47 protein-coding genes and 4 pseudogenes (2 of these 51 cut by a window edge) are annotated in these 57,671 nt (G+C 55.7%); 27 read left to right on the forward strand and 24 right to left on the reverse strand.

What is annotated here, in order from left to right:
• From KRAC_RS55130 to KRAC_RS55140, 3 genes are all read left to right on the forward strand, one after another.
• On the forward strand, positions 1–645 hold the 3' portion of the coding sequence (locus tag KRAC_RS55130; protein ID WP_007922040.1) for a CPBP family intramembrane glutamic endopeptidase. 312 nt of this gene lie to the left of the window's left edge; 645 of the gene's 957 nt are visible here — the last part of the coding sequence; its start codon lies off the left edge, out of view; its stop codon occupies positions 643–645.
• A gap of 204 nt (positions 646–849) precedes the next feature.
• Positions 850–1,902: a tyrosine-type recombinase/integrase gene (locus KRAC_RS55135; protein WP_007922042.1), complete on the forward strand. Its 1,053-nt coding sequence runs from the start codon at positions 850–852 to the stop codon at positions 1,900–1,902.
• Positions 1,902–3,467, forward strand: coding sequence for a DUF4158 domain-containing protein (locus tag KRAC_RS55140; protein ID WP_007922044.1), 1,566 nt, complete (start codon positions 1,902–1,904; stop codon positions 3,465–3,467). Before KRAC_RS55135 ends, KRAC_RS55140 begins: the two co-directional genes overlap by 1 nt.
• A 19-nt stretch (positions 3,468–3,486) precedes the next feature.
• Here the strand turns inward: KRAC_RS55140 and KRAC_RS55145 are convergent, their stop codons facing one another.
• Positions 3,487–4,110 carry a recombinase family protein gene (locus KRAC_RS55145; protein WP_007922046.1) on the reverse strand — a complete coding sequence of 208 codons (624 nt, stop codon included), beginning with the start codon at positions 4,108–4,110 and terminating at the stop codon, positions 3,487–3,489.
• A gap of 623 nt (positions 4,111–4,733) precedes the next feature.
• Between KRAC_RS55145 and KRAC_RS55150 the strand changes: the two genes are divergently transcribed.
• Positions 4,734–5,936 carry a phosphodiester glycosidase family protein gene (locus KRAC_RS55150; RefSeq protein WP_040448499.1) on the forward strand — a complete coding sequence of 401 codons (1,203 nt, stop codon included), beginning with the start codon at positions 4,734–4,736 and terminating at the stop codon, positions 5,934–5,936.
• Positions 5,937–6,459: 523 nt separating this feature from the next.
• Positions 6,460–6,711: pseudogene (locus KRAC_RS55155) on the forward strand (DUF4158 domain-containing protein); the annotation flags it as partial.
• A 161-nt stretch (positions 6,712–6,872) separates the two neighbouring features.
• Here KRAC_RS55155 and KRAC_RS55160 read toward each other — a convergent pair.
• The 3 genes from KRAC_RS55160 to KRAC_RS55170 all read right to left on the reverse strand — a co-directional run bounded on the left by KRAC_RS55160 (position 6,873) and on the right by KRAC_RS55170 (position 8,898).
• Positions 6,873–8,069, reverse strand: a complete 1,197-nt coding sequence (locus KRAC_RS55160; RefSeq protein ID WP_007905179.1) for a hypothetical protein — start codon at positions 8,067–8,069, stop codon at positions 6,873–6,875.
• Between the two features lie 247 nt (positions 8,070–8,316).
• Entirely contained in the window at positions 8,317–8,661 is a 345-nt protein-coding gene (locus tag KRAC_RS55165; RefSeq protein ID WP_157508267.1) for a hypothetical protein, read from the reverse strand.
• Between the two features lie 27 nt (positions 8,662–8,688).
• A complete protein-coding gene (locus KRAC_RS55170) occupies positions 8,689–8,898 on the reverse strand; it encodes a hypothetical protein (protein ID WP_007922050.1) in 210 nt (69 codons plus the stop codon).
• Positions 8,899–9,514: 616 nt separating this feature from the next.
• On the opposite strand from KRAC_RS55170, the gene KRAC_RS74250 reads away from it, so the two are divergent.
• On the forward strand, positions 9,515–9,754 hold the full coding sequence (locus KRAC_RS74250; protein WP_169461074.1) for a hypothetical protein: 240 nt from the start codon (positions 9,515–9,517) through the stop codon (positions 9,752–9,754).
• A gap of 608 nt (positions 9,755–10,362) precedes the next feature.
• On the opposite strand, the gene KRAC_RS74255 is transcribed toward KRAC_RS74250, so the two are convergent.
• Positions 10,363–10,512, reverse strand: coding sequence for a hypothetical protein (locus KRAC_RS74255; protein WP_169461075.1), 150 nt, complete (start codon positions 10,510–10,512; stop codon positions 10,363–10,365).
• An 80-nt stretch (positions 10,513–10,592) separates the two neighbouring features.
• On the opposite strand from KRAC_RS74255, the gene KRAC_RS55175 reads away from it, so the two are divergent.
• Positions 10,593–12,050: an ATP-binding protein gene (locus tag KRAC_RS55175; RefSeq protein WP_007922053.1), complete on the forward strand. Its 1,458-nt coding sequence runs from the start codon at positions 10,593–10,595 to the stop codon at positions 12,048–12,050.
• A gap of 661 nt (positions 12,051–12,711) precedes the next feature.
• On the opposite strand, the pseudogene KRAC_RS55180 reads toward KRAC_RS55175, so the two are convergent.
• Positions 12,712–12,951, reverse strand: a pseudogene (locus KRAC_RS55180) (zinc-binding dehydrogenase); the annotation flags it as partial.
• Between the two features lie 1,040 nt (positions 12,952–13,991).
• Here KRAC_RS55180 and KRAC_RS55185 point away from each other — a divergent pair.
• From KRAC_RS55185 to KRAC_RS55195, 3 genes are all read left to right on the forward strand, one after another.
• Positions 13,992–14,678 carry a helix-turn-helix domain-containing protein gene (locus tag KRAC_RS55185; protein ID WP_169461076.1) on the forward strand — a complete coding sequence of 229 codons (687 nt, stop codon included), beginning with the start codon at positions 13,992–13,994 and terminating at the stop codon, positions 14,676–14,678.
• A 224-nt stretch (positions 14,679–14,902) separates the two neighbouring features.
• Positions 14,903–15,610: an alpha/beta fold hydrolase gene (locus KRAC_RS64510; RefSeq protein ID WP_007922062.1), complete on the forward strand. Its 708-nt coding sequence runs from the start codon at positions 14,903–14,905 to the stop codon at positions 15,608–15,610.
• Between the two features lie 8 nt (positions 15,611–15,618).
• Entirely contained in the window at positions 15,619–16,851 is a 1,233-nt protein-coding gene (locus KRAC_RS55195; protein ID WP_007922063.1) for an RNA-guided endonuclease InsQ/TnpB family protein, read from the forward strand.
• A gap of 105 nt (positions 16,852–16,956) precedes the next feature.
• Here KRAC_RS55195 and KRAC_RS55200 read toward each other — a convergent pair whose 3' ends face one another.
• Both KRAC_RS55200 and KRAC_RS55205 read right to left on the reverse strand, forming a co-directional pair.
• The gene (locus tag KRAC_RS55200) at positions 16,957–17,628 is read right to left on the reverse strand and encodes a transposase (protein ID WP_244422055.1); all 672 of its coding nucleotides are present in this window, start codon (positions 17,626–17,628) and stop codon (positions 16,957–16,959) included.
• Positions 17,571–18,089 (reverse strand): helix-turn-helix domain-containing protein, encoded by a 519-nt coding sequence (locus KRAC_RS55205; protein ID WP_007908282.1) that lies wholly within the window; start codon positions 18,087–18,089, stop codon positions 17,571–17,573. The genes KRAC_RS55200 and KRAC_RS55205 overlap by 58 nt, the downstream gene beginning before the upstream one ends.
• A gap of 41 nt (positions 18,090–18,130) precedes the next feature.
• Here KRAC_RS55205 and KRAC_RS80580 point away from each other — a divergent pair.
• Positions 18,131–18,262 (forward strand): annotated as a pseudogene (locus KRAC_RS80580) (IS200/IS605 family transposase); the annotation flags it as partial.
• An 84-nt stretch (positions 18,263–18,346) separates the two neighbouring features.
• On the opposite strand, the gene KRAC_RS64515 reads toward KRAC_RS80580, so the two are convergent.
• Entirely contained in the window at positions 18,347–19,297 is a 951-nt protein-coding gene (locus KRAC_RS64515) for a methionyl-tRNA formyltransferase (RefSeq protein ID WP_052569389.1), read from the reverse strand.
• A 67-nt stretch (positions 19,298–19,364) separates the two neighbouring features.
• On the opposite strand from KRAC_RS64515, the gene KRAC_RS55220 reads away from it, so the two are divergent.
• The 4 genes from KRAC_RS55220 (at position 19,365) to KRAC_RS55235 (ending at position 25,210) form a co-directional block, all read left to right on the forward strand.
• Positions 19,365–19,970 (forward strand): oxidative damage protection protein, encoded by a 606-nt coding sequence (locus KRAC_RS55220; RefSeq protein ID WP_007922065.1) that lies wholly within the window; start codon positions 19,365–19,367, stop codon positions 19,968–19,970.
• 17 nt (positions 19,971–19,987) lie between these two features.
• A complete protein-coding gene (locus tag KRAC_RS55225) occupies positions 19,988–21,397 on the forward strand; it encodes a CUAEP/CCAEP-tail radical SAM (seleno)protein (protein WP_007922067.1) in 1,410 nt (469 codons plus the stop codon).
• 196 nt (positions 21,398–21,593) lie between these two features.
• On the forward strand, positions 21,594–22,073 hold the full coding sequence (locus tag KRAC_RS55230) for a YbaK/EbsC family protein (RefSeq protein WP_007922070.1): 480 nt from the start codon (positions 21,594–21,596) through the stop codon (positions 22,071–22,073).
• Between the two features lie 38 nt (positions 22,074–22,111).
• Positions 22,112–25,210 (forward strand): FtsX-like permease family protein, encoded by a 3,099-nt coding sequence (locus KRAC_RS55235; RefSeq protein ID WP_007922072.1) that lies wholly within the window; start codon positions 22,112–22,114, stop codon positions 25,208–25,210.
• Between the two features lie 94 nt (positions 25,211–25,304).
• Here the strand turns inward: KRAC_RS55235 and KRAC_RS55240 are convergent, their stop codons facing one another.
• Positions 25,305–25,727 (reverse strand): CU044_2847 family protein, encoded by a 423-nt coding sequence (locus KRAC_RS55240; RefSeq protein ID WP_007922074.1) that lies wholly within the window; start codon positions 25,725–25,727, stop codon positions 25,305–25,307.
• Between the two features lie 207 nt (positions 25,728–25,934).
• Positions 25,935–26,258 (reverse strand): NAD(P)-binding domain-containing protein, encoded by a 324-nt coding sequence (locus KRAC_RS55245; protein WP_169461077.1) that lies wholly within the window; start codon positions 26,256–26,258, stop codon positions 25,935–25,937.
• A 158-nt stretch (positions 26,259–26,416) separates the two neighbouring features.
• On the opposite strand from KRAC_RS55245, the gene KRAC_RS55250 reads away from it, so the two are divergent.
• A complete protein-coding gene (locus KRAC_RS55250; protein ID WP_007922078.1) occupies positions 26,417–28,090 on the forward strand; it encodes a transposase in 1,674 nt (557 codons plus the stop codon).
• A 43-nt stretch (positions 28,091–28,133) separates the two neighbouring features.
• Here KRAC_RS55250 and KRAC_RS55255 read toward each other — a convergent pair whose 3' ends face one another.
• Positions 28,134–28,502 carry an NAD(P)-binding domain-containing protein gene (locus KRAC_RS55255; RefSeq protein WP_052569391.1) on the reverse strand — a complete coding sequence of 123 codons (369 nt, stop codon included), beginning with the start codon at positions 28,500–28,502 and terminating at the stop codon, positions 28,134–28,136.
• A 115-nt stretch (positions 28,503–28,617) separates the two neighbouring features.
• Positions 28,618–29,049, reverse strand: a complete 432-nt coding sequence (locus KRAC_RS55260) for a MarR family winged helix-turn-helix transcriptional regulator (RefSeq protein WP_007922079.1) — start codon at positions 29,047–29,049, stop codon at positions 28,618–28,620.
• 205 nt (positions 29,050–29,254) lie between these two features.
• On the opposite strand from KRAC_RS55260, the gene KRAC_RS64520 reads away from it, so the two are divergent.
• From KRAC_RS64520 to KRAC_RS55290, 6 genes and pseudogenes are all read left to right on the forward strand, one after another.
• Positions 29,255–32,092, forward strand: coding sequence for a tetratricopeptide repeat protein (locus KRAC_RS64520; protein WP_052569392.1), 2,838 nt, complete (start codon positions 29,255–29,257; stop codon positions 32,090–32,092).
• A 408-nt stretch (positions 32,093–32,500) separates the two neighbouring features.
• Entirely contained in the window at positions 32,501–33,955 is a 1,455-nt protein-coding gene (atpD, locus tag KRAC_RS55270; RefSeq protein ID WP_007922082.1) for a F0F1 ATP synthase subunit beta, read from the forward strand.
• Positions 33,956–34,037: 82 nt separating this feature from the next.
• Entirely contained in the window at positions 34,038–35,393 is a 1,356-nt protein-coding gene (locus KRAC_RS55275) for a cytochrome P450 (protein ID WP_052569393.1), read from the forward strand.
• A 336-nt stretch (positions 35,394–35,729) separates the two neighbouring features.
• Positions 35,730–36,779, forward strand: a complete 1,050-nt coding sequence (locus KRAC_RS55280; protein WP_007922085.1) for a DUF6585 family protein — start codon at positions 35,730–35,732, stop codon at positions 36,777–36,779.
• Positions 36,780–37,103: 324 nt separating this feature from the next.
• Positions 37,104–38,740 (forward strand): annotated as a pseudogene (locus KRAC_RS55285) (nuclease/transposase family protein).
• Between the two features lie 117 nt (positions 38,741–38,857).
• On the forward strand, positions 38,858–39,646 hold the full coding sequence (locus KRAC_RS55290) for a hypothetical protein (RefSeq protein ID WP_007922087.1): 789 nt from the start codon (positions 38,858–38,860) through the stop codon (positions 39,644–39,646).
• A gap of 93 nt (positions 39,647–39,739) precedes the next feature.
• On the opposite strand, the gene KRAC_RS55295 is transcribed toward KRAC_RS55290, so the two are convergent.
• Together KRAC_RS55295 and KRAC_RS55300 are read right to left on the reverse strand one after the other, a co-directional pair.
• On the reverse strand, positions 39,740–40,378 hold the full coding sequence (locus KRAC_RS55295) for a DinB family protein (RefSeq protein ID WP_007922088.1): 639 nt from the start codon (positions 40,376–40,378) through the stop codon (positions 39,740–39,742).
• A gap of 141 nt (positions 40,379–40,519) precedes the next feature.
• Entirely contained in the window at positions 40,520–40,906 is a 387-nt protein-coding gene (locus tag KRAC_RS55300) for a VOC family protein (RefSeq protein ID WP_007922089.1), read from the reverse strand.
• Positions 40,907–41,222: 316 nt separating this feature from the next.
• Here KRAC_RS55300 and KRAC_RS55305 point away from each other — a divergent pair, with 316 nt between their 5' ends.
• Both KRAC_RS55305 and KRAC_RS55310 read left to right on the forward strand, forming a co-directional pair.
• Positions 41,223–42,461, forward strand: a complete 1,239-nt coding sequence (locus tag KRAC_RS55305; RefSeq protein ID WP_007922090.1) for an aminotransferase-like domain-containing protein — start codon at positions 41,223–41,225, stop codon at positions 42,459–42,461.
• Positions 42,462–42,635: 174 nt separating this feature from the next.
• Positions 42,636–43,589 (forward strand): phosphotransferase family protein, encoded by a 954-nt coding sequence (locus KRAC_RS55310; RefSeq protein WP_007922091.1) that lies wholly within the window; start codon positions 42,636–42,638, stop codon positions 43,587–43,589.
• A gap of 48 nt (positions 43,590–43,637) precedes the next feature.
• Here KRAC_RS55310 and KRAC_RS55315 read toward each other — a convergent pair whose 3' ends face one another.
• Positions 43,638–44,138: a MarR family winged helix-turn-helix transcriptional regulator gene (locus KRAC_RS55315; RefSeq protein ID WP_007922092.1), complete on the reverse strand. Its 501-nt coding sequence runs from the start codon at positions 44,136–44,138 to the stop codon at positions 43,638–43,640.
• Positions 44,139–44,280: 142 nt separating this feature from the next.
• Between KRAC_RS55315 and KRAC_RS55320 the strand changes: the two genes are divergently transcribed.
• Both KRAC_RS55320 and KRAC_RS55325 read left to right on the forward strand, forming a co-directional pair.
• A complete protein-coding gene (locus KRAC_RS55320) occupies positions 44,281–44,796 on the forward strand; it encodes a cupin domain-containing protein (protein ID WP_211221537.1) in 516 nt (171 codons plus the stop codon).
• 104 nt (positions 44,797–44,900) lie between these two features.
• Complete coding sequence (locus tag KRAC_RS55325) at positions 44,901–45,422, forward strand: tetratricopeptide repeat protein (RefSeq protein WP_007922095.1); 522 nt, start codon at positions 44,901–44,903, stop codon at positions 45,420–45,422.
• Positions 45,423–45,453: 31 nt separating this feature from the next.
• Here KRAC_RS55325 and KRAC_RS55330 read toward each other — a convergent pair whose 3' ends face one another.
• The 4 genes from KRAC_RS55330 to KRAC_RS64525 form a co-directional block, all read right to left on the reverse strand.
• Positions 45,454–46,644, reverse strand: coding sequence for an FAD-dependent oxidoreductase (locus KRAC_RS55330; protein WP_007922099.1), 1,191 nt, complete (start codon positions 46,642–46,644; stop codon positions 45,454–45,456).
• A 178-nt stretch (positions 46,645–46,822) separates the two neighbouring features.
• Positions 46,823–47,641, reverse strand: coding sequence for an ABC transporter permease (locus tag KRAC_RS55335; RefSeq protein ID WP_007922101.1), 819 nt, complete (start codon positions 47,639–47,641; stop codon positions 46,823–46,825).
• Positions 47,642–47,656: 15 nt separating this feature from the next.
• Positions 47,657–48,643 carry a daunorubicin resistance protein DrrA family ABC transporter ATP-binding protein gene (locus KRAC_RS55340; protein ID WP_007922104.1) on the reverse strand — a complete coding sequence of 329 codons (987 nt, stop codon included), beginning with the start codon at positions 48,641–48,643 and terminating at the stop codon, positions 47,657–47,659.
• The gene (locus tag KRAC_RS64525) at positions 48,627–49,130 is read right to left on the reverse strand and encodes a MarR family transcriptional regulator (protein WP_007922105.1); all 504 of its coding nucleotides are present in this window, start codon (positions 49,128–49,130) and stop codon (positions 48,627–48,629) included. The genes KRAC_RS55340 and KRAC_RS64525 overlap by 17 nt, the downstream gene beginning before the upstream one ends.
• A gap of 354 nt (positions 49,131–49,484) precedes the next feature.
• Here KRAC_RS64525 and KRAC_RS73265 point away from each other — a divergent pair, with 354 nt between their 5' ends.
• Positions 49,485–50,090, forward strand: a complete 606-nt coding sequence (locus KRAC_RS73265) for a hypothetical protein (protein WP_007922106.1) — start codon at positions 49,485–49,487, stop codon at positions 50,088–50,090.
• Positions 50,091–50,157: 67 nt separating this feature from the next.
• Here the strand turns inward: KRAC_RS73265 and KRAC_RS55355 are convergent, their stop codons facing one another.
• From KRAC_RS55355 to KRAC_RS55365, 4 genes are all read right to left on the reverse strand, one after another.
• Positions 50,158–52,626: a glycoside hydrolase family 31 protein gene (locus KRAC_RS55355; RefSeq protein ID WP_007922107.1), complete on the reverse strand. Its 2,469-nt coding sequence runs from the start codon at positions 52,624–52,626 to the stop codon at positions 50,158–50,160.
• Positions 52,627–52,757: 131 nt separating this feature from the next.
• Positions 52,758–56,111, reverse strand: coding sequence for a malectin domain-containing carbohydrate-binding protein (locus KRAC_RS64530; RefSeq protein ID WP_169461078.1), 3,354 nt, complete (start codon positions 56,109–56,111; stop codon positions 52,758–52,760).
• A gap of 480 nt (positions 56,112–56,591) precedes the next feature.
• Complete coding sequence (locus KRAC_RS73270) at positions 56,592–56,750, reverse strand: hypothetical protein (protein WP_157508270.1); 159 nt, start codon at positions 56,748–56,750, stop codon at positions 56,592–56,594.
• A gap of 142 nt (positions 56,751–56,892) precedes the next feature.
• Positions 56,893–57,671, reverse strand: the 3' portion of a protein-coding gene (locus KRAC_RS55365; RefSeq protein WP_007922111.1) for a carbohydrate ABC transporter permease. The gene runs 193 nt beyond the window's last position; only the last 779 of its 972 coding nucleotides appear in the window; its start codon lies beyond the right edge, outside the window — the gene reads right to left on this strand; it ends in the stop codon at positions 56,893–56,895.

A 57,671-nucleotide genomic window follows, 5' to 3' on the forward strand; every position in this document is an offset into this window, starting at 1 on the left:
TTTCGGCAGCTTCTCATCTGGCGAGTCAATCCGTGGTGGTATCTGGTGGTACTCTTTGAACCGGCCCTTGTCACATTGATTGTCCTGGCCGTCACATCTCTTCTAGGAGGACCCTCATTCAATTTTGCCCATCCACCGGTGGTCCAGCGACCCCCTCTCCCTCTTCCCTCAGGTATCAGTCCCTATCTTCTGATCGTCCCACTGTTTCTCCTAGGAGGTCTGCTTGGGGGGCCATTGGGGGAGGAGCTAGGGTGGCGGGGATATGCGCTGGCGAAGCTCCAGAGTCGGTACAGTGCCCTGGGAGCGAGCCTCATTCTTGGCGTCTTGTGGGCCGTGTGGCACCTCCCGTTCTTTTTTATGCCGGGAACGACTCAATCCACCACGCCCTTCCTCCTCTTCGCGTTCGGTACACTGGCCAATAGCATTCTGTTCACCTGGGTCTACAATCACACACGAGGGAGTGTCTTGCTGACGTTCTTGTTCCACAATGCACTGAACATAACGGCGCTTTACCTTCCCCTTTCGCTCTGGAATGATTGGCAAGGGGTGGTGGCACAATGTCTTGTGGCGCTGGTTGTGGTCATCATTGCTGGTCCTGCACGCCTCTCTCGGAGATTATCTTCCAGACAAACATCATCATGGTGAGGGATAAAAATGTTGAGATCCTGTAACGCTGCCGATAGCTGCCCTTATCAGCACCGTGAATCCCGAAAAACAGGCCCACAGCGCCGATAAGGTGTTGCTTTTGGCCCCAGTTTCTGGTATTTCAACGGTGCCGATAAGATGCACTGATTGGGAAATGATCTGTCAGTGATCCTATCCGAAAACGAAATACCGAAGAGGAGCAGCATGTTCGATCACCTACTGGAACGATATGTGGCGTCTTTGACCACGGCAGGTAAGACTCCTGCCACCCAGCGTGCGATCCGCTCGGACCTCGCGCAGTTTTGCGCCTGGTGGGAACAGATGCACCAGCGTCCATTCGATTTGACACAGGTGGTAGAGCGGGACCTGCGCGCCTGGAAGACGGTTCGCCAACAGGAGGAGGGCGCGGCCCCGGCAACGATTAATCGCGGGCTTTCGACCCTGCGCCGTCTGTGTACCTGGGCCGTGGAACAACAGTTGCTCACCGAGAATCCCGTCAAAGATGTTGCTGACATTCCCTCCACGCCTGTTTCGCCACGCTCGCTGCCTGATCTGGCCGTGGATGCCCTCCTGCGCGCCACCCGCGCGGAGCCTGATCTCCGACTCCGTCTTCGGGACGAAGCGTTGCTCGCGCTGCTGGTGTATGCTGGTGTGCGTATCCAGGAAGCCTGCGATCTCCAGTTGCGTGACCTGGACCTGGCGTCAGGCACGCTCGTGGTTCGCAGCGGAAAGGGGGGAAAAGCACGCCGTCTGCCTGTGCATTCTGAGGCACAACGTGCCCTCTCCCGCTATCTCCAGGAGGTGCGCTGTCCAGAAGGGCTGCCTCCCATTGGAAGCGAACAGGAGCGGACACCACTGCTCGTGGGGATGCAGCGCGCAGTGGCCGGGCGTCCACTGGCTCCGGGGATCAAAACACGAGTGGCTCGTCAACGCATTGCACAGTTGGGAAAAGTTGCAGCCACCCAGTTGGAAGAAGCTGCCACCCGCGAGCGGGATCTGGCGCGGGCCGAGCAGCTTCGCGCCTGTGTGCTGCAACTGGAAACTGCCGCGCCGCACCAGTTGCGGCATAGCTTTGCGCGGCGGATGCTCAAAACCGGGGCGCAGCTCCCCGAAGTGCAGCGCATGCTTGGGCATAGCCGACTCTCGACGACGGGTATCTATCTCACGCCCAGTGAGGAGGACATCAGAGCAGCGGTGGAGCGCGCCGGTCTGTACCCCACAAGGCTCGCGACAGAAGCACACAGCAGTACCTATTGATGATGGAAGAACGGAAAGAAGCAGGTGGAACGGGTGGAAGTGGAAAAGAGGAAAAGAAAGAAGGGACGCGTGAAGCAACGGATCTGCTCACGCAGCGGCGCTTCAAGATGCTCGATGGGGAGTGGACCTCGGAAGAATTAGGACGCTTCTTTTGGCTGACACCAGAAGATATGCTCCAGGTGAAGACCTGCCGTGGTGCAGCCAATCGCCTGGGCTTTGCCCTGAATCTGTTGCTGATGCGGCTGCTCCATTGCCCCTTTCCGGAGACGGGGCAGGTCCCGCCGCGCATTGTGCAGTTTGTCGCGATGCAGTGCAATGGGCATCCCGAAGCGCTTGCTGAGTACGCCGTGTGCCGTCCTCAGACCCGTGACGAGCATCTCGTCCAGATTCGCACCCATCTCAAAGTCCGCCCGTATGCGCACGCGCAGGATCAGCCTCGACTCGCAGCGTACCTGCTCACGCGCGCCTTGCAGCGCGATGATCCGGCGGTCTTGCTGGAAGAAGCGGAGGAGTGGCTGCGGGAGGAGGGAATTCTCTTTCCGGCAGAAGCCGCCATTGAGAAACTGGTTGCTCAGGTACGCCCCCAAGCAGAACAGCAGGTGTTTTCCGAGACCACGCATCAACTTACTCCGACCCAGCGGCAGGCGTTGGACGAGTTGCTCCTGCGGGAACAGGGCAAGCGGGGCTCTACCCTGGCTTGGCTCAAAGATCCTGCGGTGAAAGCCTCGCCTCCGGCGATCAAGATGCTGCTCAGCAAACTGGAGACCGTGCGCCAGCTCCAGGTGAGCGCGATCGATCTCTCCGCGCTCAACCGCAATCGTGTGCGCGTGCTGGCCCACCTTGGCGAGAAATATCACCGAGACTCCCTGTTGCGCTTTTCGGAGCAGAAACGAGCGGCGCTGCTGGTCTGCTATCTCCAGGACCTTCAGCAAGAGTTGCTGGATCGGCTGCTCATCTCGTTCACTGATCTGCTGGTTGGCATTTTCCGGCGCACCGAACGCAAAGGGCAGCCCCACCACATCACGCATGGCAAAGCGCTGACCCAACATGTCCATACGCTGCGCAAGATCGCGAAAGTCGTGCTTGATCCTACCGTGCCTGATGAACAGGTGCGCCCGCAGATCTTCGCGGTGGTTCCGCAAACCCAGTTACAGGAAGTATACGATGATTCGGGTGCCAAAGCGCGCCCAGAGGATGGGCAAACCTTTGACTTGCTGCTCAAACATTACACCTTCCTCCGCCAATTTTTACCAGACCTCCTCAGAGCCTTGGAGTTCACCGGAACCAGTGCTGCCAAACCTGTGGTGCTGGCGATCCAGGCACTCAAACAGATGGATGCGAACGAGAAGCGGACGCTGCCTGCCAATGCGCCACTGGACTTTTTGCCTGGCGACTGGCGCGCCGCTGTTGAGACTGCCAGTGCCTCAAAAGACCCGAAGGGCCGGCGCATGGCGAAACAGTTGTGGGAACTGGGCTTGGCAGAGCAAATGCGCAAGCTTCTGCGCTCCTGGCCCTTGAGTATTAACGGAACGAAAAACCACGCTAAGGAATTTGCCCTCTTGTGACTATGATGAGGATGCAATGCTAGCGCTGCTCACGAAGCTTTCGTTTGTTCACATAGGTATTGAGAGCGAAGTGATTTGTGTACCCTAGCAAACTGGCAATTTTACGGACAGAGAGTCCCAATGAGAGCAGCTCCTTGATGCGTGGAAGGTCGGCATCAAACTTGCTTTTCTGAAGAGTCCCCTTTGGCTTTCCTAGCCTGATCCCCTGACTTTTCTTCGCGCTTAACGCTTCCTTTGTTCTCATGCTAATGAGATCGCGCTCCAGTTCTGCCAGGAGAGAAAACACCATCACGATAATCTTTGAACTCATATCATGCTGGCCGGTGCTGAGATCGATATGCTGTTTTAAAGCAATTAGCCGGATGCCACGCTTGACCAGTTCATTTACCAACGCTATGATTTCGGCGGTGTTGCGTCCCAGCCTGGAAAGCTCGGTGACGATAAGGGTATCGCCTTCTTCTAATCGTTGCAGTGCTTCATCAATACGTCTTTGCACGGTAGTCTTCCTGCTCGTCATGGTGATGGAAATAAAATCATCAATCTTGATGTCTTTGAGTCTGGATGCTTCAAGGATCTCATGCCTCTGGTTTTTGACATCCTGCTTGTCATCGGATACGCGGATATATGCGAGAGTTTTGCCCATCGTTTTCTCTGTCTCCTCTTAACCTTTTTACGCCCACAAAGACTATACAGTTTGTAGAGGTTTTATGCAATATATCTCATGCCATTTTGTTGGTGTGATAACGGTCGTTAAGACCGCTACACCTCTGCCATTCCGAGCATGTTCATGAAGAAAAACCGATATTTGATAGAGTTGAATAGCCATTGGTCCCGTTTCTCTCTGCTTGCTTGTGATACGTTCCTCCATAATCGGGAGCAAGAGATGAGCAATAATACTGCTTTTGCATAGAGTAACCGTTACCCTGCCCTTCATGTCAGCTTACGTAGCGCTGAGCCTAATATGTGTATCTTGAGATATATAGTAGAGATACATTAGTAGTGAAGGCCTTATTGAACGTTTAAGAATATGGAAACGGGATAGATAAAGTGTTCTCAAATTTGCAAAGAGCAAGACACCGCCACATCAAGAGAATGCCGAAGTCGCTCAAGAAGCGAGTACCGCTCTGGTTCGTGACGTGTAGCGTTATTGCAATTCTCTTGGTTGTCTTTGTGTCGCAAGGAATAGGAGTTGCTGAACCGGCGTGGTCACGTTCATCCGCACAACACTCAATACCATTGAGACCTTTGACACCACCAGTTAGTGTCGTGTCGAAGTCGCTCAAGAAGCGAGTACCGCTCTGGTTCGCGACGTGTAGCATTATTGCCATTCTCGTGGTTGTCTTTGTGTCGCAAGGAAATGGGGCAGGTGAGGCATGGCTGGCGGATGCGTTACGGGGGACAGTAGGACCTACGATCACGGCGCGAGTCGAATCATGGTATCTCAACTTTATGAATACAACGTTGCAGGTACAGTATCAAATGGGGGATAAAAAAGTGAGCGCACCGTGGAATGGGGTACAAGCAACCCCATCACCCTCGCCTACGCGGCCCGCATTGTCAACCTTATCGCCCATGACACTCACACCAATGACTCCATTGGTCAGTCCTGCGCTCTCTGGTGAGGGGATCTGGACGACGTTGGATCAAGCCCCTCAGCCGCATAACTACTTACCACTGGATGCCAAAGCCTATATACGCCCTGATCCATCGCATCCGTATGCTATCGTGACCATGCTGCAATTTGATTCGCGTTTCACATCACTACATATCGTAGGTGGTACCGCCGAACCAGGGGGACCACGAGGCGTGCATGGCCCCGGAGTTATTCCCGCTGCTGATCAGCAAGGCAACGCGTTGCTGGCGACCTTCAATGGAGGCTTCAAATACCCAGATGGTCACTATGGGTTAATGTCGGGTGGTACGATGTATGTTCCTCCTGTCTCTGGCGTTGCCACCATCGCCATTACGAAAAAAGGCAAACTGATTCTTGGTGCTTGGGATGTTGATCCACAGCTTAACAGCCAGAATACGGATCTGGTGGCCTGGCGGCAAAACGCGGCTTTGCTGATTAATAAGGGCGTAATCAATTCGTTGACGCGGGATGGAGCGGCCTGGGGTGGTACTGTCTTAAATAGCGCCTATACCTGGCGCTCGGCGATTGGCATTACGGCGAAGGGAACGTTCATTTATGCAGCAGGTAATGCGCTGACCGCCGAAACGCTCGGTATGGCCATGAAATCTGCCGGTGTAGTGATGGGGATGCAAACGGACATCAATCCATTCTGGGTGCGTGCTTTTCTCTACAACCGTGATCGGAACGGGCAGTTACAAGTCAACAAATTGCACCCCGAGATGCAGGGGACTGGATACGAATACCTGAACGGCACGGCGCGTGATTTCTTTTACCTGACCCGCTTTGCTCCCACGATTCCACCCACCCAAGGAGAGCTTGCTCGATCCGTCCGGTGAGGGTAGGTGCCCCGCCGCCGTGCCTCCTTGGGGGCTTACAAGCACTTCTCGCTCTGACCAAAGCAGAGGCTTATTGATGGAGTTTTATTGGCTGTCTGTCTCAGAGGGAGGACTAAGATCCTGACAATTTTGTGCAGTAAGGATTTTTTGAGCTTGTATTACGATAACGAACGTTTATACCTCCACAATTAGGCCCAGCGCTACGTAAGCTGACATGAAGGGCAGGGTAACGGTTACTCTATGCAAAAGCAGTATTATTGCTCATCTCTTGCTCCCGATTATGGTGGAGCCGGAACGAGCATGGTTGCAAAATGTCTAAAAGTTGGCTTTTCAGGGAGAAATTTGGCTAAAAATGGTATTTGTTCCGTTTCCAATTGGCATTTCAGCACTCACCTCTTATGGCTGATCGCTCGAAAAGTAATACAAAACTTTTCAAACTTGGTAATGCCCGCTACTTTGCGGCTCATGTCAGCTTACGTAGCGCTGGGCCAAGCTGCAAGGTACATGAGAGGAGGCATGAGAGATGCCTGTTGAGTATCTGACCGAAGCGCAAGAACAGCGCTATGGACGCTATGTTGGTGAACCGTCTCCTGAACAACTCGCCCGCTATTTTCATCTTGATGATGAGGACCTCGCCCTGGTTGCCCTGCGTCGTGGAGATCATAACCGCTTAGGGTTTGCGCTCCAGATTGGCACTCTTCGATTTCTTGGGGTCTTTCTTGTTGATCCCGTCAATATCCCCATTGGGGTCATTACCTATGTGGCGACCCAATTGCGTAGATAACTTCCAAGAAGCGTTTCATCGTCGTTCTGGCCTCGATCAACTGTGCCTGTTGCTTTGGAGCAAAAAAAGGACATTTGATACAGGCCATGTGATAGAGGCAAGAGGACCAGTCTGCGTTACTGCACCATCCATGATCGCCAGGTAGAACCCCGCTAACCGGTGGCTGAGCACAGGACCCCCTTGCGTAGCCGAACCAGCGGCCGAAGGCGAGCAGGCTCGGCTACAGAAAGCGGCTCACGTGCCTGTTTCTTTCGCCGTCCTCGTTGCTTGGGTTCAACCCATGCAGGAGGAGCCACTTTGTAGTGCAAGAGTTCGCTTATGCTCCAGATATGATCAGTCAGCCCAGCCGCCATGGCAGGCGTGCAGGCTCTGCCCTCATGGACTGGCTTGCCGAGCTCATGATGCGGCCAACAGAAGTTATAGGTCGTCCCAAGCAGGTACATTCCCGTTTCCAGTGGACGCAGGTGGCGAGCGCTTTGACGACATTTGCGCGTCAAGGTGGCAAGCCGCTGGCGCATGGTGGCATTCAAGCGCTCAATAAAAGCCGTGTTGAGCACATTGCCTCCTTGTGACTGCTGGAGGAGCCGCTCGGCCTCCTCTTGTGAGCCATGCGACATCTTACGCGTGACCTCGACCACCCGTTTCTTCTGCGTCCGCTTGATGACCGTCCCAATATGCAACTCTGACCAAACGACCAAGCGAGCGCGTCCTCGCCCTGGCATCGCTTTCACCTTTTCACGAAAGGCTCGCTTGATACTGCCCGGATACGCGCACCAGCCATCAGTCAAGACCAGCAGCGCTTTCAAGGGCTCTGCACAGCGTCGTACCTGTTGCAAGAGCCGATCAGCCAGGGCGCGATCACGGGTACGTGAGACGGTCCCGGCCACCCACAGACGTGTCTTGACCATGATGGCCAGACCCATCCAAGCGACCATCTTGCAGCCTTTGACGCGGATCTCATCGGCCTGCACATGTTGCAGATCCAATTGGGCGGTCTCAACGATGTCTTGATGGACCTGTTGGCAATGGATTCCGGCTCGATCTCGCCAACTGGCCACGGTGCGTTCATCGAGGCCGAAGGCATGAACGATGGCTTGAAGCGGACAGCCATACGAGAGCAGCGTCACCACAATGACAATGAGCTCGGTTGGCTTGCGCAGTCCCTCAAGCATGGTTCCTCGGCGCGCGCTGAAGGTTTTGCGACAACGCGTACAGCGATAGCGCTCTCGCTTGCGATCATGAATGACGATGTTGCCTGCCCCGATTTGCCCTCTTGCGCAACACATCGAATGAGGGCAAAATTGTTTCGATGGCTCCATTGAGGGAAATATGGTCTTTTGCATATCCATATCTTGTCAATGGAGCCTAATTTTTGCAAGCCTCTCCCACTTTCACCAGTTAATGGAGTCCTACCGATCGCCAAGGACGTAATAAATTTTCACTTTACCCTCTGCGTCAGCCTTTGTCTCGACCAGCGCTTCGATCAAGCGACTGTTCCTGTCAGCTTTCGAGTAAGCTGCTGCGAGCTTTGTTGGCTTAATTCGTGTGTAGTGTTGGGTTGTCGCCGGGTTCACATGCCCAAGCCATTTCATCAGCTCAAAGAGTGAAAGTCTCCGGCGCGTTGTAGAGGAGTGTCGCAAGAGTTGCACGAGCGCGATGACCCATGATATTGCCGCGTTCGTCAGCCCGTGGCAGGCCAGCGCGCTTACATAACACGGGGATTAAGGTGTTGTTGAGATAGTTCCTCGCAATGCGGTGCCCTCTGTAGCAGAAGAGAAAGTCAACCATCTCGTTCGTTTTCCCGTCGAGAAGACGCGGCTGATAGGCTGGACGAACATGCTCCCACTCATTGATGGCCTTGCCGACGATGACATTCACTGGCTTGGAAAAGGTGCTGTACCTTACTCCTGGGACTGATTGGCTTTCCGATAGACTTCCCATGAAGTTGCTCTTCTCTCGCCCAATCTCCTAGCGTGCGACACGGTCCCGCTGCACCTCCTGTGGAGCCCATCCCGAGAGAAACGTTAACTTGCCGAGAACATAGGCGATGACCATGAGATCTTGACGGCCATATGGATCACAGCCATGTTTGTGAACAAAGGCGGCCACAGAACGCTCAAGGATATCTCCCCATTGCTGTTCGGACCACCCCCAAAAGCTCACCTGTCGCTGGTGCATTTCTCTGATCAGGACATGAGAGACTGTGTCAGGTTCGGCCTTCCTTGTCGGTCGAGGTCAACGAAAGCCGCCAGCGTTTCACGTTCCCATCTGTTAACGCTGGATTCTGGTCATGGCGCTCTAATGCGATAGGCCATGCCCATTCCGACTTCGGAGGATTTGTTACAAGAGACAGAGCCTTCATTTCCGCCCTCCCTGCCTCAGACGCTCCAGGCGCTGATCTAAATCATGCATTTGAAGGCGCACCCGTTCTGCTGTCTCCCTCCCACTCAACTTGAGGTAGATCTTCGTCGTCTCGATGCTGCGGTGACCTGCATATTGAGCAATTGGTAAATGACATCCGAAGTGAGCAGGTTTTGCCCTCCGATGTAAGCACTTGCCCTCCAATGTGAGCAACAGCGCCACTGCCTGACAGAGAATCCGCCTCAGAGGCGGTCAACCAGCAGCAGGTGTTGTAAATTCCAGACAGGGTACTTGAGCCCAATCGTGAGCCCGCATGAGCCGGATCTTCAGCGTTTGGCTTGAATTCTGCTGGTGCTGGAAGTCTGTCTGAACATTCAGTACCCGCATGACGCCGAATCTTGAGCACTGAATGTACAGAAACGGCACACGACTATTGGCTTATAGAGCGGCTTCATTTGCGCTTGATAGCCACGCTGCTCACATTGGAGGGCAAGTGCTCAAGTGGGTGGGCAAAACCTGCTCACTTCGGATGTCATTTACCAGCAATCGCGTGGATATCCATGCCGCACCAGCGTGGTTTTTCGTTCCGTTAATACTCAAGGGCCTGATTCGCCGGGCCGGGTCTGCCAGCGCGTGGAAGATGAAATTTGAAACGCGCCATGAATTAGAATAAATGACAGTAATATCTCTCTTCGCATACGAAATCGACTCAAGGGATGCTGCGATGCGGCTAGAAGTGTCTCCCAGGGTGAACATATCCCTAAATCATCAACTTTGCGGAGGACCCGGATGCTTGACACATGTTGTTAGCATCCCTTGCAACAAAACTTGTTAGCTGGTTTCTCTGCCCACGTTTGACGTCCTCCGCTCATGAAGAAATTTAGGTTGTACACAATCTTATTGACAACAACACAATTTTGGGGTAATCTTTTTTTATACGTTGACCATTGTCTGTTGACGTTTGCGAACAAGGCTGTTCTCGCCAGGAATATTCATGGGAACTCATACTCAGGAGAGAACGTCTTTTACCCCTATTGCGCATGGTACCCCTCCTTTCAAAGAGAGGAAGATGGTACTTGTCGTAGAGCGTATGCGAAGTTGCAGAAGACCTTCTCTTGAAGAAGGGTGACGTGGTGAACGTCCAGCCAGGTTGGAACAGATCGTTTCATTGAGCGAGCACGTCTGCTCCTTTTGCCCAAAGGACTGAGCAGGGGGAAAGGAGAGAGGTCATGCTCTGTGCCCAACTGATACATCAGTGGGCGCACTGCTCACATCACGTCCTCAACGTACACCTCTCTTGGAGGCGCTTCCCTGTGCCTCATGTGTCGTCGATGGCATCGAGACGGTTGTGGATGCCAATACGAGCGCACAGGCCGTGACCGGGGGAATACGAAATGCCAGCTCGCTTGTTTCTCGACTAGAGTAGATCATTTCTGTAGACATCTTGAGTTCAGAGCAGGTACGCATCTTCACCACCAGGGAGGGGGATACATGAAAGAGAGGTTTCCCGTATGCAGAAGACAAAGCAAACCAAGTGCGTTACTCCCGCGTCATATGACACGCTGATCGATGCCATTCCCCAGTTGGTCTGGGTGAAACGATCCGACGGCCTGCCCGATTACACGAATCAGCGCGTGCGGGACTATACCGGGTTGACAAAAAAGCAAATCCAAAGCGATCGCTGGGCTCATCTCCAGTTCATCCATCCAGAAGATCAGGATGGGAACCGAATGCATTGGGAGTATGCCCTGGACACAGGAACCATGTTTGAGTACGAAGAGCGTCTCAGAAATGGCCAAACTGGGGAGTATCGCTGGTTTTCAACCCACACTGAGCCTTCGCACAATGAAGCAGGCCAGATCGTTACGTGGTTTGGGACTGCCACCGATATCGACAAGCAGAAGCGGATCGAGGACGTCTTGCGAGAGGGTCAGGAACGCGCAGACGCCTTGATGCAATCCAAGATTATCGGCATCATTATCACCCAAGGCGAGCAGATTGAGGACGCCAACGAGACCTTTCTGCGCATGACCGGCTATAGCCAAGAAGACATGCATGAAAATCACACGAACATATTGCAGATGACGCCTCCAGAATATATGGCCCGGACCCTGCAGGCCCTGCAGGAGCTGGGCACCCAGCAGTCAATGACGCCCTATGAGAAAGAGTACGTGTGTAAAGATGGCAGTCGCCTGCCGGTGCTCGTGTGCGGGGTCGTCTTCCATCATCACCCCCGCCAGGCGATCAACTTTGTACTGGACAATTCGGCGCGCAAAGAACTGGAACAACGCAAGGATGACTTTATCAATATGGCCAGCCATGAACTGCGGTCTCCGCTCACTGTGGTCAAGCTTCAGACCCAACTGGTGCACAAACGCCTCGAAAAGCACTCCCAGCACGAGGCGGCTACCGCGCTTTCCAGAGTGGAGATGCCGATCAAACAACTGGAGCGTCTGATCGCAGAGTTACTGGATGTCTCCCAGATCCAGGCAGGGAGACTGAAGTACATCCGGGAGCGGGTGGACCTCGACAAGTTGCTGCGAGAGATCGCCGACACCATGCAGCGCATGAGTCCCAGCCATACCATTGCGGTGCGTGGGGCCGTGCAGACCAGCGTGATCGGGGATCGAGACCGGCTGAGACAGGTGTTCACCAACCTGCTCAGCAATGCCATCAAGTATTCTCCCGATGCAACGACCGTCGAGGTGGAGCTCTCCTCCTCCGAAGAGGCGGTTGCGATCCGGGTGCAGGATCATGGCCTGGGCATCCCGCGCGAACAGCACAAAAAGATTTTTGAGCGCTTCTATCGGGCCGCTGGCCTCAGCCATGAAACGATCCCTGGTCTGGGCATGGGGCTCTATATTGTGGCCGAGATCATCAAGGGCCATGGGGGAACCATCACGGTGGAGAGCGACATTGGAAAAGGCTCCACATTTACGGTGACCCTCCCCAGGAGGAGGGATGCCTGAGCCTGGAAAGGACGCCACACTCGTCATCTGAGCCGGTGAGGGTGGTGAGATCCGTGTGTGGGCACGGACGGCACTGTCTGTCGCCACAGATTCGCTTGCGGCGGACGCCTTGCGCGTTTCGTACCACCTGGAAATCCCTCTATGGCGCGGGCGGAGCCGGTAGACCACTCCGGTTCAGCAAGCTGTCTGAAGCATGAGCTTCTGGGACGGAGCGACCCACAGAGAGAGGCAAGGTCCGCCCGCGCCATAGAGGGATTTCCAGGTGGTGATGACTCAAAAGACTGTGCGCTCTTTGAACGGCTGAAGGCGACGGGGCTGCCCGTGGAAGTGGGATCGGGGGACTCTCCAAGTACAATCGCTCTCTCCGAGGCCTCCCCAAGACACACAGGCTCGATGCCGCCAGTGTGGGACGCTCCACGCCTGGGCGTCTGCAGACGAGCGGGGTGGTCTCCGCTCCTGATCCGCGTAGAAGGGCATGGGTGCCGGCGTGTGCGCAATGTCAATGGCCTTGGTTTCCCTGTTCAGGGCCCGAGAGGGCCAAAAAGGTGCGACGCTTCCGGACGGGAGACATCTGCCGAAATTCGAGCAGTGTCTGATCTCAATGAAGTAGCTAAAATACCTCCTGAGAAAAATATACTGGGCGGTGCATACCAACGCACTACTACTCGACCATCTGCACGACCACCTTTCCTTTGGCATGCCCCTGCTCGAGGTAGGCGAATGCATCGGCGATGTGCGCAAATGGGAAAATATGGTCAATCACTACCTCAAGTTTCTGCTGATCGATGAGGGTCGCCAGTTCTGAGAGCTGGGTACCACTCGGGTGCATGAAGAGGTACCGATAGGCAACGCCATGCTTGCGCGCCTGGCGGCGGATTTTCCAGCTTGCGGCCCAGAAGAGCCAGCTCTCAGATAACACATATTTTAGTAACTATTCAGAAGACCCGTGTAGAAGACACAAATCGTGCATGCGCTTTCGCTTTTGAGCTTGATATGGCTGCGAACATAACAGCATTTGCACGAAATAATGCTTTTACTCCCCCCTACTGAATAGTTACCTATTTTAGTAACTATTCAGTAGGGTAACGTGAAAGACTCATTTTATGCAATTGTCGTTGCATTCGTAGCTGCATCAAGCTCAAGAACAAAAGGGTATGCATGGTTTGCATCGTCTACGTGGGCCTTCTGAACAGTTACCTATTTTGGTAACTATTCAGTAGGGTAACGTGAAAGACTCATTTTATGCAATTGTCGTTGCATTCGTAGCTGCATCAAGCTCAAGAACAAAGGGGTATGCATGGTTTGCATCGTCTACGTGGGCCTTCTGAACAGTTACCTATTTTAGGACTTAGAGCAATTTGCAATATTGAGGGGTGCTTGTCATAGAAAATGAGGTGTATGAGCGGAGGTTTCGTGAAGATCTGGCAAATGAACGAAACCTTCACGAAACCGGGGTTTGCCCCTGATTGGAACAGGAAGTCGGAGTAGGAAAATAGCCCAAGAGAGCTAAGGTGCTCTGCCAAAAAGCAGAGTCGCGTTGCGGCGGTGTAATATACTTTGAAAGAGAAGATGCAGAGAGAGTGCGCCAAGGGCACTCTTTTTCCTCATCGTACATGTATGCCCATATGGAGTAGTCCTTGGGACAAGGCCTGCTTTTCCTGAGCTACGAAGGGGGTGAAGCACATGGCTAAGCTAGATTCTCTTTCTCAACAGAGAGAGAGAGAAGCGCGAAACAGAGAATCCGCCTCTCCGATACTTTTGCCCTCCCTCTCCAGCACGGCTGCAAACTGGAAAGGACTGGTCGTACAGGTCTTCCAGGTGCCAAAAGAGATAGAGAGTCTGATGGTGCCAGCCATATCCGACATTTCCTTGCTCTTGCATGCTGGTGGAGCTCTGCATACGGCATACCGATCCGTAAATAGTCCTTGGCAAGAGGTGCAGATGCATCAAGGAGATCTGAGCCTGAGCCCGAATGGAGGGACAGTACAGGAAGAAATGCGCTGGAAGAGCCTCTCCGGTCTCCCTACTCAGTTCCTGCAACTTCGTTTGAGCAAGGGGCTGCTTGCTGGTGCTGCCCAGGATGTGCTCGACTGTGACCTCTCCTCTCTCTTTCTGCCAGCACGCGTCGGCTTTCAGGATCCCCTACTGACGCAGATCGGGCTCGCGCTGTGGCGCGAATTGGCGCAACCTGCGCCTGCTTCCAACCTCTACGCGCAAGCGGCGGCTCAGATGCTTGCTGTTCACCTCTTGCGCCATTATACCTCCAAAGGATCGGCTGTAAAGGAGCGAAAACAGAACCTGCGAGGGCTCACTGGGCGCCAACTCAAGCAGGTAGTGGATTTCATTCTGGCCCATCTGAGCCAGGATCTCTCTCTGGAGGATCTGGCCTCCCTGATCGGTTTCAGCCCCTCTCACTTTGCCCGTTTGTTCAGGCAGACGACAGGCGAAAGCCCACACCAATTTGTGCTGCACCAACGCATCGAGCGAGCCAGACACTTGCTCCAAGAGACGGATGCCTCTCTCGTTCAGATTGCCGCAGCGTGCGGCTTTGCGAATCAGAGCCACCTGACGGCTGTCTTCAAAGACCATTTCGGCCTGACCCCTCGAGCCTACCGAAGGGATTACTAGGTGTGCGCAGATTTTAATAGAATTCGCAAGAATCTAGGAGATTTCCTGCCTGCTTCCAGCCTATCATAGAAGCATGACTTGCGATAACGTGGAATGCATTGTACTCTTGTGCATTCGTGAAAGAGGAAATGAAAGCAAGCAGTATGAACAACAACATCTTTTCGGCAAATGAGAGGAAACTGTCAGGCAGAGGAACCGATCAGACAGAGAACAGGAGTATGAGTGTGACAGGAGAGCAACCAGGAGAGACGAGCTTTGCGCCTGTGACTGGAACACAGCTCGCGTACGATGTATGCGGAGAGGGATCTCCCCTCATCTTGATCCATGGGGGTCTGCTCGATAGACGGATGTGGGATGAGCACGTGCTGGTGTTTGCCGAATCCTTTCGAGTCGTTCGCTATGATGTACGTGGCTATGGAGAGTCCCAGATGCCCAATATCCTCTACTCGGATGCGCAGGATCTGGCTGAACTGCTCGGCGTTCTCGGCATCCAGAAAGCGGTTGTGCTTGGCCTCTCGATGGGGAGTGCGATTGCCCTGGACTTTACCTTGAACTACCCTCACATGGTGGAGACGTTGCTGCTCGCTGCTCCCACGATCAGTGGGTACAAGATGACAAGCGCAGAAATGAGACAGCGATGGCAAGCGCTGGTTTCGGCGGTGAAAGCCAATGATCGAACGCGTCTCTTTGACCTGTGGGCTAATGACCCCATGATGCCACAAGCTCAGGAGTATCCCGCGGCACATCAGCGGTATCGTGAACTCCTGAGCGAGTACTCTTTTGTTCACCCAAAACGCCGCAGGATGCCCCTGCCCTTTCAGGCATGGGGAGGAATGCGGCGTTCCTTTGTCGGTGGCTTGGGTGGAATACGCCGTAGACATGCTCTCATCTGCTCATGTATTGTTGACAGTCAGATGAAAACTATGGTATAATTTAGCGTATGCAAACGGTAGTAACAGCGAAACTCAAATTAAATACAACGCCCGAGCAATTCAAGGCATTACGTACAACGCAACTGGCGTATCGGGATTCTCTCAACTATGTGAGCCAGTACGCCTTTGCGCATGGCAAGATGAGCAATGCTGTTCGTTTGCAAGATGCCACCTACGAAGAGATCCGCCTCCGTTTTCATCTGCCTTCGCAAATGGCCTGTTCTGTTCCTCGCCAAGTTGGTGCCTCGTATAAAACCCTCTGGACAAAGGTCAAGAACAATGCTGTTCATCGTAAGGAAGGGAAGACCAAGAAACGCTACAAAGGGCTTGATAAGGCTCCCAAGTTCATCTCCCCCACGTTGACCTATCAGTACAAGAAAGACTACACCTTCAAGAAAGAGCAGCAGGTGAGCATCCTGACCCTTGAGGGACGTGTTATCGTGCCCTATACTGGCTACAATAAGCATGTGGCATTGATCCAGCGTGGAGCGGAGATTGGTGCATCGAAACTCTGGTATGACAAGCCCAAGAAACAATTTTACCTCCTTGTCTCTCTTGAAATTGAGACGGCTGATCCTACACCTGAAACACACAAGCAAGTCGTTGGCGTGGATGTGGGGATGCGATACCTTGCCGTCACGGCGACGATGCAAGGGGATTGCACCTTCCATTCAGGCAAACAGATTGTCCCCAAGGCAAACCACTACGCACGACTGAGAAAACGTCTGCAAAAGAAAGGCACTCGTTCAGCGACAAGAAGGCTCGTTGCCATCAGTGGACGAGAGAGACGGTTGAAGCAGAATACCAATCATGTCGTGAGTAAGCGGATTGTCCTACAGCACCCTCAAAGCTTGATTGGACTGGAGCATCTGACAGACATTCGAGAGCGTACCAAACGACGCAAAGGCAAAAATGCAAAACAGCGAAAAGCCAATCGTACCTTCTCCAAATGGTCCTTCGCTGAGTTGCATAGCATGATTGCCTATAAAGCGCTCTTACATCGAAGTATGGCGATCAAGGTCGATGCCAACTATACCTCGCAGGCCTGCCCCAAATGTGGGCACACCTGCAAAGAGAATAGACCCAACAAAGGATTGCTCTTCGTCTGTCAGAATTGTCAGTACACGCTCCATGCCGATCTGGTTGGTGCAAGAAACATTGCGATGCGAACGCTTCTTCTCCGGCAAGACTGGAGAGGAACGGGCCTCTTGTCAGTACGCGCCTTCTGTGTCGGACGATGAAGCCAAAGCCGCACGCCTGAAAAGGTATGCTGAATTGCGGTGGAGTTCAGACACAACTCCAAGCCCTCGGCTTTAGCCGTAGGGTACTGACTGCCTAGTGCATAATTACGAAACCTTTTCGGAAAGAACAAGATGTGGCTCATAGGAACATCCAAAGTAGGCACAGACTCGTGCGGCAAGCTGTTTGGCGGTAAGCAGCCCATCATGTTCGACTACATTGCGTTTGGCATGGACCCATTTGGGCTCAATGGGATTGAGCCAAGGGCTTTTCGTGGGCAGAAACAAAGGCAGAATACGCACGCCCTTGCCCTCGGCTTTGACCAGGCTGTTGTGCTCTCTGATCCAGGTCCGCACCATCTTGCTCACGTGAAAGGAGGCATTATCCCAGATCAGCAGCCAAGAAGTCTTGTTTTGAGCTTGCAGTCGAGTGCAACACCACTCCAGAAATTGGGTGGTGATGGCGCTGACGGGGCGTCCGGTCACGAAGCGCAGCGACATCTGTTTGCGAATCGGATCATCGATCGGTCCCTGTTGCCACAATACTCCATAACAGGCGAGAGCTTTGGGATCAGGATCACCTTTTTGCCACGTCTGTTCCACCAAGCGCACGGGTTGATCTTTCCCTTGCCAGGCGGACAGACGAGGAAGAGCGAACCTGCTCCACCACACCTCGTCCACAAACCCGATGACCCAGCCTGGTTGGGTGCTCGCCCAGGCCATCAGCCGATCGCGTGCGTTTTTTTTTGCTGGTACTGGGGGTCGGGGCTGGTAATCCAATGTTTGGCACGCTTCCAATTGGTCCCTAAGCTTTGGAGCGCTCGGCGCACGCTCGCCACCGACGTTTTGTGGGGGATAACGCCCTGCTCGAAACTGATCTTGGCCGCCAGTTCCAAGGTCCACAGGCCACGGTCGAGTCCAAAGTCGTGGGGACTGCGGTGCAAGAGCGCTTTCAACCGCTCGGCCGCTTCGATGGTGAAGGTCGTTCGGAGTCGATGGGGACGCGAAGACCCCTCTTTGAGCACGGTGAGTCCAGCTATATTGAAGCCTTTGATCGCATTGCGAACGGTCTGGTCGTCGCAGCCCAGATACTTGGCGATAGCGGGGGCGCGCTCCCCACGGGCAGACGCGAGCAATATTTGGCTGCGTCGCAACACGAAGGCATTGGACGAACGCAACCCCGCCTGGATCTGGCTGTGTTCGTCTTTGGTCAGTGGTCGAATAAAAATGGGGGCTTTCATGCCCTCTATGATACCACATTTCCTATGACCTTTCGTCAGAATGCACTAGTAAAAGCGAACCGAGGATAGCACCGCTCGCGATAGTACGAAGGTTAAAGCAAGAATCGACTCTTCAGCTTTGGCAGATGCACGAAGATGAATTGAGAAGACACTTTTGGAAGGAAAGGACATTCAGAAAGTCAATACAGTATCGACATGACATACCAGGTGGATAATCCGCCCAGGCTCACCTTTCCCGACCTCTACATCAAGATAGATTAAACGACCCTCACCCAGCCCTGCTTGCAGCGCACCACTAGGGGGCCGCCTTCATCAATCACGCGGCGCTTATCCTCTAGTGGTTCGAGGCTGTAGGAGTAACAGTTGCGCACTTCGAGCGTCTCCAGTTCGCTATCGGGGGCCTCTATATGGAGGGGAGACTCCCAGTGGCCGACGCCACTAATGAAGTTGTAGACCTCCCGGGCGTCCCACTGGTCAACGGGGATGCCAAGATCCTCATACGCGGGGAAAGAGTGATAGCTGCTAAGCGCCTCGTCCTGCTCGGCGATCTGGGCCTCGTCGCGGTAGAGTTGCCAGGCGGCCTGGGCGAGGAGGGCGCCGCCACGCTCGGCACAGCGCGTCTCTAGCAGCTCATAGCTCATGCCATCGGGAATCTCGATGCGCTCTTGCAGGACGATGGGACCGCTATCCATGCCTCTGTCCATGAGGTGAATGGTGATGCCAGTCTCGTGCTGGTGCTCGCGAAAGGTCCAGAAGAGCGGCTCGGGTCCCCGGTTAGCGGGCAAGAGTGAGGGATGGACATTGAGGCAGCCAAGGCGGGGCAGGTCCAGAATGCGCGCGGGAATCAGGCGAGAGAAGCAGGCGACACAGACCAGGTCGGGTTCATAGTCCGCGAGGATGGCGTGGGTGGTGGGATCGTTTAAGCGGCTCACCTTCCAGAGTGGTAGGTGCTGTTTCGTTGCGATTTGTACAATATTGGTATGTAGCGAAGTATGCGCGAGCGGCAGCATAGTACGCGCTGGCAGCGGATTTTCATAGCGCGTGATGGCGGGTGTGGCTCTCCCAGGGATGGCACCACCGGGTATCACCACCCCGCGGACGTCGATTCCTGCCTCCAGCAGCGCGCTGAGCGCCAGGGCCGAGAACGTCCCTTGCATGCCGAAAAAGAGCACACGCGGCGCCGTTCCCTGCTCAAAGCTATTTGACATAGTTGATTGCATCTTGTAGTATCTCAATATCATTCAGTCTCGTTTGTGCGTAACAGGAGTTTTCATCATGCCACGAATGGTCTATTGTGTCAAACTAAAGCAGGAACTTCCTGGCCTGGACAAAGCGCCCTTCCCAGGCGAGCTTGGGCAGCGTATCTATGATAACATCTCGCAGCAGGCATGGCAGATGTGGCCCAACCGCAGCATGCAGATTATCGCCGACCGGGGCCTGAATATGGCCGACCCCCAGGCCCGCAAAGCCATGCGCCAGGAGATGGAGAAGTTCTTCTTCGGCGAGAGTGAGCAGGCCAAGCCCGCTCAAGCCGGGCAGGCCGGGCCGCACATCGTCTTCTGCGCAAAGCTGCAACGCGAACTTCCCGGCCTGGATAAGCCACCCTTCCCTGGTCCTCTGGGGCAGCGCATTTATGAGAGTATCTCCAAACAGGCCTGGGATATGTGGCCCGCGCAAAGCACGCTCATCATCAACCACTATGGCCTGAACATGGCCGATCCCGAGTCACGCAAGATCCTGCGCGAGCAGATGGAGGACTTCTTCTTTGGCAAGGATGCGCGTATGCCCGAAGGCTGGGCACCTGAAGAGGTCGGCGCGGGTGGCGGTGGTGCTAGCCGTAAGGGTGGTGGTGGCGGCGGCGGCGCGGCACGCAAAAAGTAAGGAAGCGACAGGGAACAATGTCCGCACTATCAAACTGGCGAGAACCAGGGGCGATCCTGCTGCTCTCCTGCTATGAGCAGGGGCATCAGCCCTTCCACCTCGCCTCGCTGAGCGCTATACTGCAACAGGATGGCTTCGCGCCCCACGCCGTGGATACCGCTATCGATACGCTCAGCGACGAGGCCATACAGCAGGCCCGCTTTATCGCCATATCCGTCCCCATGCACACGGCGCTGCGCCTGGGCGAGGCCGTGGCGCGCCGCGTGCGCCAGGTCAATCCAGGGGCATTTATCTGCCTCTACGGCCTCTATGCCCTGCTCAACGCCGACCACCTGCTCCAGGGCACCATCGATGCGGCAATTGGTGGCGAATATGAAGAGCCACTCTTACGCCTTGTGCAGGCCCGTGAGCAGGGGCAAGACACAGCCATTCCCGGTGTACGCACACGAGAGCATGCCAGTGGAGCCTGGATCGCGCGCACGCCTTTCCTGGTGCCACAGCGCCGCCAGCTTCCCGCCCTGGACCGCTATGCGCGCCTGCAATGGGGAGATGACCTACGCATCGTAGGCTATACTGAGAGCACGCGTGGTTGCAAACATACCTGCCTGCACTGCCCCGTCACGCCCGTCTACCAGGGGCGCTTCTTCGCTGTCCCCCAGCAAATTGTCCTGGCGGACATCCGCGCCCAGGTGGAGCAGGGGGCACGCCACATCACCTTTGGCGATCCCGATTTCTGGAACGGTCCCACACACGCCCTGCGTATCGCCCGCGCGCTCCACGCTGAGTTCCCTGAAGTGACCTTTGACGCCACGGTCAAGATTGAGCACCTGCTCAAGCACGCCTCCCTGCTCCCCGAGATGCGCGAACTGGGCTGCGTCTTCATCGTCTCCGCCGTGGAGTCGCTCAACGATACGGCGCTACTGCGGCTCGATAAGGGGCATACAGCTGCCGACGTACGGCGCGCCTTCGCCTTGACGCGGGAAGCCGGTATCGTGCTGCGCCCCTCGCTGCTCCCCTTTTCCCCCTGGGAGACGCTGGAGAGCTATATCGAACTCCTTGACTTTTTCGAGCAGCAGCACGCCATCGAACATCTCGACCCGGTACACCTCTCGATTCGCCTGCTCGTCCCGCCTGGGTCCGCACTCCTGGCACAGGAGAAGAGCCAGAGATGGTTACGCGACCTGGATGCCGAGAACTATACCTATCGCTGGCAACATTCCGATCCACGGATGGACAAGCTGCACGAGCGCGTCTCCGCCATTGTCGCGCAGGGCGAGAATTGCCAGGCCGATGCGAGCGAGACCTTCTTCAAAGTCAAGGCCCAGGCCCTCGCGATGCTGGGACAAGACTTCTCACCGGCACAGGCGCTCAGCGCTTACGGTCCCCGCGACGTCCTCCCCCACCTGACCGAATCCTGGTTCTGCTGAGCAGAGCCCACCAAGGACCAGTTGGCCCTATAATTTTCTTGTGAGTGATTCTCACAACCCTTTTACCTGGGTAGGGAGTGTGGCGGTGGACACTGGCGACCGCTGGTCGCCAGTGTCCACCGCCACACTCCCTACCCAGGTGAGCGCCGCAGGCGCGAGAAGTCATTAAACATAGACAAAGGAGATTTTCATCCGCATGACGCAAACATTGAGTGCAAGCGCGCAACGCGTACAGGATATCCTCAGCGAGCGTGGCTTTGATTGCCAGGTCCAGGAGCTGCCCAGTCCCACACGTACCGCGCAGGAGGCCGCGGACTCTATTGGCACTACCGTAGGACAGATCGTCAAATCCCTTATTTTCCGGGGCAAGGAGAGCGACCAGGCCATCCTTGTCGTCGCCAGCGGCACCAATCGCGTCAATGAGAAGAGCCTCAAGGCCGCTTCCGGCGAGGGTATCGAGAAGCCCAACGCCGATTTTGTGCGCGAACGCACGGGCTTCGCCATTGGGGGCGTTGCGCCTATCGGTCACACCTCTACACTCAAGACCTTTATCGACGCTGACCTCTTCCAGTATCAAGAGATCTGGGCCGCGGCAGGCACGCCCAACGCCGTCTTCCGCCTCACCCCCCAGAACCTGAAAGAGATGACCGGCGGCGAGATTATTGACGTCAAATAGCTATTTACGCATAGAGTGATGATAAAGGACTATCTATCATGCGCTTCACGTCCAGGCTCAAGCCTCCTACTCATTCCATGTATCAGAGTGTATTGTTGGCTCTCAGCCTGGCACAGTGGAGCTGGCGCCCAAATAGATTACTGCTCCTGACGATGTGCCTGGGTATGAGCGCGGCGGTGCTCCTGCTATGCGCAATTCCGCTCCTTGAACAGGTCACAGGCACAGCCAGCCTGCGCCAGGCCCTGCGCGTCTCACCCGAAAATACACGCATTACAATCAGCGCGGAGGCTCAGGCCCTCTCCCCTCAATTACTGGCTTCAATGACATCAGCAAGCACAGCCCCATTTAAAGAGCATCTTGCCCCCTACCTGACACAGGATCAGCCAGCGCAATACCGAGTGTATGGCTTCCCGCTGGTGTCACCAGCGGGACCTGACTCCGAGGATCAACTCGGCTTCATCTCCACCAATATCCAGCAGATGCGGTCGCATGTGCGCCTGCTCAGTGGGCGCTTCCCTTCCAGTCAGCAGCATAGCGAACCTGAAGTTCTCCTGACTCAGGAGTCCGCCGCGCTTTTGCGAGTTTCGCCTGGCGCAACCATAACGACCAGCGTAGGCTACTATACCAGCGTGGAAGATAAAGACACGTCACAATTCGCAGACACATCTTATAAGCGTACGACTCGCCTGACACTACGCGTCGTGGGCCTTATCGCAGCCAACACCAGTGACATTTTCTGGCATGGGACCAGCTTTCTGCCCACGCCTCTCATACCCGATCATACCCGGCCTTTAAGCTTCCCCCTGCTACTCTCAAGTGACGCACTGGGCGCCTGGTGCCAGGAGCAGTTCTCGCAGGCCCAAGCATCTGACACAACGAACTCCCAGCCTTCCTCGCCAGAGGCGTTTGTCTTTGATTCCACCGTCTTCGCTTACTGGGACCTGTTTATTGATCCTTCGCGCCTGTCTATTGATCGCTATGCCAGTTTCCGTGAGGCGTTGAGAAGCACGGACCTGGACTTCTACAATGGAGTTGCATTACATAGCTATATGTTACGCAATCTGCCATCGCCCTACTTACTAAACTTGAGCTATGGTAGTCCCCTGGTGGGCACTGGCCCCTCGGTGCTCAACCAGTTGAGCACCCATATAACGCTTTCTCGCGTCCCAGTTCTCATTATTTCACTTCCTACCATCTTGCTTGACCTCTTCTTCATGAGTGTGCTCATTTCGTTGCTCATTGAACGCCAATCATCGGGCATCGCCCTTCTCCGCAGTCGTGGCGCGAGCGCCCTTCAGATCATATGTGCCTTTTCACTTCAAGGCCTGGTCGTATCGCTCATTGCGTTCATTATTGGGATATTGCTCGCGCCCCTGGTGGTAAGCACGATTACCCGGCCGCTCTTGCCATCACTGGCTCAGGACACCACAATGATCCTCTGGCAACAGCCAATGGTGACGTTGCAAAGTGTCATTCCATATGCATTACTCGCGCTGCTTGCGGGTATGGGGAGTATGCTCTTCACCCTGGCGCAAAGCTTGCGTTTGAACGTGCTCACGCAGCGTTACGAGAGCGCACGCGTAACGCTGCGCCCCTACTGGGAACGCTTCTACCTGGATGCCATCTCCGCGGTTATCGCGCTGGTACTCTATCTCATAGCGAACTATGTCTTTCAACTCCAGGGCTTGCTTTCAGATGACACGATTTACGCCATTGCAACCCCTGTTGCCCTGCTGGCACCGTTCTTTTTTATGCTCAGCATCCTCTTTTGTTTCCTGCGCTTCGCGCCTCGTGGACTCAATCTGTTAGCCCGGCTAGCCCATCGCGGGAGAACCGCTCCACCCATGCTCGCGTTGGCCCAGATGACGCGTTCGCCACGTCGGCCCTTGCAGATCACGTTATTGCTCGCACTCGCGTCTTCGTTCATCATGCTGACGCTTATCTTTAACGATTCACAACAGCAACGACTCACAGAGCTTGCCAGCTATGAAAGCGTCGCCGACTTCAGTGGCTCTTTTGTGGGAAAGGTCAAGCCATCGATCACAAATGCGTATCAAACATACAACGCACTACTAGGAGTCAGCGCGGTCTCGCTTGGTAGCGAGATTGTCAGTTTTCAGGATAAGAGCCACTCCATCCGCATTCGTGCCGTTGATGCCAAAACCTACGCGCGAGCCACCTACTGGAGCACACAAAACTCCGAGCAACCCCTTGAGGCTCTGACGCGTGAACTCGCACGACAACGGCCCACAACCAGCTATCCTCAAGCGGTGTCTGCCCTCGTTGATACGCTGGGCTGGGAGCAGTTGCATCTTTCGCCAGGCAAGACCTTTACGCTGACCTCGTATGATTCTGGTCATGCCTACACCACTACCTATAAAGCACTCGCACGCGTCAATATGATTGAAGGTATGTATGACTCACCTTCCTCTACCGATCAGTCTGCGACGCCAGCGCTCCTGGTGGACTACCAGACACTCGCTGCTTATCACGCGCAGACTGATAAGCAGCCACTCCCCCTCACACGCGCATGGTTGCGAACCAGTGATAATCTTGCTTTCCTGGCTCGCTTGCGTGCGCAATTGAACGGTTCAGATGAAGTAGGATTGGCGAACCTTCAGGATCGGCGCGCGCTCCTTGAGGCGCTCCGCACAGACCCGCTGACCCTGGATCTCTTGCTGCTTCTCGCACTTGGCACGACTATCGCACTCCTGCTAGGGTTATGCGGAAACATACTGATTACCTGGAATAGCATTCACGAGCGGCAACTTGGTTTCGCTGTCTTGCGGGCATTGGGAACAGAGCCGCCCCTGGTGGCACGGATCCTCATCTGGGAGCAGGGCGTTATCCACCTGGTCGCGCTCTTCTTCGGGGTCGTCTTTGGCCTGCTTTTCACCTTTACCCTGATACCCAGGCTCATGATCAGCAGTACGCCAGTAAATAACGCTCTGGGCAACGTCACGAGCCTGGACTTCTACATGCTGCAACGTACCGTTCAAGTCCAGGTTCAAGCACCCACTTCGCTGGCCCTGGCCTTCCTGGCCTTTGCCCTTGTGTGCGTGCTCATTATCTTTCTCGTCACGCGTCACGTACTACACCTGCTCCCCGCGCAAGCGTTGCGCTTAAACAAGGATTAATAAGAAAGTGCGCAAGCCAGAAGAAGTTTTATTCAGGTTTCGTTCATTGGGACAGAAAGCGCCTGCTCAGCCTCCTGTCCCAATGGGCAGGCTCTTACGCCTTCGGATTCGTCACCGGGTTCAGCATGGCACTACAAAAGGCGCCGTCATGCATGATTTGCTGCCACCTGAGAGTGACTGCGAGTTGCGCCTCGCCCTGCGATTTCGCCAGGATAGCATTTAACTCCGAGTTAAACTTGATGCCGATCTGGACCTCCCACTCGCTTGGGCGTGTTTTCTCCGTCATCTTCAATACGGCTTCACTCACATTCGAGGCACAGGCTCCGATCAAGTCCCGGGCACTGGCAAAGGCGTTCTTTACCTGGTGGACACCCCCTTGCGCCACGCCCAATGGGTCTTGGGGAGATGTCCCATCATGCCTCGACAGAAGGGTCTGCGTATCCACCAGGTCCCCCACCTCGATAAAGACCTCGACCTCCTGCCCATTGCACTGCACAGTGTCGCGAATAATAGCCATACGTCCTCCACCCTGCTTCTCACTTGTGCCCGCGCCAGCGCACAGGTCACACTACAACGAAACATCGTTCTCTGCTGCTATTACCACAATTATATGCTTCTCTTCGCGAACAACACAACTGCATTGATGCACATCATTGTCTCCCAGTGCGCACATCTATTTAGGCACATAGACTACCATCAGTTGCTTTGTATCAATCCCAGCTTGCTATTGCACGATTTTGAAATTAAGCAAGCGAGTCCGGTAGGTATTCCAGAGCCGGAAATTAATTGGTAAGAGCATTTCCATACCGCGAGAGGCTGTGATATCTCCTAAGTCGAGGACATGTTTCCATGCAAACTCTTTGCTGAGCAGGTTTATAACCTGGGACTTCGCTTGCGCATCATTGCCACAGATCAGGGTGTTATGCTCTCCATCTGCTAACTGATTCGGATTCACCATAAGCTCTACAACAATCGTATTGAGCGCCTTAACTACCTTTAATTTGGGAAAGGCCCGCTGAAGTTGTTCGCCCAACGAGTCGGTATTCACGACCGAGAGGGAGGGCTCTCACGGGTAGGTATGTGTTGAGAGAGCCTGGGGAGAGGTGGGAGAAGCAAGAAAAAGAGGAATAAAGCAGACGGATCGCTAGAGCCTGCCGATAGAAAAAGAAGAAACCGTTTCGAACTTTGACTTACAAGGGGAAAGCGATGTCTTCTCTTTCTACGATACCACAGTGGCAAGGGGAGGTGCAGAAACACTTGCCGAGCTTGAGCCTGCCCCAGGCGCGGGTGGTGGGGTTGTGGAGCTACGCGATGGTGTTCACCAAGAGCAGTGGGATCACGCAGGTCAGCAATTGGTTAGCCAATGTGTTGCAGTGTCCGCGTGGGCGGCTGCGTCAGCGCTTGCGGGAAGCGGAGTACGAAGCGTCGGCCAAACGGGGAGCCAGGCGACGGGAGGTGAAAGTGGAAGAGTGCTTTGCCGATTTGCTGCGGTGGGTCATCCAGAATTGGCAAGGGAAGCACGAATTGGCGCTGGCGCTGGATGCAACGACACTGGGAGAACGGTTCACGGTGCTCTCGATCAGTGTGGTGTATCGTGGGTGTGCGATCCCGGTGGCCTGGCACTTTCTGCGGGCGAAGGAGGCAGGAAGCTGGCAAGAGCCTCTCGAAGCGCTGTTGCAATCCTTGCAAGGAGCGATCCCTGTGGACTGGAAAGTGCTCGTGATGGCAGATCGCGGATTGTACGCGCCCTGGCTGTACCGGGCCATCCAGCGCCTAGGGTGGCATCCGATGCTGCGGGTCAAAGAGGGAATGAGCCTGCGGGCGGTGGGCGAGGAGACGTTTCGCCCGATTGGGGAGCGCGTCGTCCGCCACGGGCGCAGATGGAGTGGGCGAGGGGTGTGGAGTGAACAGGGGACGCCGAGAGAGGGAACGGTGCTGGTGCGATGGGAGAGGGGATATGATGAGGAGTTGGCGGTGGTGACGGATCTCTCGGGAGAGGAAGCGGAGGGGGCGTGGTACCAGATGCGATTTTGGATCGAAGACGAATTCAAGGATGAGAAACGCGGGGGATGGCGGTGGGAACAGACGAAAATGACCGATCCGGGGCGGGCCAGTCGGCGATGGTTGGCGATGGCGGTGGCGATGCATTGGGTCGTGCTGGTCGGAGGGGAGCAAGAGGTCAGGCAACAAGCAGAGAAGCGTCGGCCAAAGGCGGGAAGCAAGGGGAAAGTGGGTCGTCCGCGCAAGCAGTTCCATCGTCCCCGCGGGCGAGAACTGAGTTGTTTTGTGCGGGGGCAACAGGCTATCAGTGCAGCAGTCATGCGCGGGGAGAATCTGCCTATGGGCACGGGAGTAGGAGAGTCCTGGCCGAGGCAGGTGTATGCGGTGGGCAAGCCCCCCTCCAGTTGGGTGAAAAAGCGCAAGCACAAAGAAGAGCGTCAACGGCAACGCAAAAGCAAACAAAGCGAGCAGAAACGGCAGGAGAAAGTGCAGGCGCAGGCGCACGAGGCCGAATGCCGCGCTCAGCACAAAAACGCCAGAGCGCAACGCACACGAGAACAGGAGGAACAGCGCACACGGCATCGAGAGGAGAAAGCCCAGCGCGTGCGAGAACACGAAGCACACCGAGCGCAACGCACACGGGAAAAAGTGTCGCGCACGCAAGAACAGGAGCACGAGCACGAGAGGAAACGTGAGGCGCGGCGGCAGCGTCACGAGGAACAGGAGCAGATCCGCGCCCAACGCCAGCTGTGGCATGAGGAGTGTGCGCGCACACGGTACCAACGTCAGGTTCGCACCCAGGAGCGTGTCGCCCGCCAGGCCCAGAGCTTTCTTGATCCGGCGCATCCCGAACCGTCTCGGCAAGCAAATCCTCCCTGATCTACCTGATGAGGTGGCTCACCAAGGGTCTTCAATGAAATACCTACCCGTGAAAAGAGAGGGAGGGGGGAAAACCGTGAGAAAAATCCAATGGATTGGCAGTATCAATGAGAGTTTTGCCATTGAGATCATCGATACTCATTGTTTGCAGCACTTCCAGAGAGACATTCCCAGCAGTGGCATTCAGAAGAATTTCGCCATGAGCCGCCGTTTGCGCAAACGTTCCCAGTTGAATCTCTGAGTGCTGTTCTTTCCACTCATGGAAGGGAAGATTACTCCAGACATCCAATTGTGTACGCGCCAGTGTGGTAGTTACATCACGTGTGCCGAGCATGACTTCGTGATTGCATTCGGCGAGTTTCGTTGCCAGTGTACGCCCCACAATTCCTGTTCCAAGTACCCCAAATTTCATCGGATCAGCCTCCATTCTTTAAGTAGCTGACATGCCTGTCCACTATTCAGTTTCATAACAGCCGCAGCTTATAAATGCACGTTCAAGTATTTAAGTAAAAAAAACACGCAAAAAGCTAACGCTCAAGATTGGTTGCGACAGTCTCCAGCAGGCGACGCAAAAGGATACACTCAGCTTCCGTCAATCCCTGCGTGAGTTGCTTCTCCAGATCTTGCCACATCTGCCAGGAGGGTTCACAGAGACTGCGCCCCTGCTCTGTTAAGTAGACCCTCGATATGCGTGCATCATTGCTATCAGCTCTACGCTCAACAAGTCCAGCACGCTCTATACGCTGGACAACCTTGGTGATCGTTGAGAGATCAACATTGTGAATAGTCGCTAGTTCTGATTGAGTTAAACCATCCTCTCTCTGAAGAGAGAGCAGCAACATTTCCTGACCAACATAGAGATTGATGTGTTTTAAACGCATACTCGCTACACGGTTATGAGCCCTGCCAGCGCGGATGAGTTGACCACCAATCAGATGACCAACAAGAGTGAGATCCATAATTTGTATTCTCCTTGTATCCTTCCATTACTTGGATGTCCATATAATATTTCAAATACTTGCACCTGTCAAGTATCTCAAAAAATGTAGCCACTGGAGCGAAGAAAGCAGTGTATGCAAGCCCCATTCTCTTGCACAGGCCCCACCCCTCTCAGCTATAATTTGTATAGGACAAAAAGCGAAAAACGACGCGGGATATGCTCATATGGAGAGAAACAGCCACACCAACTCGATATCTTCCCCACGCTTGCCTTTGCAGATGACGGCCACCATCGGCAGAGAGCAGGAGATTCACGCTGTCAGTAGCCAGTTGCGCATGGAGAACACACGCCTGGTCACGCTGACTGGTCCTGGTGGCGTGGGGAAGACGCGCCTGAGCCTGGAAATTGCTCGCACTCTGCAAGATGCCTTCCCTCGCTCCATCTTCTTCGTCTCGCTCGCGCCTCTCCGCGAGCGCGAGCAGATCCTGCTGGCGATTGCCAGCGCCTTTGGCGTCCATGAGGGAGGCAAGGAGACGCTGACGGAGCGCCTGGAGGCATACCTGAATGAACGCCGCTGCCTCCTGCTTCTCGATAACTTTGAGCATCTCCTTAAGGGCGCGGACCTCGTCGCCGAACTCCTGGCTACAGCCCCTCAACTCAAAATCCTGGTTACCAGCCGCGAACCGCTTCACCTGTATGGGGAGCAGGAAATAGAGGTTCTTCCGCTACCATTACCACGCCAGGCGGAGAACGCATACGTACCACGAGAAGAGAGCGCCGCTTTGCGCCTCTTCGTAGAGCGCGCACAGGCCGTCAAACCCTCCTTCACGCTGACTCAGGAGAACTACGCGACCATTGCAGAGATTTGCCAGCGGCTCGATGGCCTGCCTCTGGCGCTTGAGTTGGCGGCGGCCCGCATCAAAATTCTGAGTCCCCAGGCCCTGCTCACCCGCCTGAGCAGTCGCCTTACGCTACTGGTTGGGGGGCCACGCAACCTGCCACAGCGCCAGCAAACGCTACGTAACGCCCTCAACTGGAGCTATGACCTGCTCACAGAGGCAGAGCGGCGCGCCTTCCGTCGCCTGGGGAGCTTGATTGGGACCTGGGATCTAGGAGCTGCGGCAGCCTGTATGGCTATAAGCAGTGAAAGCGAAGCCCTGGAAATGCTCTCCTCACTGGTGGATAAAAGCCTGGTGCGCTCCCTGGCTTCAGAGCGGGACGAGCCACACTTTATGCTGCTAGAGACCCTCCACGAATACGCCTGCGCCTCCCTCCAGCAGAGCGGAGAGCAGGAGGAGAGCGAGCATGGACACGCCAACTATTACCTGCGGCTGGCGGAGGAGGCCGACGCCAACATGCGCGGGTCAGAGCAGCAACACTGGCTGGCGCGGCTGGATCAAGAGTCGCCCAACCTGCTCCTGGCCCTGCACCGCGTCCTTGTCCGGCAAAATGCACAGCTAGCCCTGCGCCTGGGAAGCGCCCTGAGTGACTATCTGCTCTTGCGCCATACGCAGAGCACACAGCATAACTGGCTGGAAGAGATTCTGGCCCTTGACGCGAGCGCGGAGCTACACTCATACCGGGCACGCATCCTCTATGTTGCGGTTTGTCAGGCCCGCCTGCAAGGCAACACGGCTCGCGCCAGCCAGCGCCTGGAGGAGTGCCTGGAACTTGCCGAGCGGGTTGACGACCTGCGCGTGAGGGCTTTGGCCCTGAGCGAGTTGGGCATGCTCGCCATGCAGCGGGGAGAATATGCCCGGGCGCGCGAGCTCGCCATGCAGGGTATACAGGTGCTCAGCACGACCAGCGATAAATGGGGTAAGTCCGCTCTGCACCGCATCTATGGCAATATCGCCAGCAAGCAGGGCGATGTCGACGCAGCCCAGACCCACTACCTGCTTAGCCTGATGCTGCTGCGCGAGGTGGGAGAGAAACGCGGGCTGGCCGAGGTCTACATCAGCCTGGCCACGATCATGCACCTGCGCGGCAAGCTGCGTAGCGCGCACTACCTCTATCAACGCGGTCTCAACTACTTTGAAGCCCTGGAGGATCGCTGGGGACAGGTGCGCTGCCTCAATGGGACAGGAGCCGCCTATAGTGCTCAAGGAGCCTATGCCGAGGCCAATAAATACCTGGGGCAGGCGCTCACGCTCGCCCAGCAGTTGGGCGACCGCGAGGGGCAGGCAAGCGCCCTGAGCTACCTGGCTATGGCCCGGCTTAACCAGTGGCAGGAAGGAAAGGAACAACTGAGTGAGATTGCAACCACATTGAAAGAGAGTCTGCGTCTCGCCAACGAACTCAAAAACCTGCCCGGCAAAGCCTATACACTGCTGGCCCTGGGCGAGGTTGAACGCCTGTGTGACAACAGCCCGAGCGCCCAGGCATACTACAACCAGTGCCTGGACCTGGCCCAACGTATGAACGATAAGCTCACGCACACACGCATCCTCTGCGCACAAGGAAGGCTGGCTCTTGAACAAGGAGAATATCAGCTCGCCTGCACGCTACTTAAGGAGAGCATTCAGCTTGCGTGGCAGACTGGCAACCATGTCGCGCTCGCGGGCGAGCTAGAGAGCGTGGCCCAGCTCTGCCTGGACTCACGGCAGCCCGAGCTGGCGGTCCAGCTCCTCGCCAGCGCCCACAGCCTGCGCGAGAAGCTCCAGACCCCACTCCCACCCATCCACCAGGCAAGGCACCAGCAGCTCTATACCAACCTGAAAAAGGAGATCAGCGCGGAGACATGGAGCGAGTCCTGGAACGTCGGTTGCGCTCTCCTGCTGGCCCAGGTCGTCGATCTCGTCTCTCACATCACGATTCTCACCCAGGACACCACGAAGACGCAATCCATCACACCTTCCTCCGCCAATGCCTTCCACCTCACGGCCCGCGAGTGCGAGGTCCTACGCCTGCTCGCCCTGGGGCACCCCGACGCGCGCATCGCCCAGGAACTGGTGCTCAGCCGCCGCACCGTCAACACCCACCTGCGCTCCATCTACGCCAAGCTTGGGGTCAGCACCCGCACCGCCGCCGCCCGCGTGGCCTTCGAGCAACAACTGGCATAGCGCGGACACTCAAATGTGCGATACTAAGCAGACGGTAAAAACACATCTTTATTTCAGGGAGGGAAACCTTATGTTTATCTATGATTTAGGCGATGGAGCATCCTTGCAGATTCTTGATATGCGTCCTTAGTCCGAAACTTTATGGCTATAGGCAATAGCTGCGCCCCATCTGAATACAGCATAGAATTGTGCGGGAATTCCCCATTGCGAGCCACCGGAGCATGCAAAGATAGACATGACCATTCAGCAATTTCCAGCAGAGATCTACGTTATATTGCCTACCTCCGTGTGATTTTGCCTCGTAAAATGCTGTGCTCAAGATACGTTATTTGCGTCAGGTGGGCGGGCGCTTTCTGGCCTAAAGTAGTGGTGTACAGAAAAACACTATCTATAAGGAGGCCAGAGAAGATGGCGCAGACGACGAGCAATGCACAGACACAGACAGAGAACACACAGCAGGCAGCAGGCCAGGGCAAAGTTGTACAAGTTCTGGGACCTGTGATCGATATCGAATTTCCCGCCGAGCACCTGCCACAGATCTATAATGAGCTGCGACTAACCAATCCCAGCAATGGCGAGGAGCTTTCGTGCGAGGTGGAGCAACATATTGGCAATAATTGGGTGCGCTGCGTGGCAATGGGACCAACGGAGGGCCTGATGCGTGGCATAGAGGTGCGCAATATGGGGCGGCCCATCACCGTTCCCGTGGGGGAGAAGACTCTGGGGCGCATCTTCAATGTGCTGGGAGAGCCTATCGATAATAAAGAGGCCGTGGTGGACGCGCCCACGCTGCCCATTCATCGGCCCGCGCCCACGCTGGAGGACCAGACGAAGGATAGCGAGATCCTCGAAACCGGCATCAAGGTCATCGACCTGATCTGCCCCTTTATGAAGGGTGGCAAGGTCGGGGCATTCGGCGGCGCAGGCACGGGCAAGACACTGATCATCCAGGAGTTGATTAACAATATCGCCATCAATCACGGTGGCTATAGCGTCTTCGCGGGCGTGGGCGAGCGCACACGTGAGGGCAATGATCTCTATCACGAGATGATCGAGCGCGGTGTGATTGATCGCGTTGCTATGATCTTTGGTCAGATGAACGAGCCTCCTGGTGCACGCCTGCGCGTTGCCCTGACTGGGCTGACCATGGCCGAGTACTTCCGCGACCAGGAGGGGAAAGACGTACTGCTCTTCATCGATAACATCTTCCGCTTCACCCAGGCGGGCGCTGAGGTCTCGGCCCTGCTTGGACGCATGCCCTCAGCAGTTGGCTACCAGCCCAACCTGGCGGAGGAAATGGGCGAGTTGCAGGAGCGCATTACCTCCACGAAAAAGGGGTCGATCACATCCCTTCAGGCCGTCTTCGTTCCCGCAGACGACTATACCGATCCCGCGCCTGCGACGACCTTCGCCCACCTGGATTCGACCGTGGTACTCGACCGGGCCATCGCCGAGCAGGCTCTCTTTCCCGCGGTGGATCCACTGGCCTCGGCTAGCCGCATCCTGGATCCTCAGATCGTGGGTGAGGAGCACTATAACACGGCCCGTGGCGTGCAGCGTACCCTCCAGCGCTATAACGAACTAGAGGACATCATTACCATCCTGGGCATCGATGACCTGGGCGAGGAGGATAAACTCACCATCTCGCGAGCGCGCAAGCTGAAGCAGTTTCTCTCGCAGCCCTTCGCGGTCGCAGAGGTCTTCACCGGGCGTGAGGGGCGCTATGTGTCCCTGCGCGAGACCGTTCGCGGCGTACGCGAAATACTTGAGGGCAAGCATGACGACATTCCCGAGAGCCTCTTCTACATGGCAGGCAACATCGACGAGGTTACCGCGCGTTTTGAGCAGGAAGGAAATAAATGATATGATGTAACCGCATATTGATGCAAAGTTAACCTTGTGAAAGTTAACTTTCAATATCTAGGAAGCGCTTCAGGGAGGATATGTGAGCACAGCAACCGAAATCGAGCAACTCTCTCCCCCACCACTGGCACCAGGATGGCCAGTAGTGGGGAATGCACTGGCCATGCAGCAGGATCTCGTGGCCTTTCTTGTCAAGCAATATCAGCAGTTGGGACCTATTTTTCGTATACGTGCTCTGAACCAGGAATTCGTCATCCTGGCGGGGCCAGAAGCCAACATCTTTGTGACACAAATGGGGGCCGATAAATTTCGGTCGCATGAAGTCTGGGACGGCTTTGGTTGCGAGTTTGGCGCCCAAAATAGCCTGATAGCCATCGATGGTCCGGCACACTCACAGATGCGCAAGCTCATGAAGCCCGCTTACTCGGTTAGCAACTTGCTGGCGGATATTCCGTTACTGGTTGATATCGCTCAGACTGTCGTCAAGCGTTTTCAGGTTGGCGAAGAGATCCCGGCGCTCACGCTCTTCCGCTTAATTGTCACTGAACAACTGGGCCGAGCCCTGGCCGACCATGCACCTGGCACCAATCTTCAGAGCATTATTACCACGATCCGGTTCGGACTCAATGTGCATATATCAAAGCAAACGCCCTCCTTTATGCTGAAGCTGCCATCCTATAAACGCGCGAAAAAGGACTACCTCGCAATGGGGCAGGAGATCGTGGACAAACATCGGACGACTGTGCGCGACAGAAAGGACCTGGTAGACAATATCCTGGAGGCGAGCCAGAAGCCTGAATTCCAGGATATGCTGGGCAGCGAGGAGCAAATTGTCTTTGCTTCGCTGGGTCCATTCGTGGCCGGACTCGACACTGCCGCCAACGAATGTACCTTTCTGTTGTATGAGCTACTCAAGCATCCCCAGGTGCTCGAACAATGTGTAGAGGTAGCCGATCAGCTCTTCTCCGAAGGTCTGCCAACGCAGGAGCAAATTCGCGCGCACAATGTGCTACACGATGCGATGATGGAAACGCTTCGGCTGCACTCAATTGCCCCGGTTGTGACGCGAACGGCGGCCAAGGATTTTACCTTTGCTGGCCATTCGGTCAAAGAGGGGCAAAATGTCATGCTTGCCACGACCGTCAGCCATTTCCTGCCAAAATTCTATCCCGATCCCTATACATTCGATATTGGACGCTATAGCGAAGAGCGCAAGGAACATAAGCAACGAGGGGCCTATAACCCCTTTGGCATCGGTACACATATCTGCCTGGGAGCCGGGGCCGCGGAGGCCCAGATCGTGTTGGTGATGGCCACACTCCTGCACCTGGCCCGCCTGGAACAGGTTTCTCCTCAGAGCAAGTTGCGTGTGAAGAATGATCCCACGCCGACCTTTGGCACCGCCTTCCGCGTGCGCTTCAGCGAACATCGGCATTGAGCACTCCCTGCGCTAAATGGTGAATACACGTAAATTCCTAACGATCACACTTCACGAAGGGGGTGCATAATGCGCCTCCTTCGTTTTAGCTCAGGCACATGAGGCCGCTTTCTCAATCTCACCCGATAAAAATTCTTCCCCACTACGTTTCCTATTTGGCATATCTAATATCACCTCCGCGCAACAAGCAGGACCGGTTGTATCCTACGGTATTCAAAAAATGTATTGATTATGTTCTCAAGCGCGCAGTCCCTCTTTTAACGTCGGCATACATAGAGCTATCAATGGCATATGGCGGGCAGGAACCTGCCTGCTGTAAAAAGGAGTTTCCATCCTATGTCATGGCAATCTCAACCGCAATTTTCGGCGCAGCCAGGAGCTACATTTCCGTCCCCTGTAGGGCAACCAGTACCTTCGTCTACCATTCCACCAGCCGTGTTTCAGGCTGCAGAAGCCGCCAGGCTGGGCGCGCCCACCCGGGAATATAATCGGGGCGCCAAAGCTTCGGCTGGAAGATCCGCGATCGCTATTCCTTTGATCCTGGGCCTGGGCGGTGGTGGCATTGGGCTGCTGGTGGGCATCTTTGTTCCTTTGCTTGTCACCCCTTTCCCCTTTAACCTGATTGCACCTGCGGTCATTCTGGTCTGCATCCTGCCTTTCTTGCCGATGTTAATCAAGCTGGTAAGAGGCGTTCTTGGCGGAGGTAGCGCGAGCGAGTTTCGCGCCTGGGGCTGTCCCGAGGGGCTGGTATATCTGGAGGGGAAACAGTTCTTCGCAGTTCGCTGGCGTGATATCAGCGCTGTCTGGCGCAAAGTTGGTTTCGTCAATGGACTTCCCTCAACCCTGGGCTATATTGTCCAACCAGCCAACGCGGCCCCCTTTAAATTTAGCCTGCTCACAGGCCCCTATGCCGGTCTGCTAGACATGGTGGGAAATAGCAGTGGAAGCATGAGCATCTCTTCGGGGGCGGGTGTTATCTCTTCGCAAGGTGGCTTTATCCAGGTGGAGGGTATGGCTGATCTTTCGGCCTACGCCGGTCTGGGCGAGTTGATTGAAGAACAGATCCTCAATCTCTACCTTCCCCAGATCCTTGAGACCTTCCAACAGGGACAGCCAATCGCCTTTGGCACATTCCTGGTCTCATCCCAGGGTTTAAGCGATGGCAACAAAAACCTGGCATGGGAGGAGATTGCCGATATTCAAGTCTCGGCGTTCGCCATTCGCATCACCAAAAGGCCTGCGGACCTGCTCTGGTACAACCTCTCTGTTCCCTCGCTACCCAATGCCGCACTCCTGATCGGTCTCCTGAATACTATTCGCGCACGTTACAGAGGACGTGGCGAGAAAGCCCCGGTCATTGATGACTCTGTTGGAAAATTCCATTAGGTTGTCCAGACAGGATGGCGATTATTGGATAGAGAAAACAGAAGATGCAAAATGGGCACAAAATCGACCAGAGCATCTGGAAAACGGCTGCAAAAATGTCCGCTCCAGAGCATAAATACAGCTCATGTTTGTTTCTCTTATTGGGCAACTTGTCCGGACAAAATTTCCCAACAGAGTCATTGATGCCGGGGATGAATCGCCACCCCCGCGTGAGCGTGAGGACCGGAAAAAGCATGCCTTCTAGAACTTGCGTTCTTCACGCCGCTCTGGTACAATAGATGTGTGAGGATCGATCGCACCTATGAGATTGAAGGAGGAGCGGGCGTGCAAAAGACATGCCAGGGACAACGGAAGAAGAAGAAACAGCAGGAGAAACGGCCTGCCACGCCCACCTTCCTACTGGAACTGCCCCTGGTCGTCGATGCAGGGCAAGCCTCCCGCTTGCGTGCCCACCTGGAAGCCGCTCGCCAGCTCTACAATGCCATCCTCTCCGAAGGACAGAGGCGTCTGCGGCGCATGCGGTCTGATCCCGCCTGGCACGTGGCTCGTACCATTCCTCGCACTCAGAAAGCCGAACGAGCCGCCGCCTTCTCCGCCTTGCGCAAGACCTATGGCTTCACCGAGGCGGCGTTGCATGAAGCCGTCAAAGGCTTGCGCGTCGGCTGGATTGCCGAGCATATCGAGGCCGTGCTGGCACAAACGCTGGCCACCCGTGCCTATCGCGCCCTCAACCGCGTCTGCCTGGGCAAAGCCAGGCGGGTGCGTTTCAAAAGCCGAGGACGCGGCTTCTCCAGCATTGAGAACAAGCGCAACGACACCAGCCTGCGCTTTGTCCTGCAACCACCCGAGGAGGGAAAGGCAGGGTATCTGCTCTGGAACGGAGACCAGCTGCCCGCCCTCATCGATTGGAAGGATGAAGTCCTGACCCATGGGCTCAGGCACCGCATCAAGTATGCTCGCCTCATCCAGCGTCCTGCCAGTAGTTCCAGGGCGGAGGGAGCCGATGCCGAGGGCTATCGCTATTTCGTGCAGCTGGCCCTGGAGGGCAAGCCTCACCACAAACCCAAACACACCATCGGCAAGGGGATCATTGGAGGCGATGTGGGACCCTCGACCCTGGCGCTCGTTCCCCAGGAGGGAGAGGCAAGCCTGGAGGTGTTCTGTGCAGAACTGGCTCCCGAGGCCCGTGCCATTTGTCGCTTGCAGCGGCAGATGGACCGGCAGCGGCGGGCAGCCAACCCTAAGCACTACGACGAGAAGGGGCGCATCAAGAAGCAGGGCAACAAGAAGCTGCGCTGGAAACAGAGCAAGCGCTACCAGGTCACCCGACGGCGCAAGGCGACCAAAGAGCGCAAACTGGCAGCGCACCGCAAGAGCCTGCATGGGCGCAAGGTGCATCAGGTGGTGAAGCTGGGCACCACCATCATCCTCGAAAAGATTTCCTACAAGGCCTGGCAAAAGCAATTTGGCAAGAGCGTGGGACTGCGAGCACCAGGGATGTTTGTCGAACTCCTGAGACGCACCGTTGCAAGCACGGGCGGCACCCTCCTCGAAGTTCCCACACGTACAACGGCGCTGAGCCAATGGTGTCATGGGTGCGGCAAGCGGGTCAAAAAGCCGCTTTCGCAGCGTTGGCATCAGTGCGAGTGTGGCGTGGGTCCCGTCCAACGCGACCTGTACTCGGCGTATCTTGCTGCCTACCTTGATCCAGCAGACCCCATTCCCTCGTGTGCCCGATACCAGGGGTATTGGGAAGGTGCGGAAGCGTGCCTCATGGCAGCACACGAGCGTGCAATCCAACGCGCGAAAGAGGGGCAGACCTTGCCCCGAAGCTTTGGTATTCCCAGAGCCAGAGCGCGTCTGCCGAAAAGTTCAGGGGAACCACCACGCTTCCAGCTCTTCTCCTTTGGGGAGAAGAGCTGGAAGCGTGGGTCGAACCCCTGGAACCCCCGCTGCTTTAGCACGGGGAGCTCTCAGAGACAGGGGTAATCAAGCTTCATCGAGGAGGCCAGGGTGTGATATAATCCCGACAAAAGGCGCTTGCTCTACTCAAGCAAGCGCCTGCCAGGAATCACGCTATGCACTATCTACGCTCGACGCTTCCACCGCTGCGCGACCCGGTATGGTTGCTCTTCATCCCGCCACTGCTTGGCCGCGCCTGGCTGCTCTACCGGCTCCACGCCGTCAGCTCGCCGATATCGGTAACGATCACACTCCTGCTCATGCTGCTCCTCGCGGTACTGGGATGGTGCGGTGCGGCTCTCCTTGCCAGGCATGCATATCTCTCCGAGCGACCTCGCGAACGCTTCCTGGTAATGACCACACTGGGAACCCTGGCGGCCCCGCTTCCCCTGATACTGATGGAGAGCGCTGGCTGGAACTGGAATTTCGCATGGATCACGCTGCTCCTTCCCAATACCTCCATGCCCTTACCATTTACCCTTGCACATACCTGGGTCCTGGTCGTTCCAACCCTGGCATTACTGCTCATCCTTTGGAGTTGGCTTGCACGCGTCTTCAATCCCACACATCCGCTCTTCTCCTACCCACGCAAGCTCGCAACACTTCCCCTGGCCTGGAGCAGTGCCACACTCCTGCTCGCACTCATCCTACGCTTAGCACACGCCCCCTCTGTGCTCACCCACGGCGCACTCGCCCTGGCTACGCTGGCCCTGCCCATCTTCCCCGCCGCGCTCTTCATCCTCCCCTACATACTAATCGAATGGGATGAGAAACGAGGCCAGGCCTTCACCCCTCGTATACGCGTCACACTCCATGTCGTGATGCTCACCGTCATTGCCCTATACTTCCTCAGTCAGCTCTATATTTATGTATCAGAGACCTTTAGCGGAGGCATGCCATCATGAGGTCTTCATCGTGTCCAATACTCAAGCGCTCTTCAGAAGCACGACTTTCCCCTCCCCACCTGCATAGGTGGGGAGGAAATTAGATAATGCACTTTATTCGCGGCGGTCCTCAATCTCCCAGATGTGATCGATAACGTGCCAGGCGATGCGCCGAAGGGCGTAGGCAGAGGGCCAGCCGCCAGGTGCCAGAGGCGAGCCATCGGAGGGCTGGCTCAGGACTGAGGCAATGTCCTCGCGCATGGCAGTCAGGGCGTTGCGGTCACCGGGCGGGAAGGGCTTGTGGCGCACGCCGATCTTGCGCGCGTAGGTTCGCTCGGCCTCGATAACGTGGCGATAAACTTCGTCGCGCTCACGTCCACCACCGCGTGGCCCTTTGCGGAGTATATTGGGCGAGGCGGCAACCACCTCATCTAAAATCGCCCACGCAGCCCGCAGCAGCGCGACGCCCCGCTCGGCCGTCGCGGCATCAAGTGGAGCGGTATCGCTGGTGACCATGGCTGAGGGTGCGCCAAAGTCTGTGGTTGTATCGCCCTGCACGCGCTCGACGACCACCGGCTCGCCGGGATTGAGCTCCAGCCCTGCTTTGAGCGCAATCACTTTATAACGCGAGGCATATACAATAAGGATCTGCATCGCCTCGGCCTCGGTCTTCGCGAAACGGCACCAGCCAGGCCACTCCAGGGCACAGGCCGCGACTTTCTTCTCGCCTACTTCCAGATAAATGTTTGTCATACGCTTTTTCTTCCTCAAGCTTTATTGGGTATCCGGCAAGTAATATGGGATTTCTGTAGGGGCCTGCTGGCATGGCCTCTTTGCGCCGAGAGTAAAATTCCCCTTGCGCGAAAAGGCCATGCCAGCATGGCCCCTACAAACTCAGGCTTTGGGGAATGGCGTGTAGAGCTCGACCAGGTGACCATCGGGATCGGTGACATGGGCCTGGCGCGCCTGCATATGGGAGAAGTCCTGCGGCTCATAGACAGAGGTGGCACCGCCCGCGAGCAGTTCCGCGTAGCTAGCGTCAACATCTTCCACCTGGAAGGAGAGATACATTGAGTGAGCCTGGGATTGCTCTGAGGTCGCAATCTTACTGGCATTGGCAAGCGTACTACTGAGGAGTAGCAAAGTGGTGCTGCCCGTGTCAAACGAGGCAAAACCCGTTGCCTCATCGCTATATGTCAGGGGCAGTTTAGCCACATCGCGCCAGAAGCGAACCGCAGCTGGAAAGTCAGTAACGATCAAGGGGATATAGTTCAGTTTCATAGCTTAGCTCCTTCTTTTCTCTCTAGGAAATGCTCTTCCTTGTAGTCACAATTTCGTCATCCACACGCTCACCACAAGCCTGTTCATTTCCACCTCACGAGTAGTATACCCTGAATAACGGACAAATTTGGTCCTATACTTCTCCTGTTTTTTAGGCCCAAATGGGGGATGTCTTGTGCATCGAAGGGAGCCAATTGTTATACTTTACCCCAACATTGGCCGCTATTGGCTGTAGACACGCTATCCATCACACTCTACACTAAACTTTATCTCCAGTAAAAAATTAAAAATAAGCAGATAGAAAAGGAGCCTATCCATGCCAGACTTTTGGGACCTGCACTACGCGCAACGCGTCCAACTGATGAAGAGTTCCGCCATTCGCGACCTCCTTAAGCTTACCGAGCAGCCAGAGGTGATCTCCTTCGCGGGCGGCCTGCCCGCCGCTGAAATCTTTCCGGTAGAGAAGGTCGCGTCCGCCACACAGAAGGTACTTCAGGAGCGCGGTGTGCAGGCCCTTCAGTATGGCCCCTCGGAAGGCTACCGCCCCCTACTTGAGCTGATCGCGCAGACCTCCTCCCGCGATGGGCTAACGATCACACCTGAGAATATCTTTATCGTCTCAGGCTCGCAGCAGGGCCTGGACTTCGTTGGGCGCCTGCTAGTCAATCCCGGTGATCTCGTTCTGGTGGAGTCGCCAACCTATATGGGTGCCTTGCAGGCTATGGCCCCCTATGGCGCTGACTATATCACCGTCCCCTCCGATGAAAATGGCCTGCGCACCGATGCCCTGGAGGAGATGCTGGCCCTCAAGCCCAAGCTGATGTATGTCCTGCCCAATTTCCAGAACCCCTCGGGTGTGACCCTCTCCCTGGAGCGCCGCAAACGGTTGGTCGAGCTGGCCAACCGCTATGGCGTCCCGGTTGTTGAGGATGATCCCTACTCACAGCTGCGCTTCGAGGGCGAGCCTCTTCCCTCCCTGCTCACGCTGGACAGCCAACTGCGCAAGAGCGAGGGCGAGCCATACCGGGGCAACATCATCCAGCTCAACACCTTCTCCAAGGTGCTGACACCTGGCCTGCGCGTGGCCTGGATCGTCGCCTCCCCCGAACTGGTGCGCAAGCTCGTCCAGACCAAGCAGGGCGCGGACCTCCATACCGCCTCGCTCAACCAGCTGATCGTCCATGAATTGCTGCGCGAAGGCTTCATTGAGCAGCATATCCCGCTTATCCGCCGCACCTATGGCGAGCGCCGCAATATCATGTTGCAGGCCATGGAGGAACACTTCCCGGCAGGCATTCGCTGGACACGTCCCCAGGGTGGCATGTTCCTCTGGGTTGTCCTCCCAGAAGGCCTGAACTCGACCGAACTGCTGCGCGAAGCGGTCAAAGAGAACGTAGCCTTTGTGCCTGGCACGCCCTTCCACGCCCAGGGTGGTGGAGAAAATACCCTGCGCCTGAGCTTCTCCAACGCCACTCCTGAGCAGATCCGCGAGGGTATCGCGCGCCTGGGCCGCGTCTTCCATAAAGCCCTGGCCGAGACCGCAGTCAAGGCTTAGAGCGGCAGTACAATACACCACCCCAACGACGCTGCGGGGCCGCGCTGCTAACCCCCATTCGGGGGCAAGCGCACGCACTTATATATGATGGTACGGAGTTTGTAGGGTCCATGCTTGCATGGACTTATTCTCACGGGGTGAGCATATCGCCTGGCGAGGAGAGTCCACGTAAGCATGGACCCTACAATTTTTCGGATGTATCAGTATATACTTCTGAACATGGGTAATAAAAAGACTGAACTGAATCTGGAAGCGGTAAAGGCCTTCCTTTATGATCACTGTATGAGCGAGGTAGACACTCTCCAACAGATGATTGAAGGCGAAGAGTCGCAGGCCTTTTCCTTCAAGTGTGGTAACGCTGAGTACGTCATTCGCATCAACCCCTCCATCGCGGGCTTTCAAAAAGGTGCCTACGCTTATCACCATTTCCATTCCGAGCGAGTCCCTATTCCACGTGTCATCCAGACGGGATATATTGATGAGCAACATGCCTTCAGCATAAGCGAAAAAATGCCAGGGATCACACTTCAGGATGTCGATAGTGCCACGCTTCAACGCCTCCTGAAGCCAACTGCTGATGTCTGGCTAGCATTGAGCAAATTTGATCCAGATGATACAACGGGCTTTGGCGATTTTGACGCATCTGGACAGGGAGTCTATGTGACATGGCGGGAGTTTCTTCTGGAGCCACAGACCTATGCTTGGGAACGCGCACTACCCACGAAAGAACTTGCTATGTGCCAGGAAGTGCTCAAGACGTTTCTCGCTCTCGTAAAGCAGTGTCCGGAGGAGCGCGCCCTGGTTCACGGTGATTTCGGCTCGAATAATGTACTCACTGACGGAGAGCGCATCACCGCCGTACTCGATTGGGAGAATGCCAAGTATGGCGATCCCCTGTTTGATGTCGCGACCGCCTATTTCTGGAGTCCCTGGCTGGAGTGTATGAGGGAACAGGCCGCCTACTTCGAGGCACACCTCTCAAGCCTCCCCACTTATCAGGAGCGGATTCTCTGCTATCAGCTCCGCATCGGACTGACCGAAGTCTATGAAACAGCTCTCCAGCAGGAATGGAACATCGCTCAATGGGCAATCAAACGCTGTGTAGAAATTGCGCGCGATCTTTGCTAAATGGACGCATGTGAAAAAAGAGAGGGCAGCGTTGCCCCACACTGCCGCTCACTCCAGGGAGGTATCCCCAAAGGACTCCAGCAGGGTGCGGAGCATATTCGCAAGCTGTTCGCATTCTTCCCGGTCCAAGGGTTGGAGTATGCGCTCCATGTTCGCGGCATGAAGGCTGAAGATTCTGTCCAAAACTTCGCGTCCATGTGGTGTGAGTCGGATACGGACAGAACGTCGATCATCGAGATCTCGCACCCGCTCGACGAAGCCTCTGGCCTCCATGCGATCAATACGATTTGTGATGGCCCCGGAGGTCACCAATGCTGCCTTGAGTAAGGCAGAGGCAGTGAGTTCATATGGCTCTCCTGATCGACGCAGTGTCGTGAGCACATCAAACTCAAACGCCTCCAACCCGTGCTCGCTGAAAAACTTCTTGTACTCCCTTTCCAGTACACGTGAGAGCCGCGCGACCCGACCGAGAACGCCCATCGACCAGAGGTCAACGTCGGGACGCTCCCCGTGCCATTGATCCATTACCTTGTCAATTGCATCAGTCATGCATTCCTCCCAGCCATACAAATACCTTAACATTAAAATACTTGACGTTAACATTTATTTGGTTTATTATCTTAACGTTGTGATAATAACATGTCCCCCTGTTGGGCGTCAAGAAAAGGAAAGGAACAAGAGAGATATGACCATGCTTGTACCGAATTTTGCGGAGGCTCTCATTGTACGGGAGAGTGAGGTGGAAACTTTTGGGTTCGCGCAACTCATGACGCGTTTGCTCGCTGATGGCAGTGACACTGGAGGAGCGCTTAGCGCTATGCGAACGACGATGGGGAGGGGCGTTGAGGGGGCGAAGCCGCATACCCATAATCAATCGGCTGAACTCTTCTACGTCATCGATGGAGAACTACAAATGCTTGCTGGTGAGAAGGTGATCACGGCTGGGAAAGGAGACATGGTCGTCGTTCCACCTAATATGGCCCATGCATTCGCAACCACCCCCACTCATACTGCGGATTTTCTGATTGTCCAGGCCCCAGGATTGGATCGGTTCGGATACTTCCGGTTGGCCGAACGTGTCATGAAGGGGGAAGCAACACAGGCAGATCTCATAGCATCTCAGGAGTTGTACGACAACCACTTTATGGATAGCCCCGCCTGGCGAGCAGCCCGCGATGAAGCGAACTCATCGAAAAATTGTGGTTGAGAGACAATTCTAAATAACTCTTACTCCTATGCCAGGCATCAAAGAGTGTGATACCATTGAAGGGTTAAACAAGCATACAGAGAAAGGATTCAAAGAAGATAAAAATGGACCGAGAACGTTTAGCTGAAGCCATCCAATTGCGCGAAGAGGGACGCGCCAAACAGGATGAGACCATTCTGAGACAGGCCAAGGCGCTCCTTATGGAATTACACGCGGCCTACACCGATGATGCCGAGATTACCTTCCAGAACGCCGTTGTGCGGGACAATCTAGGGCTTGGACACGAGGCTGTTCCTTTTTATACACGCGCCCTCGAGCAGGGGCTCGCGGGGCCCAGCCTGGAGCGGGCCTTGCTGGGCCTGGGAAGTACCTATCGTGGGCTGGGCGAGTATGAGAAATCGGTGGAGACATTGCGGAGGGGCGTGCGCGAGTTCCCGCAGAACCGCGCCCTCCAGATCTTTCTCGCGATGGCCCTCTACAACTCCCAGCAGTATAAAGAGGCACTGGAACTCGCTTTGACCAACCTGCTGGAGACCACCACCGACGAGAAGCTCCTGTACTTTAAGCGTGGGCTTGAGTACTACTCCACCCACCTCGACGAGAAATGGTACGAGGGAGAGGAATAGGCAGGTTGAAGGCTGCAAGGTTTTAGATCCTCTACTGGCGTAAAACCCCTCCTCTAGCCGAAAAGCGAACGGCCTCAAAACCCTCCTCCAGCATTAATGCTTCATAGTCATGGATAGCGGGAACAAGAGGCCGTTCGCCATGGGCGGCTACCTTCAGGGCCTGGCAGAGATTGTGTGCGTCGCGCAAGGCCATGTTCGCTCCCGAACCACCCGCAGGACTCATGGCATGAATAGCGTCCCCCAGCAAAGTGATCGAGGTGCTCTTCCAGGGCTGGCAGGGAACTGCCGTCCGCACAGCAATAGGGAATGTCGCCCCCGGATCGCTAGCGGCAAGCAGTGCGCGCAGGGTGGGATGCCAGCGCTTCGTCTTCTGCAAGGCAAATTGAAGCAGCTGTGCTCCATCCAGACCAAACAGCTTGTCATCAGACATCCCTATATGCCTGCGTTTCGCGTTCAATGACCACATCAAGTAGCTGCCAGTGGTATGGAAACATGCGTCGGGCACGAACTTACGCGCGACCTCAGCAGGGAGTTGCTGAAAGTCGACAATACCAAGGGCCAGGCTAAAGCGGAAGCCAACTACCTGGGCAAAACCACGATAGAGAAAATCTGGGATAAGGGAACGTGTAGCCTCGGTCAGGAGCGTCTTGCCATAAATGCAGCGTACATCTGTCGCCTCAATGGAAGCCTGGGGGAGAAACTGCTGGCGCACACGCGAGTTGACGCCATCAGCCGCGATAAGCACATCTCCACACGCCTCTGTCCCATCGCTGAAGAATGCTTGCACCCTGCCATCCGATAGGTACTCATATTGGAGAAACTCTTTACCGAAATGCACAATGTCATCAAGGCCGATAAGAAGAATCTCGCGCAGCGTCAGCCGGTCGACTGAAGTGCTTACTGGCACAATTGTGGGCGAGTCTTCCTGGGAAAAACCAATCACCTTTATTGGCTTAAGCAGCTTTGTGACAATCGTAACCTGACTTCCTGGGCGAGATGCGGTTGCCATACACAGATCGAACAGGTGCGGAGGGAGGCAGGAATGCAGGGCATCTATTCCTCGCCGATCAATATGCAGACGATAGCCCTGTTTCCTCGTATATGGTGAGGTATCCCGCTCATAAAGCGCTACGTCTATCCCCGCACGCTGTAATCCCTGAGCCAGGCATAGGCCTCCAAGTCCGCCACCTATAATAACTACATGCAAAGGCGATGTTGACACGCTTCCCTCTCTTTCGTCTTCAGCCAGGTAGCCGCTCACTGCCTGGTAGACATCGCGTTCTCTGTCCTAAAGAGATAGACGTCTTCGCCTGCCAATCATCCAACACTTCACCTGGCAGAAGTCAAAAAGAAGTGAGTCGGCTGGCAGGCCTGCCAGCCGACTCACTTCTTTTTGACTTCTATACCTCTTTGCGTGACATGAAGATGGCGATGCCGACCATGACGACGGTGAAGAGAAGCAGGATGCCCAGGTTAAAGGGGATACTGCTGGCTTCGTAGCCAAGAAGCGCGCCGCGAATGGCATTCACTCCATAGCTCAGGGGATTGAGTAGCAGGACGGCGTGTAGCCAGCCGGGCACCTGGCGCGTGGGGAAGATGGCGCCCGAGAACATGTAGAGAGGCAGGGTAATAAAGTTCTGGATCGTGCCAAAGTTCTCAAAATCGGTGATCCACATGGCAATCACCACCCCCAGGCCCGAGATAGCCAGGGCCGTGACGAAGGTCGCCACGAAGGTTGCCAGAATGTTCAAGGGCGTGAGATGGACGGCGGCAAAGGGCGCGAAGATCAGGATGATCAGGGCCTGGATCGTTGAGCTAGAGGCACCACCCAGGCACTTGCCGATGACAAGCGTCGAGCGCGGCGTGGGCGCAACCTGCACCTCTTTGAGAAAGCCAAACTCGCGGTCATACACAATCGAGATCGCCGATTGCAGGCCACTGAAGATGACCGTCATAGCGATCACGCCAGGAAAGACAAACTGCTCGTAGCTAAAGCCCGCGATAGAGCCGAGCGAGCCGCGCAGGCCGAAGCCGAGCGCGAAGAGCCAGACCAAAGCGCGCGCCACAGCCCCTAGCAGACGCGAACGCTGGCGCCAGAGGCGCACCATGTCGCGTCGCCAGATCATAGCAATGCCTTCCAGGTCGATAAAACGCGCATTGGCGGAGATACTCTCGGGCATGATCTCAGGCATGATAGCCGGTTCAGTCATTTTTAGCATTGCAGTTCTCCCTCTCTAGCGGCGCAAACGGCCACGACTGCGCAGGCGCGAACCCATGCGGTCCTTCGCGCTCGCCAACTCTTCGCGAATGGCGCGACCCGTCAGATGAACAAAGACATCCTCCAGCGTGGGCGAGCTAACGTTCACACAGAGCACATCGATATCCGCCAGGGTCAGTTCACGGATGACACGCGCCGCCAGGGTCTGCCCGTTATCACCCTCGACGATGATGTCGTCCCCATCCCGATATGCGCTATAGGCTGGCTGCTGGGCCAGAAGTGCCTCAGAGCGCTCGGGCGAGGAGACGGTAAGGCGCACAACATCTCGTCCAACCATCCGTTTGAGCGCATCTGGCGTATCGACAGCCACGATCTGCCCGTGGTCCATGATGGCGATACGGTCACAATATTCAGCCTCTTCCATATAATGCGTAGTCATAAAGATGGTTAACCCCGTGCTCTCGCGAAGCTTCAGGACATGTCCCCAGACGCTGCGCCGGGTCTGGGGGTCCAGGCCCACCGTGGGTTCATCGAGGAAGAGGGTCTGTGGCTCATGCAACAGGCCACGCGCAACCTCCAGGCGACGCTTCATGCCTCCAGAAAAGGTTTTGACCACGTCCTTGCGCCGCTCCTCCAGGCCGACGAGACGCAACACGTCGCTTATGCGCGCCTCGCGTGTCTTCGGGGGAGTGTGATAGATCATGCAATGATAATATAGGTTCTGTTCTGCCGTCAGGTACTCGTCGAGAGTAGGGTCCTGAAACACAATCCCGATGCTCCGGCGCACCTGGGAGGATTGACGCTCGACGTCATAGCCATTGATGACCGCGTGTCCGCTTGTCGGGCGCAAGAGGGTCGAGAACATCTTCATAGTGGTGCTTTTACCAGCCCCATTGGGGCCTAGAAAACCAAAGGTCTCGCCACGCTCAACATGCAGGTCAATACCCCTGACCGCGTGGATCTCCCCAAAGGAGCGCGAAAGTTTCTCAGCCGTGATTGTCATGCTTCACCTCGATTAAACGCCGAAGGACCGGCAAGGCCGCGCGCAATTGCATAAGTTCATTCACCTGGAGCAGGGACAGGCGGCGACGCAGATTCTCGCGCCGCAGCTGATCATACGCCCTGAAGGCGTTCATCCCGCGCTCGGTTGGCGAGATCCAGACCACGCGCCAGTCCTGCTCATCGCGCACACGCTCAACAAAGCCCTGGGCCAGTAGCCTTTTGACCATCGCGGTTACGGTTGGCGCGGCGACCCCCAGGTGCTCGGCCAGCTCCTGCATGGTACAACGCTGACGCGTACTCAGGATACGTAGCAAACGCACCTGCCCATTGGTCGCCCGCAACTCCGAGATATCACGCCACTCTGGACTCTCCTGCTCAAGACTCCCCTCAGCAGGCAACTCCACACGCAACTGGCGCAATAACTCTGGCAACAGATCGAGCAACTCATCCGCAATATTTAGCTCATCAAAAGAAGGAGAATCTGTCATCGATCACACTTTTGCCTACTTACTTAGGCATGCTAGTACTTAGCTTTTCTATTACTTAGCCTATCTAAGTATATGATAATCTAACTACACCTCTTCTGTCAAGGTCGAAACACGTCAATGACATCTTCACACTCTCATTTCTCTTCACTTGTAGGAGGGTTGATTTGTCTAAAGAGGGAGACGAAAACACTTTGGGAAGAGGGTTGAGGATTTGCTTGCGCGTACGTATATATAGGATATACACTCAAAATGAGCAATGCTGCCCACTATATCAGCACGCTTTATTTGCGCATCATGAAATTTCAGTAGGAGCTTTGCGGTAAAGAATTGACTCATTTAAAATCTGGAGGGTCTATGTCTACCAATCAAGCTGACTCTCAGCAATCTGTAGAGCTAACCAGGCAATCCATCTCAGGAGAGAGGCAACCTCTCCTCTCAAAACGCAACACCACAAGATTAGCTATTATTTCGCTGCTACTTTTTAGTTTCGTGATGGTATATTATCTAGGCTTTGCAAGTGGAGTATATTATGCCTCGCGTCACCAAACGCCAGCAGTTCCATCTGCCTCAGAATATAGCTATCCCGCCTTAGCGGTTTCTAACCCACCCGAGACGCCCCAGGCAGGGTTGCCATATACAGCGAGAAGCGTGTATGGTGCCATTCTGGCTTCGGGACAAAAAACACATGATGTTAAATACACCAATGGCTGGTTATGTTGTGTGAGCTACGAACCTGAAGGAAAAATGGTTTTCTGGAGCGACACATATGAATTAGATGTCGTTGAAATAGCGGTATTTGCGACTCCAGCCGAAGCTAGGCAAGTAGCATCTGATCTCATCAAAAACTCCGCTGGATTTTCGGCCCTCTCCCAAAATTTATGTCTGTTCTACTATCGCTCCTCTATTTCAAAGGAGCATATCGCAAAATACATGACAGTCATAAATCAAGTCTGCCAATGACGAAAATACTGCTTCCTCACCCTCCTAATATGGGCGGGGAAGCAAGTATCTCAAAGGACACAATCAGTTATGAGAGCGCGATGTCGATTACCTGCTCGTGGGCCGTGGCGGCGAGGTTGATGCTGACCCGGCGCTGTTCGTGGTCGTAATACCAGGCGATGGGCTGGTCGCCTAGATTGATCTCTGCTGGCGCGGTGGAGACTTCGCGCAGTTCGAGAAGAAAACGCTGGCTCGCGGAGGCATAGGTCCCTTCCTGTGCTCCCAGGGTGACGCGAATAAGCTTGTCTTCCACTTCGCAGAGGATGGCGCGCCGGGCATCCTCCCCTTCTGTGTAGGCATAGCCATCACCGGCATCCTCGTAGAGCGTGGCGCTGCCGCTGCCTGGGGCCGGGTAGAGGATGAGGGTCAGGGGGTCCGCTGGAGCCTGGCCGACGTAGTTCATGGCGGGCCAGAGCGGGATGGCGGTATTGGCCCGAACATAGAAGGCAGGCTGACCAAGGGGAGCGTGGGCGAGGATATGCGCCGGACCCTCGAAGCGCTCACCAGTCCAGTAGTGAAACCAGGTACCCGTGGGGAGATAGACGTGGCGGTACTCGGCGCCAGGGCGCGTGATGGGCGCGACGAGGAGGGCATCACCACAGAGGAACTGATCGCTTGCACCATAGGCATCCGTGTCCTCGGGATAGTGCCAGAAGAGGGGACGCAACAGGGGCGCGCCCGTGCGGTGGCACTCCGCGAAGAGGGTGTAAAGATAGGGCAGCAAGCGCTGACGTAACTTGAGAAGATCACGAATAGTAGAGGTGTAGGGTTCGCCAAAGACCCAGGGCTCCTGGTGGCGCGTCTGCTTCTCCGAGTGGTTGCGGCAGAATGGCTGGAAGATGCCAAATTCCGTCCAGCGTGTCAGCAGTTCCCCGCTGGTGTCGCCGTAGAAGCCGCCGACATCGGTACCGGCCCAGCCCACGCCAGAGAGGCCCAGGTTCAGCAACTGCGTCAGACTCATCGCCAGGTGTTCCCAGGTCGAGGAGTTATCGCCCGTCCAGATCAGGGCGTGACGCTGCACGCCCGCGTAGCCGGAGCGCGAAATAACAAAGGGTCGCTGCTGGGGTCGCAAGCGCAAGAGTCCTTCGCGCGCGGCCTGCACCATCAAGGAGCCATAGGCGTTATGCACCTGTGTGTGTAGCCGCGCCTTCCCGCCGCCTGGGTGAATCACATCTGACGGCATGGTTGAATTAAGGGGAATAAAGAGCGCAGGCTCGTTCATGTCGGACCAGATACCCGTGATACCAGCGTCGAGCAGGCCCTGGTGGAGGTCGCCCCACCACGCGCGCGCCTGCGGGTTAGTAAAATCGGGGAAGACACAGACGCCCGGCCAGACGGCATTCTGGTAGTCGTCTCCCTGGGGCGTCTTACAGTACAGATCACGCTCGCGACCCTCGGTATAGACCTCGTAGTTCTCATCTACCTTGACGCCCGCATCGACAATGCAGACGACGTGGAAGCCCATCTCGCGCAACTCAGAGAGCAGGCCCTCGGGATCGGGGAAGCGCGTATTATCCCAGGTAAAGACGCGGTAGCCATCGAGGCAATCAATATCGAGGTAGAGCGTATCGCAGGGAATGTCGCGCTCACGGAAGGCGCGCGCCAGGGCACGTACCTCCTCGGCGGTCTCATAGCTAAAGCGGCTCTGCCCATTGCCCAGGGACCAGAGCGGTGGGAGCGGAGTGCGGCCCGTAAGCTCGGTATAGCGTTCCAGAACGGCCTGCGGCGTGGGTCCACAGAAGACATAGTAGACCAGGTCACCATTCTCCGCGCCAAACCACGAGCGCTGAGAATCCTCATGCGCCAGGTCAAACTCGACGCGCGCCGGGCTATCCAGGAAGAGACCCCAGGCCTGTCCATCGGCCATAGCCATGGTAAAGGGGATTGAGACATACAGGTTATTTTGCAGAGCGGTATGACCACGCGGTGGATCAATATTCCAGAAGAGCTGGTGGGTCCCCGTTTTCTCCAGTTCGCCTGTGCGCTCGCCACAACCAAAGTAGCGCGCTCCCTGTTGATGCCGCTTATAGACGCGTGTGGGTGTGCCAAGGATGGCGAGCGGATTGACCATGTCGAGAGATGGCGCCTGCTCGGGGGTCAACCAGCCCATGCCAAGCTCTGGATCATCGGTCGCGAAGGCGCGACCAGCCTGGTCGGTAAAGCCGATACGCAGAGGATCTAGCGAGAGATGCGCGGTCGCAACAGAAGTGGCGATAGTTACTTCCCCCTCTCCCTCCCTGATCGTCACGAAACCCGGCTCCCACTCTCGAGGAATCACGGCCTCGGAGCCATAACTTGCGGGACGACCATGCGGGAAGAATCCTACGCGAAACAGGTCTGGAGCTAGCGCAGTAACTTCGACCGTTGCTGAGCCAGCGCGCAAGCACACCTTCGAGGTGGTGGTTTCGAGCATGGACGCGGTCCCCAGGGCATGGTAGCCCAGGGGGGAGAGTGAGATAAGATGAGCGCTTGTGGTGGCTGGCGTTGCCATCTCCATAAAAGTGTTTTCCTTTCAAAGCACGTTGTGGTGGTTGTGCGCTACTGACGTACGCGCCTACGCTGGGTGTCAGTACTCTGCCCCGGAGGCGTAGGCGCGTACGTCAGTAACGTTCTTTCTACATTGCGTGACTAGGCGCTGTAGAGTTCGATACCGTTGATAAAGGGATTGTCCGCGCCGCCCTGGGTAAAGGCGATCACGACCTGCCCACTGCTATTAGCTGTGACTGCAAACGACTTCTGTACTGCCGTTTTGTAGCCCGCCGTAGCATAGACATCAAAGGAACTGAGAACCTGGCTGCCATTAACGGCAACGTTGAACTTGCGCTGCCCCGCCGCCTGGAAAGAGAGTTCCGCCCAATCGAGCTTGAGCGTATAAGACTTACCAGCCGTGAGGCCACTTAGGGTATAGGTAAAGGAACTGTTCCAGCGGCAAGTCTGCCAGACCCCCTGTGGGGCGGCATTGCTCACGCCACTGGTATTGATCGAAGTCGAGGTATCCGAGAACTGATTGCCCTGGTCATAGCCGGTATCGGCCACGAAACTGCCCGAGGCCGAGCCGCCCGCGTTAATGGCGCTCACCAGCGTTCCCGTAGGAGGTGGATTTCCCGAGGGTTTCCAGATAGCAATGCCATTGATGAAGGGGTTGTCCGCGCCGCCCTGGGTAAAGGCGATCACGATCTGCCCACTGCTATTGGCCGTGGTGCTGAACTGCCTGACGAGTGCCTTCTTGTATCCAACCGTGGCGTAGACATCAAAGCTGTTCAAGACCTGGGTGCCGTTAATGGCGACATTGAACTTGCGCTGTCCTGCCGCCTGGAAGGAGAGTTCCGCCCAATCCAGTTCCACCGTATACGTGTTCCCAGCAGTCAAACCAGGAATTGTATAGGTGAAGGAACTGTACCAGCGCACATCCTGCCAGACCCCCTGCGGCGCGGGATTACTCACGCCACTGGTGTCGATGGAGGTTGAGGCATCCGAGAACTGGTTCCCCTGATTAAAGCCTGTGTCGGCCACGTAGCTTCCGCTAGCACCACCACCCGCGTTAATCGCTGTCACCAGAGTTGGCGGGGTTGGGGTGGGCGTTGGAGTCGACGGAATAGGCGTGGGCGTATTGGTCGGAACTGGCGTGGGCGTATTCGTAGGCACTGGGGTTGGCGTATTGGTCGGAACTGGCGTTGGCGTTGGTGTACCGCCGCCTGGATTCCAGATCTCGATGCCGTTGATGAAGGGATTATCCGCGCCACCCTGGGTAAAGGCGATCACGATCTGTCCGCTGCTATTGGCTGTAGCCGCGTACTGCCTGGCAATCGCCTTCTTGTACCCAGCCGTAGCGTAAACGTCGAAGGCGCTCAAGACCTGACTACCATTGATGGCTACGTTGAACTTGCGCTGGCCAGCTGCCTGGAAGGAGAGCTCTGCCCAGTCCAGCCGGACGGTGTAAGAGGCATTGGGCGTCAGACCAGGAATGGTATAGGTAAAGGAACTGTACCAACGCACATTCTGCCAGACCGCCTGCGGCGCAGGACTGGCTACGCCACTGGTATCAATGGAGGTTGAGGTATCTGAGAACTGGTTGCCCTGGTTGAAATCAGTGTCAGCCACATAGCTTCCGCTGGCGCCACCGCCCGCGTTAATCGCCGTCACCAGGGTCCCAGAGGGTGGCGGGATAGGCGTCGGACTGGGTGTGGGCGTCGACGGAATAGGCGTGGGCGTATTCGTAGGCGCCGGGGTTGGGGTCACATTTGGCGGAGGGAAGCCACAGGTCTGGGGCGTCGGGCTCCAGCCGGTGTTACCACCCATATCTTGTACATTCCACGAACCCGCGCTCTCACAGCTCTCCATACCGCCGATACTTAGGTTGCTAGCCGTAACATTTGTAGCTGAGCCAGTGACGGTATTTACCTTGTTGGAGAAGGCAAACATAGCCCCGTTGATGTTCACATTGGACATCGCAACATTGCTCACGGGGTTGCCACCGTCAAAGGAGATCGCGGCAAAGTTGCTATTGTCGATCTCATCCCCTGAGACCGTGAAGGGGGCATTGATCGCACCATTGTCGGCCCAGAACATCAGCGCGCCAAATTGCTGAATGCCCTGGTCGCCCCAGCCCGCGACCTGGTTAATGGTGTTGTTGGAAACAGTGGTAGTACCACCAAAGGGTACGGTCGAGTTACCAAAGTTTTCGTAATCCAGCATGATGCCGCCACCACGATACTGCGAGCCGGTGACCACGTTATTGGTCGCGCTATTGCCCACACCACCATAGAGGGCGATACCATTGGCGACATAGTTTGACTGGATCGTGTTGTGATCGAAACTATCGTTGCTATCACCAGTGGCGGGCACGTTATCCGAGGACGACCACATTGCCAGGCCATCATCGCCAGTACCACGGATAATGGTCTGCGAGACACTGGAATTAGTAATGTTGCGATGGAAATTGATACCATCGGCAAGCGTACTATCGATGCGGCTGCCACTGATTGTCAGGCCACTAAAGGGACCATCGAACCACATACCAACCTTAGTGTGCTCGATCCAGACATTGGCAATACTGGAATTGTTCAGAGAACCGCCCATGCCGTTATCCTGGACACAGTCGACGCGGTTCGAGATCTGACCCTCAACGGCGAAGTTCGAGAGGTGAACATTGGAGCTGGTACTGCCGTCATAGGCATCGTTACCATAGACACCAACGCCGGTGCCAGTGCTGCCATTGGGCGGCCCCTCAAGGACTGAATACCAGGAGCCAGCACCCGCCAGGGTAACATTATTCACCAGGATATGGCTGGTGACCAGGAAGGTACCCTGGGGAATCCAGACGCCCTTGCCCTGAGAAGCGCCCGCATTGACGGCGTTCTGGATGGCCGTCGTGGCGTCCACCGCTCCCGTGGGATCGGCATTATATGGCGCGTCGGTGACTGAGATATAGCCCGAGGGCTCGCTTAGCGGAGCAGCCACCTGCTGAAAGTCGGCGACATCGATGGCATACCAGGGGGCGGTATTCTCGGAGTCGACCTGCAGCTTGACATTGGTGCCTGCCGCCATCTGTGGCAAGAGCACATGCACCTCGTCAAACATATGGTGCGGTGTGCCACCGGGGCTCTTGGACCAAACATTGCCATTACAATTCGAGAAATCGGGGGCACCATACAGCCAGGTATACTTTGAGGTCAATTGCAGATCTTTCGACTGCTTGACGCCATTGATATACAGGCTGAGCGAGGCATTGATGCCGCCACCACCAGGTGCATCCGGGATACTATAGCGCAGATTGATCGAGTTGGCCGTGACCGACTGGGGCAGGGTAAACTGCACATATTGCCCCTGGGTCAAACGCACGGCCTGGCGATCCACGGCGTCCGAGGCCAGGCTCCCCAGCGTAAAGTCGGGGCCGAGAATGCTTCCATTGGTGGTAGCGCTATGGGCCTCCATCTCGGCATAGGGCAGCGTGGCCCCCGAGCCACCAGTCGCATTCGGCACCGCGCTATTTGCGCTCTTCGTGCTCTGTAAGGTGGAGGCGTACGCCGCGGACGAGAGTATCCCCATGGTGCTGAGGAATAAAACGCAGAGAATCAACGTCCCTATTAGTTTTGTGCGCCTTCTTCGCTTTGCATCCTGCATTGCGCGCATTCCTTTCCAGGCTTCTTTCTCGCACATGCCGCCAGCCTGAGAGACGGCATGGCTGTGTACAACGATGTAACATGCTGTCAACAAATGCCCTGAGCCTGCAACGTGGTTGACGGAATTCACTGTCAATCATACAACAGGTAGAGAGCACAGCAGTGTTGACTCCTGCTTCTGAGTGGCGTACTCCTCCTTTCAATGACTCACTGAACCCCTCGACAGGTCAGCAACAGCTCTATAGAAAAGGAGAGGATTGGCAAAAGAGAAAAGAAATAGGGCCGGAGAGTGTAGTGGCAGGGAACGGCCTGCCACTACGCCCGCTAGCGAGGTGCGCCATTAATTGGCGTACACCTCGATACCACTGATAAAGGGATTGTCCGCGGCCCCTTGTGTGAAGGCGATGGCAATCTGGCCATTGCTATCGGCGTTCACCGTAAACTGCTTGACCGTGGCGCGCTTATACCCGCCTGCGGCATAGACATCAAAATTGTTCAACTCCTGTGTGCCATTTTGGGCTAGCGCCGAAGTGCGATGAATCGCCTTCGGACGCGCTAAAGCTGGTCCCTACCGGAATATTGGCACTGCTTCTAATGTACATTTAGCCCGCTTTTTGCACATTCCATTAAAAAATGTAGATCTATCCCCTCAATCCGGTCAGGTTGATGCCGCGAATAATCTGTCGCTGGAACACCAGGAACAGGATGATCGGAGGGACGCTTGCCAGTGCCAGGCCAGCAATCAGATAGGTAAAAGGCAGGGGGGAATTAGAGTTGATCCCCGATTGGCGAAAGATCGCCACACTTAACGGCTGGAGATTACTATCGGTCAGCACGAGTAGAGGCCAGAGGAAATCCTTCCACGAGGCCACCACGGTAAAGATTGTCACCACAGCCAGGGCCGGGCGCGAGAGCGGGAGCATAATACGCGTAAAGAGTTGCCAGGCATTGGCACCATCCAGGCGCGCGGCATCCGCCAACTCGGCGGGAATGCTATCAAAGAAGCTCTTGAGCACCAGGATATTGAAGGCACTGGCCGCAGAGGGGAGCCAGACCCCGGCCCAGTTGTTGATCAGTGAGATATGTAGCAAGGGGAGATCGCTGATATTGACGAATTGCGGGATCAAGTAGGCCACCGGCGGCACCATCAGCGTGCAGAAGAAGCTAAACTGGATAATGCCCTTACCTGCCGGATTCAGCTTGGAGAGCGAGTAAGCGGCTGTCGCAGATACCACGAGCTGCAATATTACGGCTCCCACCGCCAGGGCAAGGGTATTGCCAAAATAGAGGGGGAAGCTCAGCACGTCCCAGGCATTGCTATAGTTGTCCCACAAGGGATGTGCGGGCCAGAGCGTAGGCGGGGTCTGAAAAAGCTCAGTGCTCGACTTGAGCGCCCCAGTATACATCCAGTAGATCGGAC

The sequence above is a fragment of the Ktedonobacter racemifer DSM 44963 genome (genome assembly GCF_000178855.1).
Taxonomy (GTDB): Bacteria; Chloroflexota; Ktedonobacteria; order Ktedonobacterales; family Ktedonobacteraceae; genus Ktedonobacter; species Ktedonobacter racemifer.

Excerpts from the sequence above, each read along its gene's own strand:
- KRAC_RS55170 (WP_007922050.1), bottom strand. The coding sequence starts at position 8,898 with ATGCACCAGCGACAGGTGAGCTTTTGGGGGTGGTCCGAACAGCAATGG.
- KRAC_RS55280 (WP_007922085.1), top strand. The coding sequence starts at position 35,730 with ATGTCATGGCAATCTCAACCGCAATTTTCGGCGCAGCCAGGAGCTACA.
- KRAC_RS55185 (WP_169461076.1), top strand. The coding sequence starts at position 13,992 with ATGCATCAAGGAGATCTGAGCCTGAGCCCGAATGGAGGGACAGTACAG.
- KRAC_RS55335 (WP_007922101.1), bottom strand. The coding sequence starts at position 47,641 with ATGCTAAAAATGACTGAACCGGCTATCATGCCTGAGATCATGCCCGAG.
- atpD (WP_007922082.1), top strand. The coding sequence starts at position 32,501 with ATGGCGCAGACGACGAGCAATGCACAGACACAGACAGAGAACACACAG.
- KRAC_RS55240 (WP_007922074.1), bottom strand. The coding sequence starts at position 25,727 with ATGGCTATTATTCGCGACACTGTGCAGTGCAATGGGCAGGAGGTCGAG.
- KRAC_RS55165 (WP_157508267.1), bottom strand. The coding sequence starts at position 8,661 with ATGGGAAGTCTATCGGAAAGCCAATCAGTCCCAGGAGTAAGGTACAGC.
- KRAC_RS64515 (WP_052569389.1), bottom strand. The coding sequence starts at position 19,297 with ATGTCAAATAGCTTTGAGCAGGGAACGGCGCCGCGTGTGCTCTTTTTC.
- KRAC_RS55355 (WP_007922107.1), bottom strand. The coding sequence starts at position 52,626 with ATGGAGATGGCAACGCCAGCCACCACAAGCGCTCATCTTATCTCACTC.
- KRAC_RS55340 (WP_007922104.1), bottom strand. The coding sequence starts at position 48,643 with ATGACAATCACGGCTGAGAAACTTTCGCGCTCCTTTGGGGAGATCCAC.
- KRAC_RS55140 (WP_007922044.1), top strand. The coding sequence starts at position 1,902 with ATGATGGAAGAACGGAAAGAAGCAGGTGGAACGGGTGGAAGTGGAAAA.
- KRAC_RS55305 (WP_007922090.1), top strand. The coding sequence starts at position 41,223 with ATGCCAGACTTTTGGGACCTGCACTACGCGCAACGCGTCCAACTGATG.
- KRAC_RS55205 (WP_007908282.1), bottom strand. The coding sequence starts at position 18,089 with ATGAAAGCCCCCATTTTTATTCGACCACTGACCAAAGACGAACACAGC.
- KRAC_RS73265 (WP_007922106.1), top strand. The coding sequence starts at position 49,485 with ATGTCTACCAATCAAGCTGACTCTCAGCAATCTGTAGAGCTAACCAGG.
- KRAC_RS55225 (WP_007922067.1), top strand. The coding sequence starts at position 19,988 with ATGTCCGCACTATCAAACTGGCGAGAACCAGGGGCGATCCTGCTGCTC.
- KRAC_RS64520 (WP_052569392.1), top strand. The coding sequence starts at position 29,255 with ATGGAGAGAAACAGCCACACCAACTCGATATCTTCCCCACGCTTGCCT.
- KRAC_RS55145 (WP_007922046.1), bottom strand. The coding sequence starts at position 4,110 with ATGGGCAAAACTCTCGCATATATCCGCGTATCCGATGACAAGCAGGAT.
- KRAC_RS55135 (WP_007922042.1), top strand. The coding sequence starts at position 850 with ATGTTCGATCACCTACTGGAACGATATGTGGCGTCTTTGACCACGGCA.
- KRAC_RS55230 (WP_007922070.1), top strand. The coding sequence starts at position 21,594 with ATGACGCAAACATTGAGTGCAAGCGCGCAACGCGTACAGGATATCCTC.
- KRAC_RS55300 (WP_007922089.1), bottom strand. The coding sequence starts at position 40,906 with ATGAAACTGAACTATATCCCCTTGATCGTTACTGACTTTCCAGCTGCG.
- KRAC_RS55295 (WP_007922088.1), bottom strand. The coding sequence starts at position 40,378 with ATGACAAACATTTATCTGGAAGTAGGCGAGAAGAAAGTCGCGGCCTGT.
- KRAC_RS55320 (WP_211221537.1), top strand. The coding sequence starts at position 44,281 with ATGCTTGTACCGAATTTTGCGGAGGCTCTCATTGTACGGGAGAGTGAG.
- KRAC_RS64525 (WP_007922105.1), bottom strand. The coding sequence starts at position 49,130 with ATGACAGATTCTCCTTCTTTTGATGAGCTAAATATTGCGGATGAGTTG.
- KRAC_RS55160 (WP_007905179.1), bottom strand. The coding sequence starts at position 8,069 with ATGGATATGCAAAAGACCATATTTCCCTCAATGGAGCCATCGAAACAA.
- KRAC_RS55310 (WP_007922091.1), top strand. The coding sequence starts at position 42,636 with ATGGACCCTACAATTTTTCGGATGTATCAGTATATACTTCTGAACATG.
- KRAC_RS55260 (WP_007922079.1), bottom strand. The coding sequence starts at position 29,049 with ATGGATCTCACTCTTGTTGGTCATCTGATTGGTGGTCAACTCATCCGC.
- KRAC_RS55220 (WP_007922065.1), top strand. The coding sequence starts at position 19,365 with ATGCCACGAATGGTCTATTGTGTCAAACTAAAGCAGGAACTTCCTGGC.
- KRAC_RS55175 (WP_007922053.1), top strand. The coding sequence starts at position 10,593 with ATGCAGAAGACAAAGCAAACCAAGTGCGTTACTCCCGCGTCATATGAC.
- KRAC_RS55255 (WP_052569391.1), bottom strand. The coding sequence starts at position 28,502 with ATGAAATTTGGGGTACTTGGAACAGGAATTGTGGGGCGTACACTGGCA.
- KRAC_RS55290 (WP_007922087.1), top strand. The coding sequence starts at position 38,858 with ATGCACTATCTACGCTCGACGCTTCCACCGCTGCGCGACCCGGTATGG.
- KRAC_RS55325 (WP_007922095.1), top strand. The coding sequence starts at position 44,901 with ATGGACCGAGAACGTTTAGCTGAAGCCATCCAATTGCGCGAAGAGGGA.
- KRAC_RS55235 (WP_007922072.1), top strand. The coding sequence starts at position 22,112 with ATGCGCTTCACGTCCAGGCTCAAGCCTCCTACTCATTCCATGTATCAG.
- KRAC_RS55315 (WP_007922092.1), bottom strand. The coding sequence starts at position 44,138 with ATGACTGATGCAATTGACAAGGTAATGGATCAATGGCACGGGGAGCGT.
- KRAC_RS55250 (WP_007922078.1), top strand. The coding sequence starts at position 26,417 with ATGTCTTCTCTTTCTACGATACCACAGTGGCAAGGGGAGGTGCAGAAA.
- KRAC_RS74255 (WP_169461075.1), bottom strand. The coding sequence starts at position 10,512 with ATGATCTACTCTAGTCGAGAAACAAGCGAGCTGGCATTTCGTATTCCC.
- KRAC_RS55195 (WP_007922063.1), top strand. The coding sequence starts at position 15,619 with ATGCAAACGGTAGTAACAGCGAAACTCAAATTAAATACAACGCCCGAG.